This is a genomic window from Rhizobium tropici CIAT 899 (assembly GCF_000330885.1).
In the GTDB taxonomy this organism is placed as follows: Bacteria; Pseudomonadota; Alphaproteobacteria; order Rhizobiales; family Rhizobiaceae; genus Rhizobium; species Rhizobium tropici.
Map to the genome: position 1 here is coordinate 1,144,988 of NC_020062.1, position 56,198 is coordinate 1,201,185.

Sequence of the window (56,198 nt, forward strand, 5' to 3'; positions counted from 1 at the left end):
GACCATATCGCGCATGACGGCTCTGTTGGAAAAACCAACATAGTGGCCGATCGGATGGGCCGGCATATCCCAGGTCTCGATCACCGGGATTGCCACGGTCTGAAGGAGTTTCCGCGCTCGCTCCGTATGGGTGCCGCCGGTCACGACGATCGCCTCGGGCTTGCGGCGGAGCAGCTGTTCGATCAGCCGCTCCTCCTCCTCCACATTGTAGTTCGTATAGCCAAGCAGGATCTGCATGTCCCTCTTGGACAAAGTATCCGAGAGGCCTCCGACCGTGTCGGCGAAGTTGGCATTGTTGATGGAGGGAATGGTAACGGCGACAAAGCCGGACTTTTGCGAACGCAGGTTGGACGCCGTACTGTCGAAGACATAGCCCAGCTCCTCCGCTGTTTTCAGAATAGCCTCGCGGGTTTCCGGGCTGACCAAGCTGTCAGCCTTGAAGGCGCGCGATACGGTCATGGGAGAAACTCCCATGACGCGGGCTATGTCCGCCATCGTTGGCGCTTTGCGTTCGTTACTCATCCATGGCCTATGTTATCGTTACCATCAGAGTAATATGCCTCTCCCCAGAATGGCAAGAGGCCTTTCAGCTATCCCGCAAAGCGAGCAACCGCCAGGAGCGTGCCCGTATCGGAAACGTCTGCAGCAGCCAGACTAGAGCTGGAACTCATGCGCCTGCGTCACATGATGATGGATGCGTCCTTCGAAAAAGCGTGAGAGAACCGCTTCCGTCGCTGCGCGCGCCTCAGTGCGGACCGGGCTTGCAAGAGCTCTCTCCACTGCGGCCATATCCGGATAGTTGACGGCCAGAATCATCGGGAACTCCGGGGCGCCTTCATCGCGTGCCTCGGCAAAGGTAACCCGCACGTCGAGGGCACCTGGAAACTGCTTCCACTTCGGCAGGATGGTTTCCATGACGGCCGCTCGGAACGCCTCTCCCTCCCCTTCTTTGACCTTGCCTTCGAATAATGCGTATCGGGTAATCATCCGGCGATCTCCTTGTTCGGCCCTTTGAAGAATTCCATCAATGCCGCCTGGTCCTCACCGCCGAGCCCGGAAGCCGTCAGCATGCGGTGTATCTCGGCACAGACAGCCGTGAGCGGCATGGCGGTACTGGTCCTGCGGGCCAGATCCTGAGCGCCGTTCAGATCCTTGACCATGTTGTCGATCCGTCCGGTGCGGCGATAATCCCTGGCAACGTAGCGCGGCATATATTCCTGCAAGATGGCGCTGTCGGCCCGCCCGCCCTTCAGCGCCTGCGGGATTTTCGCGGCATCGACGCCGGCATCGAGCGCCAGTTGGGTCGCTTCCGCGACGGCGAGGAAATTCAAGGCGCAAAGAACCTGATTGATGAGCTTCGTGGTCTGGCCCGCACCGACCGGCCCCATATGCGTATAGTTCGAGGCCACATGGCGCAGGACTCGATGCGCATCCGCAACATCCTGCTCGCTGCCGCCGGCCATCAGCGTCAACTGCCCGATCAGGGCTTTCGGTGCTCCGCCGGACAGTGGGCTATCCACCCAGCGCAGCCCCTTTTCTGCCGCTTGAGTAGCAAGTGCCTTGGTGGCATCGGGATCGATCGACGACATATCGATGATCAGCGTGCCCGCTCTTGCACCCGCGGCAACACCTTCGGGTCCGAACACCGCGGCATGGACGATCTTCGGCGAATTGAGGCTGAGAACGACGAAATCGGAAACGGCAGCCGCTGCCGCTGCACTCGGGGCAGCCGTAGCGCCTTTTGCGATCAGCACCGCAACCTTCCCCTTGTCGAGATCGAAAACCGTCAGCTGATTACCGGTTTCTGCCAGGCGGGCGCCGATGGCTCCACCCATAGCGCCGGCGCCGATCAGCGCCACCTTGTTGCTCATGATTGCGTCTCCTCCAATGCAATGATGATGGCCGCTACGACTTGATCCAGCGGCTGATCGATATCGACGGTAATCGCCTGCTCGTCTGATCCAGGCAGCTCGAGGGTTGCAAATTGACTGTCGAGCAATGCCGGCGGCATGAAATGATCCCGTCTTGCCTGCATCCGCCGAAGAATGGTCTGCCTCGTTCCGGCAAGGTGAATGAAGCAAACCGGCGCTCCGATAACCTCGCGAATCCGGTCGCGATAGATGCGCTTCAGCGCCGAACATCCGATCAGCGTCGTATCCTGCGCCAAAGCCAGGTATTGACCGACTTTGTCGAGCCAGGGCCAGCGATCGGCGTCGGTCAACGGTATGCCGGCACTCATCTTGGCGACGTTTGCCGCAGGATGAAGATCATCACCATCGGCATAGATGCCTCCAAGGCGAGCGGCCAGCGCCGACCCGACCGACGACTTGCCGCAGCCGCTGACGCCCATGATGACGAAGCGACGCAACTCGGCGCCGTCAGAGCGAGGCTGTGATGCCGCCGTCGACATAGAGCACATGACCGTTGACGAAGGAGGAGGCATCGGAAGCAAGGAAGATGCAGGCACCGACCAGTTCTTCGACACGACCCCAACGGCCGGCCGGCGTGCGCTTTTCGAGCCATGCGGAAAAGTCTGCATCGGCGACGAGAGCCGCATTCAATGGTGTATCGAAATAGCCCGGCGCGATGGCGTTGCATTGCAGCCCGTACTTCGCCCAATCCGTCGCCATGCCCTTGGTGAGATTGCCGACGGCACCCTTGGTTGCCGTGTATGGCGCAATCGAGGGCCGGGCCAGTGCCGTTTGTACGCTGGCGATATTGATGATCTTTCCTGCACCGCGCTTGATCATGTGACGGGCGACAGCCTGGCCGACATTGAAGACGCTCGAGATGTTCGTCCGCAGCAGCCGCTCGAAGGCATCGGCGGGAAAATCCTCGAGCGGCGTGCGAAACTGCATGCCGGCATTGTTGACGAGAATGTCGATCGCGCCGATCTCCGCCTCGAAGGCATCGACGGCCTGACGCGTAGCCTCATGGTCAGTGGCGTCGAAGGCCAGCTGATACGCCTTGCCGTCGAAGCTTTGGGCCGCCGTGGCGAGCTTTTCCTTGTCACGCCCATTGAGCACCAGCTCAGCGCCGGCCGCCGCTAGGCCCTTTGCGAGCGCAAGCCCGATACCTTGGGAAGAACCCGTCACCAGGGCGCGCCGCCCCTTCAGATCAAAAAGACCAGCAGACATTGTTTCCTCCGTTTTTATCTCGACAATGACCGTCTCCCCTGTTTATGTTATCGATAACATTTGATGTCAAGGGAGGACATATAAGATGAGCAAGCCATCAATCCTGCAGATTGGCCCCTACCCGCAATGGGATCTAGAGCCTCTCGACGCAGCCTTTCAGGTTCATCGCTATTTCGACGCCGCTGACAAGGACAAATTGCTCGCCGAGGTCGGACCGTCGATCAGAGGCATTGCGACACGCGGCGAACTCGGCGCCAACCGCGCCATGATCGAGGCCTGCCCCAAGCTGGAAGTCATTTCGGTCTATGGCGTCGGCTTCGATGCCGTCGACCTGCAGGCATGCCGCGAGCGCGGTATCCGTGTCACCAACACCCCCGACGTCCTCACCAATGATGTCGCGGATTTGGGAATCGCGATGATGCTCTGCCTGTCGCGCGGCATGATCGGGGCAGAGACATGGGTGCGCGACGGCAGCTGGGCCGCGAAGGGACTTTATCCCCTCAAACGCCGCGTCTGGGGACGGCGTGCCGGCGTGCTCGGCCTAGGCCGCATCGGCTTCGAAGTCGCAAAACGCCTGAAGGGTTTCGACATGCAGATTGCCTATTCGGACGTGGAGGCGAAACCTTACGCGTCAGACATGACCTTTGTCGCCGATCCCGTCGAGCTCGCAGCACAATCGGACTTCCTGTTCGTCACGCTCGCCGCTTCTGCCGCCACCCGCCATATTGTCGGTCGCAAAGTGATCGAGGCGCTCGGCCCGGAAGGCATGTTGATCAATATTTCCAGAGCTTCCAATATAGACGAAGACGCCCTACTCGACGCGTTGGAGACCGGCAGGCTCGGATCGGCGGCCCTTGACGTCTTCGAAGGCGAACCAAAGCTCAATCCGCGCTTCCTGGCACTCGACAATGTGCTGCTGCAGCCCCACCATGCCTCCGGCACGGTTGAGACGCGCAAGGCCATGGGTCAGCTGGTACGCGACAATCTCGCCGCTCATTTTGCCGGTCAGGCGCTGCCGACACCCGTTCTTTGAGGAGAAAGATATGAAGGCCATCATCGCCCACGCCGCCAAGGATGTGCGGATCGAGGATTATCCGGAGGAAGAGCCGGGCGCAGGGGAAGTCAAGCTGAGGCTTGCAACCGGCGGCGTCTGCGGCAGCGACCTGCATTATTATCATCACGGCGGTTTCGGCACTGTTCGCTTGAAGGAACCGATGATCCTCGGGCATGAAGTCAGCGCGACCGTGACCGCGCTCGGCCCCGGTGTGCAGGCGCTTGAGGTCGGCCAGCTCGTTGCCGTCTCCCCCTCCCGCCCCTGCCGGACTTGCCGCTATTGCCTGCAGGGCTTACCCAACCAATGCCTCAACATGCGCTTCTATGGCAGCGCCATGCCCTTCCCCCACATCCAGGGCGCATTCCGTGAAACTCTCGTCGCCGATGCCATCCAATGCGTGCCGGCCGATGGCCTGACGCCCGGCGAAGCGGCGATGGCGGAACCTTTGGCAGTCACCTTGCACGCCACGCGGCGCGCGGGCGAGATGCTCGGCAAGCGCGTTATCGTGACCGGCTGCGGCCCGATCGGCGTCCTCTCGATCCTGGCTGCACGCCGGGCGGGCGCTGCCGAGATCGTGGCGACTGATCTTTCGGATTTCACCTTGTCGCTTGCCAGACAAGCGGGTGCCGACAGGGTCATCAATACGAAGAACGAGCCCGAAGCACTTGCAGCCTATTCCGCGGACAAGGGCACGTTCGATGTGCTCTACGAATGCTCGGGCGCCGCTGCTGCCCTTGCCGGCGGCATTGCCGCACTGCGACCGCGCGGAATCATCGTACAGCTTGGTATCGGCGGCGACATGAGCCTGCCGATGCTGGCGATTACGGCCAAGGAGTTGGAACTGCGTGGCTCTTTCCGCTTTCATGAAGAGTTTGCGGTTGGCGTCGATCTGATGCGCAAGCGGCTTATCGATGTACGGCCGCTCATCACCCACACGGTACCGCTTGCCAATGCGATCAGTGCTTTCGAGATCGCGTCGGATCGAAGCCAGGCCATGAAGGCGCAGATTGCCTTCAACTGAACGAAAGCGGCGCGAAATCCACTCGGTTGAAGCTGATGAGGGATTTCGCGCCCGTTCAGTCTAGGTCGGCGCCGATCGCTTTGAGCGCGGCGCGGGCAACCTGTTCGTCCTGCTCGCCGGAACCCGAACCGACGCCGATGCCGCCGAGAAGCGCGCCGCCGACGCGGATCGGCAAACCGCCGCGCAACCCCGTCATCCCGCCGTCGGTGGCGATTGCCAGCGGCACTCGCGCGTGATCCGGCAGCGAATGGCTGGGAGCGCCGATGGAGGCGGCCGTCTGTGCTTTAGCACCGGCGCTTTTCAGCGACTGAAAACGCGAGCCGCGCATGCGGAAGGAGCCGAGCGTCACGCCGGATTGATCGACGATGACGATGCATTGCGGCTGGCCCATCGCGGTGGCAGCGGCAACGGCGGCCGTCAATAGCGTCATTACGCCTTCGTCGCTCAAGGCACTCGACGTCAGAACATGGCTCATGCAACTATCCTCCTGCTTGCGAACTCAATTCTATATGTTATCGATAACACATCGATCTCCAGATGTAACCTTATGGGAGGTATTGTCATAATGTCGTTCTTCGAGATCATCGATCCAGCCTTCGGGAAATTCATCCTTGGCAACGCTCCCGTCAAACAAATTGCCACCGGGTTCGACTGGGTGGAAGGGCCGGTCTGGTTCGGAGATCTGAATTGCCTGCTCTTTTCCGATATTCCCAATAACCGCATCATGCGCTGGGTACCGGGCGTCGGCGTCAGCGTCTTTCGCGAGCCTTCGAATTTTTCGAACGGCCATACGCGTGACCGGCAGGGCCGGCTTGTCAGCTGCGAGCACGGCGGCAGGCGTGTTACGCGCACCGAATATGACGGATCGATCACGGTTATCGCGGACAGCTATCAGGGCAAGCGGCTGAACTCGCCGAATGATGTCATCGTCGCCTCGGACGGCGCGATCTGGTTTACCGATCCGCATTACGGCATCGCGACGGATTATGAGGGATATAAGAGCGAGCAGGAGCTGCCGTGCAATGTCTACCGGGTCGATTCAACGGGGTCGATGAAGGCCGTGTTGACGGATTTCAATTGCCCGAACGGGCTTGCCTTCAATCCTGACGAGACGAAGCTTTATGTCGCTGATACCGGTCGCATGCATAGCAACGATCCGCAACATATCCGGGTCTTCAACGTCGGCCAAAACTGGCAGCTCTCCGGCGGCGAGGTATTTCATGCGATTTCGCCGGGCTGTGCTGACGGCATGCGCTTCGACAGCGACGGGAATCTCTGGTCTTCGGCAGCCGACGGCGTGCATTGCATCGCGCCCGACGGCCATCTCATGGGCAAGATCCTGGTACCGGAAACAGTGTCCAACCTCTGCTTCGGCGATCGCGGCAAGCACAAGCTTTTCATGACGGCAACGACAAGCGTCTACGCAATCTCCTTGAACCGAAGCGGCGCACTGTGATAGCGGCGCAAAGTCGTCGGGCGAAATGAGGCGGCCCTAAATCATGCCCAGAACCACCCTGCCCTGAAATCTGAGGCGGCGGCAAAGCACTCGTCACGGAGCGATTGCCGCGTCGACCCGGAACAGACGATCTCAGCGTAAATCGGCCTGCGGCCTGGAGCACGAAGCGGCCTGCGTGATCGGCGCCAGATTGGCGGACAAGGCACGCTCCTGCCGACGCGCGGCATCCTGCAGCAGGCTTGCCATTCCAGTCACGGAAATGCGATCCGCGCGCATGACCTGGCGGATCAGCGGATCTTTGAGAACTTCGGCGATCGTCAAGTCCCTTTGGGTCATGGTTACCTCCTGTTCGTTGGAGCAGAAGATAAGCCGCTTTATTAGCAGAGCGATGTCAGAACCCGGACAAAAACAAGGCATTTCGTTCGATTTTGTTACAGAATAATTGCAAAACCCAAAGCGGTACATATTCCAAAATTACAATGGGACCCTAGTTGACCGCTGGGAGAGGTTGATTTCCTGGAAATCGGCCGAACTGGGAGGGGCCGCCTGCTCCGCGAGGATGCGACGTTTTGGAATATCCAAACCATAATTTTGCAACTTTTGCGCTTATCATCACGCGCTGCAGGGGGATTTTAAGATTAACTATCGACGATTGGCCGTGCTATGTATTCCTCAGATCAGACCACAGAAGATGAGCGTCTCATCTACCATGCAGATCTTCTCAGCCAGCTTTCAAATCCCAAACGCCTTGAGGTCTGTATTCATCTGTCCGGCCGTGAGGAGGATGTAAACAGCCTGGCCAAGAAGCTTGGAATATCGCAATCGGCGCTCAGCCAGCACCTGACCCGCTTGCATCATTCCGGCATCGTCAAAGTGCGCCGTCAGGCGCAGTATAGATACTATACCTGCGATCATCCGGCCGTCCTGCAGATCCTCAAGACGCTTGCCGGGATTTTCGATGCCGAACTTGAGCCAACGCCACCCGGGGACAATGCTCGTACCGATAAGCCGTGATTGGCAATCTCTGCGGAACGTGGTGAAATCCCAAACGAATGCTTGATGTTGCCGCTTGCAAACAGGACGGCTTACGCCTGCAGGCGATGAGCAATTCGACAGCTGCGACAGGCGAATGGTGGTCAGCACGATCGCCGCCGCCGTCCGTGCATCAATTGGTACTGTCGGGAATGTCGACCTGACATCCGATGCTATGGCAGCCCTGGTAGTTGCCCTGGGCGTCAAAGTTGGGATTACCCTGTTTGTCGAACTGCGGCCTGGTATCGATGTTCTGGTTACGCGTCGGCGGTGACCAGTTATCGCTATTGTCGACCTTTTGCTGCCAGTTCCGGAAATTGGCATCGTTCCTGTCGAACCAGGCCTGTTGCGCAGCTGCTTGTCTTGTCTGGTCGGCCGCGCGCGATTGAGCGGCAGTGTCCATGCACTCCGCCAACGCCTGCGAGCCAGGTGCAAAGCCTTGAGCCTGACACTGCTTGTTGTCATTTGCCATGTCGATGGCGCGTTGTTGTTCCGCGGTCTTGCAGCTGGCGAGAAGGGTCACCACGCCAAGGATAATGAGAACGCGTTTCATGTCGAGCTCCATCACGATTATCTGGGCAGGAGGTGAGGATCGTCAGTTACCCGCAGGAACCGGACAGCTCGTGTCGCCTTCTGCGCAATTCAGATAGGCTTCCAGCGTGCGAACTCTCGACTGAGTAACCGTATCCAGGCACATGGAATAGACCATAGGGTAGATGCTGCTCTGAGAAGAACCTGATGTCTGGAAGGTGCATTCGGCATCACGAAAGGCGACCCAAGCTCGTTGTGCGGTCACGAGCAATTTCTTCGTGTCGGCATTGTCTTTCAGGCGCTGCTCGATCTGCTTGTACACCCCATTCAGGTCGGCATCCGATTTCTTGAAAGACTTGTCGGCGCATTCGTTCATATCGGCCTGCGTGGCGGCATTCCCGCAATCTCCCGCACCGGAAGCACTTGCCTGTCCCGCCGTGGCGACCTTGGCTGCCCCGCCTGCCGATCCCGATCCGGACCCGTTGCCGGCAACATTTTCCCGCTTCAGGGACAGAATGCCGCCATCATACCAATAGAGCGAAACCGTATCGGGCTGAACGGGCAAGACGACCGCGCCGGGTCCCCATCCCTGGGAGCCGCATAGGATGTTATAGCCGCCCTTGACCTTGTAGCCGGCGTCCGCATCGTTATGGTCGGCGGGTGTCAATTTCGGCGCTGCATTGCAATTGTCGCTGGTCGGATCGATCGGCTTGGCCTTCGTTCCCTTGATCCAGGTGATCTTGCCCGCGTCGAATTCGACGACGGCGCCCATATATTGCGGATCGTTGTTTACCAGAGCTTGTGCGCCATTCCCCGAGACTTTGACGCCCTGCACTTGCCATTTTCCGATGAGCGAACTGTAATCGAAGTCGGCTGCATGGACCGGATAGGCCAATACAGCCAGCGCACAGGCTCCCAAAACTCCCCCAAACGCCCTCATGCCCCTGATTCCTCTGTTAAAACGAGCCGCTCTCAGCCGCCCTTTTGTTGTCATCGGTCTCTTTAAGGACCAGCGGGAGTGATCAAGGTCAATCGTTCACCGCCGTGATCTGCATGGTCATATGCTTGACGTCCTTGCCGGCTTTGGCAAACCAAAGCTCGCCGTCGCCGATCATGACGCCCTGCGCGTTGGCAAACAGTGTCTCGTATTTCTGCTTTACCACCGCATCCTTCACCTTGGCGGTAATCACCTGATCGTAGTCCGCAGCGAAATGTTTCGCGTCCTTGATCTTGACCGCCTTGCCGTTGATCCGCGCGGAAAAAGGATAGGAGACCAGACCTGCAACGGTTGCCTTGTCGTCGGAACCGACGGCGGTCTTCAGCTTGGCGAAAAAGTCGGCATAGGCTTGATGCTCGCCAAACAGACCATCCAGATTTTTGTTCATGTCGGCTGCCGTTTGCGCCAAGGCTGCTCCAGACAGCGCAATCATGGCTGCGAGTGATGCAATCAACAGTTTTTTCATGATACCTCCTCGTTGGGGCTGCTCACCGCCGTGCGAATGGCTATCCCTCGCTGATTGTTATCAAGGCGAGAAACTTTACAAGCAAATATTTACATTCATAGTTAGTAATTAAATTTATGGTGGCAGTGCTATCGAACGGGTCAGGGCGGAGGGGAGAGATGTGTGCTCTTGATGGCAGATCGACGAAGACGACCAGCATGCTTGCGAGAAGCCTGGCAGTGACAATGGGACTGATTGCCGTGATGGCGGTATCCGGTTGTCAGAATAAAGTCGCAACGCCACAAGATCTGCAGGGCTGGTACTCCATGATTTGCTTCAAACATGGCTATACCGGCGGCGCGCGCGATAATTGTATGAATAGTCTGACGAATAGCAATGGGCGGCAATTGCCTGACGGCCCGACTGAATTCGCTGATCGGCCACCCTATACGGATAGCCAAATGCCCAACTCTGGTTGATCGACTGTTGCACAGACGATAGAAGCAATAAGCGGATTTATGGATGCATATTCGGCGCTTCCGTCTTGCTGCCGCCGATTGCCGGTAAGGTCTTTTTGAACATCATAGACCGGGTGAGGCTCAAACGCCGCGTTTGTTGCCCCAAATCAGCACGTGCAATTGCGGCAATACCCTCGCGTCGAACCATTGGTCGCTGCTGACCTTGTCCACGAGCCAGCGCATCCGCTCGACGATGCCGTCAATATCGACAATGGCATCGCCTGCATCGGCTGGCGGCGGCGTGTGATTGCCGGGTTGCAGATAGACGGGCAATCGAGGATAGCGAGCAGCCGCGTCTCGCGCATATTCATAGTCGAGATCGTCGAATATGACGATCTTCAAGGCGATCTGCGGTCCGTCGCCCGCCATGCGCAGACAGTCGTCGAAGGCGGTCCAGTCCGTCGCCATGCCGCTCGATGGAGGCTTCGGGCTCAGCACGAGCACATCGAGTTCGGCGAACCATTCCCTGGCCAAGCTCCCTTGAGTCTCCAGCGCGAAGCGATATCCCTCCGCATGGCCGCGCGCAATCAGTGGGCCGAGCGGTTGGATCGCAGGATTGCCGCCAGAGAGCGAGATGGTCAGCGGTTTGCCGCCTGAAAGTCGCGTTACCTCCTGCCAGATCTCATCGACCGACATCGGCCGCCATTGATCGCGATAGTCACTATCGACGGCATGCAGCGTGTCGCACCAGGAGCAGCGATAATCGCAGCCGCCGGTGCGCACGAAGATCGTCGGAAGGCCGATCAGGATGCCCTCGCCCTGGATCGTCGGCCCGAATATCTCGCTGACGCGAATGGGCGCTTCGCTCATGGCCGGTATTCCGCCCAGGTTTTTGGTGTTTCGCTGACCCGCACGGCAGATGTCTGCGGCAAGCGCTCCTTGCACCAGTCATAGAAATGCTTGGCGAGATACTCCGAGGTCACCCGGTCATGTCCAAAGACATCATTGAGATGGCGATGATCGAACCCTTCGTCGATATAGCGCTTCAGCGGCTGTAGCTCATGATAGTCTCGCACGAACCCATTCTCGTCCAGTTCGCCGGCCGAAAGCTCCACGACGACGATGTAATTGTGCCCATGCAGGCGCGCACACTGGTGATCTGCAGGCAAATGCGAGAGCTGGTGCGAGGCGGAGAAATGGAATTCCTTGGTGATGCGGTACATCACTTCACCTCTTCGGCCGAAAAGCCCGATGTCGCGGCAATCCAGAAATCGGCATCGTCATATTCCGTAGGATCTGCGATACCAGCGAGATGGAAGGCTTCGCGCCGCTCCACACAGGTGCCGCAGCGGCCACAATGGCGCTCTCCGCCCTTGTAGCAGGACCAGGTTTCGGCAAAGGGGGTTTCATGCCGGGCGCCATCGGCAACGATATCCGCCTTGGAGATCGTCACATAGGGCGCGCAGAGCGAAACGCTGGCATAGCCGTCGAGTGCCTGGTTCTGCATCTGCTGGAAGGCGTCGATGAAACCCGGGCGACAGTCGGGATAGATGAAATGATCGCCGCCATGAACCGCAACGGCAACGGCATCCGCCTTCTGCGCCGCCGCAAGCCCGAAGGCGATCGCCAGCATGATCGCGTTACGGTTCGGCACGACCGTCGCCTTCATGGTTTCCTCGGCATAGTGCCCGTCCGGCACCTCGACATCATCTGTCAGAGCCGATCCGGTCAGATGCCGGCCGATGGCGGTGATGTCGATGATCTCATGCGGCACGCCGAGACGCTTGGCGCAGGCGCCCGCAAATTCCAGCTCCTTGCGGTGCCTTTGGCCGTAATCGAAGGAGACGAGGCCGATAAGCTGATGTTCGGCTGCGACCTTATGGGCGAGCGAAACGGAGTCCAATCCGCCGGAGCAGATCACGATAGTCTTCATAATTCAGGATCCCTTGTTTTGACCGGGTGGGCTGCGACCGGATTTCATGGCTTTTCAAAGCTACGGCGGGGTCTCTAGCAGCAGAAACCGGAGGAAACAAGGCAATCGTTCATTTCATCGCAACGCGCTGTCAGCTGCCCGGGCGTTGCGATGGCTGTGACGTCTTTAGCTGACGCCTGCAAACTTTCCCGAGATGTTGAGATCCGGATAGTAACCCACGGGCTTGCTGCCGACAGTCTGACCACCGGTCAGGCCGCCCTGGACCTCCGGGCCGAAGAACGAATAAGGAAAGGTCGGCTGCAAGGCGCTGACGTCGTCGAGGCGGCGGCGCAGCTCGGACGGTATGGCGAAGTCCAATGCACCGAGATTATCGTTCAGTTGCTCGAATTTGGTGGCACCGACGATGATCGAGGCTATTCCGGGCTGCGTCATCGCCCAGTTGACCGCTACCTGTGCCATGCTGCGTCCAAGCTCGCCCGCCACCTTTTCCAACTCGGCGACGATTGCCCAGTTGCGCTCGTTGAATTTCTGAAAACCGGGATTGGTCGTGCCCCGCACGGTTTCGAGCCGGCCGGCCGTTTCTCCCTGGCTGCTGGGGCGATATTTGCCGCTGAGCAGACCGCTCGCAAGCGGGCTCCAGGCCATGATGCCGGCACCGTAACGCGTCCCGAACGGTACGAATTCATTCTCGATATTGCGCTCGGCCAGCGAATATTCGAGCTGAAGCGCCGAGATCGGCTCATAGCCGCGATATTCGGCAATGGCCTGGGCGCGGCTCGCATACCAAGCCGGAACATCGGACAGGCCGACATGCCGGACCTTGCCCGAGCGTACCAGGTCGTCAAAGGTACGCATTACCTCTTCCGGTGGCGTCAGGCGGTCCCAGCAATGCATGAGGTAGAGGTCGATATAGTCCGTGTTGAGCCGCTTCAACGATCCCTCGACCGCCCGCAGGATATTCTTGCGGCCATTGCCGGCCGCATTCGGCGTCTGTGCCACAAGGTTCATGGTGAATTTGGTCGCAATGACGGCATCGTCGCGCAAGCCGCGCTCGGCGATGAACTCGCCCAGCCAAGTCTCCGACGTACCACCGGTATAGGCATCAGCAGTATCGAAAAAATTGCCGCCGGCATCGACATAGGCATTGAAGATGGCTCGCGCCGCTTCCTTGTCGGCGCCCCATCCCCATTCCGTGCCGAAGGTCATGGTTCCAAGCGCAAGCCGCGTCACCTTCAGTCCGCTGTTGCCCAGCGTGTAAAATTCCATGCTCATCGCTATTCTCCTCTGTGGCGGACCAAACCAGCTCGATGATCGAAAGCGGTCGGTCGCAATTCAGTGCTTATAGCTTCGCTGCTTTCCGCCCGTTCGATAAGGTAATTTAATTTGCATTCATTATGCGATATGGCTCAGCAATGGATCGCGATCTGCTCACACATTTACCTATCGTCGCCGCCGTGGCGCGCCGCGGCGGATTTGCCGCCGCTGCCAGCGAACTGGGCATGAGCCCATCGGCTGTCAGCCATGCCGTTCGGCTGGTGGAAGAAAGACTTGGACAGCCGCTCTTCGCCCGAACGACCCGCAGTGTTGCGCTGACGGAAGCTGGAAAAAGCCTGATCGGAACGATTAATCCTGCGCTGCAGGACATTCATGAGCGCATTGAGCGGATCAAGGCGGCCAAGGGAAAGCCGAGCGGCCTGCTGCGCATCAATGCCTCCCGCATCAGCCTGCCGCTTGCGATAACCCGTGTCATCAGGGCCATGGCGGAACGCTATCCGGAGGTTGAGATCGAGATATTCTCCGATGAGCGGTTGACCGATATCATTTCCGAGGGCTTCGATGCCGGCATCCGCGTCGGCGAGATGATCGCTCAGGATATGGTGGCGGTCCGCCTGACCCCGCCTTTCCGCGCGATCGTGGTCGCATCCCCCGATTATATCGGACGGTTCGGGCGGCCGAAGACATTGGCGGATCTCGCAGATCACACATGCATCGGTTATCGCCTTATCCGCTCCGGCGGCCTTTACCAGTGGGAATTCGTCGAGGACGGACGGGATGTCGCAGTGGCCGTCTGCGGTCAGGCGATCGTCACGGAATCGCATTCAGCCGTCGAGCTTGCGTTAGCCGGCGTGGGATTGGCTTATGTCTTCGAGCCGCTCGTGCAGGCGGAGATCGCATCCGGCAGGCTTGTTCAGGTCCTGGGTGACTATGCGGTGACCGAAGCAGGCCTTTTCCTCTATTTTCCGCGTCGCGCCGAGCTGGCACCGAAGCTCAGGGCTTTCATCGACACGGTGCGTCAAGTCCATCGCGAAGCAGCCGCCAGCTAGGCGAAAGTACGTTGACCCCGAGTGGTACGCTCACGAATGGTCAAATTGCGCGGGGCCGATCCCAAATGCGCAGGAAACGGAAAGCTCGTTGCGATCCGCAATGAATCGTGATTGCCGTCTGCCGTCGCTCCCGGCAGTCATAGCGCTAAAGCGTAGCCAATGAGACATTCAGGAGAGCTGCGGCATCCGCCATCAGCCTTCGGACCAAATGATCGATAAGCGCCAGGAGGAGGAACCAGTGCAAGATATCGCAACAAAGAAGGCGCCGAGCCCGATCGATGTCGAAGTCGGCAGACGTATCCGCGCGCAACGGCGCCTGCTCGGCATGAGCCAATCGGCGCTCGCCGAGAAACTGGACCTTACCTTTCAGCAGGTCCAGAAATATGAGAAAGGCGTCAACCGCGTCGGCGCAAGTCGTCTGCAACGTGTTGCTGACAGCCTCGGCGTCCCGATATCGCACTTCTTCGATAATGCAGCCTTTGACAATCCCGTTCCAACCGACGCGCCGCGCAACGACCTCGTCGGATTTCTTTCGTCCGAAGAGGGCTTGGAACTCAATCGGGCTTTCACAAAAATCAAGGATGCCAGAACGCGCCAGAAGATCGTCGGCCTGCTCAAATCATTGGCCCTCGCCTAGCCTTCCCGGTCTGGTCAGCGCGCGGCTTGGCGTCAGCTTGTGATGCGCGGCGTGCGAATGACCTTGAGGAACAGAGCGTTCATCGCATCCGAAATACCTTGCGTCGGGCTCACCTCGAAATAGAGGCCGGGCGAGGCGCACGTCTGCAAATTGGTGCCGATTTGCGATTGAAACGGCGCGATCCACTGGTTGTACCAGCCGTTTGTCGGCAGCGGGAAATAGGTCGTATAGAGGATGGCGATCTTGATGTTCTGGTTCTTCAACGGCTGACAGAAGGCAGTGGCGAGCGGCTCCTGGCAACGCCCGCCGGTGGTCGGCTTGGTGCAGGTGTTGGGCTTATAGCTGTCGCCGACGCCGTCAGTGACAAGAAAGAGAACCTTCTGACGATCGGAGCTGGTTTTTCCGCTGCCGCCCGTACCGATAATCGGCGCGAGTTGCGTCAGCATTGTATCGAAACTCGTATCCTGGTCGCTGTTGTCGTTCTGTCCATGAACAGACATCAGGTCCACATTCTTGCTGATGGCATCGCTGACCTGCGCCATATCGGATGATAGCGGGGATACGTTGGTCAAGCCAATTGTCGAGGTATCTTTACCGAATGTATAGACGGCCATCCTGTACTGATCGGATGTCACCCGGTTCGTCTTGGCAGTATCCGTAAGCGACTGTGTCGCCAGCCCGACGACGCCAATGCGGGTCTGGACGCCAAGGCTCTTTGCAAGTTCGTAGTAATTGTTTTTATTGCTGCTGTCGTGGCACGCAAAGGCACATTTGTCCGACGTGTTTGCCACCATTTTATTAATATCGGTTATGGTAGCACCGATCCCCATGGATGGCGTGTTGTCCAGCAACATGTAGAAATCCATGAAGGTCGCCGTCTGATACTGTGCGGATGCCGAGCCGCTCACGGGAATGGATGTTTTTCCGATAATCTGGCTCAACGTCGTCGGTACGTTCGCCGAAAAATTGACCGTCGATGAGACGACATTTCCCGTGCGCGTTACCCCGGCGCTGACGTTGACCGGTATGTTCTGTATATCGCTGGACGCCTGGCCGTAGAAGAGCTTGTTGGCATCGCTTTGACCGATCGTGACGGTCCCGTCGCTTGTCATGGCCATGGCAGCCGCAACCGCCGGCGACGAATCCGCGATTGCGCCGACCGCCGCCGCATCGGCAGCATTCTGCAACTCCGTCCGCACAAGCATCGCATTGGTGATATCGAGCGCCAGTCCCCCAGCCGCGATCAACGGAACGGCGACCAATGCCGTTGTGATCCCGAAATTGCCCGACCGATCCAGAAACAGCCGTCCCGAGAGCTTTCGCATGGCATAAAGGGACTTCAGATAAATCTTAAATCTCTTCACAAGCAAACCTTCTACATTATAAGTTGCAGCGTCAAAACATTCGCTAAAATGAAAGTATTATTACTTTCAAATATACTTATGTATATTATATTCGAAAGATATTTAGATTCTCATAAGGGAGAGTTTCTCAATTATACTTCCAATATTCAGGGGAAATTTACCAAGAATCCGTAATATATCTGTGTATGGCGCAAACGGCGGATGGAAATCGAAGGCGATGAACGGCCCCGCCCGAAACGAAAAAGATGCGCGAAATCCAATACTTCGTAAAGAAGATATACAGCGGGCACAAAGCCGATGGTTGCAGAAATTGCAATCTCACCCAAAGCATCTTTACTTGATTTTCAGTGTTTACCCGTGAAAGCAGCAGTGTCGATATCAGGCGCAGCTGACCGCATTGGAAACTGCCCCTCACCCTGATGGCTATTGTTGGGATCTTTGCGTGCGCGTTCTTTCCTGCATCTTCACGGAGCACAATCTGTGGCTCGTTCTCCTGGCGGCGTTCGTCTGTGTCAGCGGCGGATGGATCACCCTCAATCTGCTCCGCCGAGCCGAAAAGACGCGCGACCTTCAACGCGGCGGTTGGATTTTTCTAACTGCCGTGGCTGCCGGCTCGTCGATCTGGTGCACGCATTTCATAGCCATGCTGGCCTATGAAGTCGGCGCGCCGGTCACCTTCGATCCCATCCTGACGATGGCCTCGTTTCTTTTGGCCGCCATCGGCTGTGCCGGCGGTTTTGCGGTCGCCTTGTCGCGCCTGCCGCGCATCGCACCGGAATTCGGTGGAGCCGTCGTCGGCCTTGCCATCACCTGCATGCACTATACCGGTATGCTGGCCTACCACGTCGATGGCATCGTCGAGTGGAACCAGGGTTATATTATCGCTTCCGTTGCCCTTTCCGTGATTTTTGCAGCGCTTGCACTCAATCAGGCCGTGCGCCGGCCTTGGCAGCTCTCCCCGATCGCCGGCCTCGCTCTCTTCGTCATCGCCGTGGTCTCGCTTCACTTTACCGCAATGACGGCCGTCTCTGTCACGCCGCTTGTAACCGGCGCCGCGATCGCGGACGCCTACGCACTGAAGGCTATGGCTGTTGCGGTGGCCGGCGGCGGATTGCTGATCATCGGCACAGGCGTGGCAAGCTACATGATCGACGAGCGGGCCTCGCGCGAATCCATCGAAAAACTTCAACATATGGCACTCAACGACCTGCTGACGGGCCTCCCCAACCGCAGCAGTTTCACTGACCATCTGCAGCGCGAGATCGGCCATGCCAAGGAAGACGGCGTAAAACTCGCGGTCATCGGCATCGACCTCGATCGCTTCAAGGAAATCAACGACCTGCGAGGACACAAGGCCGGCGACCAGGCACTGAAGGCAATCGGACGACGCCTGCTGCGCCTCGTCAGGGACGGCGAGTTCGTTGCCCGTGTCGGCGGTGACGAGTTTGCCGCTGCCAAGCGCTTCCGGGAGCAGAGCGAGCTTCTGGATTTCGTGGCCCGGCTGGAGAAGGTCCTGTTCGAGCCCATCCGGATCGACGATTTCGAGACCGCGACAGGGGCCAGCATCGGTGTTGCCATCTATCCCGACGATGACGTCGACCAGGAGCGCCTCGTCAGCAACGCCGATCTCGCCATGTATCGCGCCAAGGCCGACATCGGCCGCGCCGTCTGCTTCTATGAATCCAAGATGGATGAAGCTGCCCGCGCCCGTCATACGCTGGCGCAAGATCTGCGCCGCGCTGTCGAATTGGATCAGCTCGACCTGCACTATCAGGTACAGACGTCCGTTCGCACAGGGCAGATTTGCGGCTACGAGGTCCTCCTCCGCTGGCATCATCCCGAGCATGGCCCGGTGCCGCCTTCGGAATTCATTCCGATCGCAGAAGAAAGCGGCACGATCCTCGTCATCGGCGAATGGGTTTTGCGCACGGCCTGCAAGGAGGCGGCATCATGGGAGCAGCCCTACAAGATCGCCGTCAACCTCTCGCCCGTACAGTTTGCTCATGCGGATCTCGCAAAGCTCGTTCATACGATCCTTCTCGAAACCGGCCTTGTGCCATCGCGGTTGGAACTTGAAATTACCGAATCCACAATCATCGCCGATAAAACTCGGACCTTACATGTCCTGCGGCAGATCCGGGCTCTCGGCGTGACCGTTGCCATCGATGATTTCGGCACCGGATATTCCTCGCTCGATACGTTGCGATCCTTCCCCTTTGACAAGATCAAGCTCGATCGTTCCTTCATGAACGAGGTGGATCACAGCATTCAGGCAAAGGCGATCGTTCGCGCGGTACTGACGCTCGGCAAGAGCCTGGATATCCCTGTTCTGGCGGAAGGCGTCGAGACCAACCATCAGCTCGAAATCCTGCGCGTCGAGGGTTGCGACGAGGCGCAAGGCTTCTTCCTCGGCCGGCCAAAGCCCGTGGGCCAGATCTTCCAGATGGAAGCATCGGCAGAGGACGACGAGACGTCGGCATTTTCCGGCCGGCTGCCGCCCTATCGCATGCGCCGCCGCTAGGAAATTCCACGCGCCAATGCAAAATCTGCAACAATTGAAGGCACAGATCTGCGCCCTTCTTTACTTATGCTTGATTTCGTCAGCTGCGACCGTTTGCGATATCAGAGCGAACGGTCCGAAACCTCACCGATCCATTCGCTTTCAAGCTCGATCGCAACGGCCGAGCGGATATCGAGAGCATTGGCGGCCGCGAGAAGCTCATAGCGACCGGCGATGGCTCGAAATGCTCCGATCCGTTCGTCGAAATAGCTCAGATCGCGCGGACGAACGACAAGGGAGGCGGTGCCTTTTTCACCCGGAATCAGCCGAAGCTTGGCAAAGGCGCGCAACTCCTTGTCCGGCCGCTCGACTGCCGAAGCAGGCGCGCGCACGTAAAGCTGCACAAGCTCCGAACCGGTTCTTTCGCCAATATTGGTGACATCGACCGTCACGGTGATCCCATCCTGGTCCATTCTTGTTGCCGAAGCCTGCGCCTCGCCCCAGGAAAATCGCGTGTAGCCCAGACCGAAGCCGAAGGGGAACAAGGGCTCAATATCGCGCTTATCATGATGACGATATCCGACGAAGACGCCCTCGGCGTAACGCACATGCCCATCCTTGCCGGGATAGACGGATGCGTCGCCAACCATGGCGGAGTTATCCGATAGGCGCTTCGGGAAGGTCTGCGGCAGACGTCCGCCAGGCTCGACATCGCCGAAGACCACGTCGGCAACGGCATGTCCGAGCTCCTGGCCGGGATACCACATCTGCAGCACGGCCCGAACCTTGCCGAGCCAGGGCATCTCGATGGGGCCGCCGGTCTGCAGCACGACAATGGTATTGGCGTTGGCGGTCGCCACCCGGTCTATGAGCTCCTCCTGACGACCCGGCAGGCGCATATCTGGCAGATCGAGGCCCTCCGTATCCCACTCGCCATCGCGGCCGACAAAGAGCAGAACGACGTCTGCATCGCTTGCCTTTTGGACGGCATCGAGCATCGCCTCTTCGCCGAGCGGCTTCTCCACGCCGAAGCGCACCGCCGTCAGATTGATCCCCTCCTCTGTCGTCGCAGACGAGCAATATTCGACCACCACCTTGTAGCTCTGTCCGGCTTCCAGGTGGATGCCCTGTCGCTGTTCGACATTGGCGGTGCCGAAATAATTGTCGCCGCGAGCCCAGCCGTCATAGCCGTTGACGACCAGCTTGCCATCGACAAAGAGCCTGGCGAGACCCGCATTCGTCATGCCGAATACATGCTCGCCGCTCTCAGTCGGCACATAGGAGGCTGTCATGCGCGCGGAGAACTCATTGGGATCGAGTTCCGAAGAGGGCAGATCGAACCAGAAGAACTCGCCCTTGCTTGCCGTTTCGGTGGCGATCACCGGCCCTGCAAGGTCGCGGCCTTTAAAATAGTCCACCCGCATCTCACCGGAGAAGACATTGATGAGGCGATTGTTGCGGCAGCCGGTAGCATGGTGAATGCTGTTGGCATTCGACAGTGCCTGCCGGATGCCTTCCAAGGGGCTGACCCTGTAGTGGGCTGCGATCTGGGCGCTGCCGCCACCCATGACCCGGGCTTCGGCGGCATTCGGCCCGACAACAGCCACATGCCCAAGGCCTGCCTTCTGCAGCGGCAGAATGCCGTCGTTCTTCAAGAGCACGGCACCCTCGGCTCCGAGCTTGCGGATCAGCGCGCGATCCTCAGGCAGATCAAGCGCATGTTCGCTCAAATCGGGCGTCTTCTCGAAGGCGCCGACCCGCTCAAGCAATGTCAGAATGCGGCGAGCAGCCTCGCGCACCGTTTCCGGCTTGACCTCGCCGTTGCGGACCGCCGCCACGAGCTTTTCGCCACGGTCGCGCGTCGGACCGGGCATTTCGAGATCGAGCCCGGAATTGACTGTTGCCACCGTCGAATGCGAGCCGAACCAGTCCGACATGACGATACCGTCGAACCCCCATTCCTCCCGCAAGACTTTGGTCAGCAGCCAGGGATGCTCGCTCGTATAGGTGCCGTTCAGCCTGTTATAGGAGGACATGACGGCCATGACGCCGGCCTTCTTCACGGCCTGCTCGAACGGCGGCAGATAGATTTCGCGAAGAGCACGCTCGTCGATATCCGACGACATCGTCTGGCGCTCGATCTCGGATTCATTGCCGGCAAAATGCTTGATCGTGGCGGCAATACCCTGGCTCTGCACACCCTGAATATAGGCGACGGCAAGCTCGGCCGTCAGCATCGGATCTTCGGAATAGCATTCGAAATTGCGGCCGTTGAGGCCGGAGCGGTGAATATTGACCGTCGGCGCCAACAACACCGAGGCGCCCTTGCTCTTGGCCTGGCCGGCAAGCGCCACGCCCATGCGCTCGACAAGGGCCGGGTTCCATGTCGCGCCAAGCGCGATCGCAACGGGAAAACAGGCCGCATTGACGCCGGCAACCAGCGAGCCGGCACCGCGGGCTCCGTTCGGCCCATCCGTGACCTTGATCTTCGGGACGCCAAAACGCTCGACCGGCACCGTGGTCCAAAAATCGGCGCCGGACAGCAGCGAGACCTGCTCTTCAAGCGTCATCCGGTCGAGAATATCGTCGATCATAAAGGCCTCCCGAGCAATTCCCTGGCTGTTCCATCGGCCATCCGCGATGAAGATTCGCATTTAAGACCAACAAATCATAAACGCGCCAGATGGTCTTCCCATAATCCGATAAATCATTCAATTCACATATGTTTTTCCAAGAGACCCGGGGCATGCCTGCTCCGGCGGACGCGGCATAACCAATCGGAAATCGTAAACTTGGTGTTTGCATAGGTGTCGCTGACCGCCGCGCCGACCAAAAGCGCAGGTTCGATAAAATGCAAATAATCTTATTTCGAATAAATTTGACCGCGTCGGATTTCATGAGCCCAACTCATGGAGCCGAGTATGCGTTCACTTCTCGTCGCTGCAAGCTTTCTCTTCGTCGCCGGCCTGCTATTTTCGACGGCAACGACGGCAAAACCCGTAGCAAATACCGCCGCGGCGCACGCGCACCAATTTGCGCGCGAGGTGACGGAGGCGAGCGTACCCGTCGGCTGGATCAATTTCTGCAAAGCGCAACCAACCGAATGCGTGGCCGGCCAGAAGAGCACGGAATTCGTCAATCTCGATCGCGATCATCGGCTGCAACTGCAGCAGATCAACAGCCTGGTCAATCACGAGATCCAGGGCATCGGCGACAATGATCATTACGGCATCTACAAGCTCGGCATCGTCAACTGGTGGACCTATCCCGACGATGGTGCCGGCAACTGCAACGACTATGTCCTCCTGAAGAAGAGATTGCTCGTCGAAGCAGGCTGGCCGCGGTCCGCCCTGCTGCTGACGGTCGTCCTCGACACCCATAACGAGGGACATCTTGTCCTGATGGCGCGCACGAACGACGGCGATCTCATCCTCGACAATCTCACCGATGCAGTCAAAAACTGGAGCGGAACGGGCTATACCTTCATCAAGCGCCAGACGGCTGATAATCCGAACGATTGGGTTCGGCTGGAATCCGGTCGCACACCTGAAGAGCTTGCCATGATCAGCAAGGCCTTGGCGTCTCATTCACAGTGATTGGCAGCCCAATAGCTATCGACCAGACCTTTGCCGTCCTGGTCCAGGATGGCAAAATTGCCGGGAATGACGACGAAAAAGCGTTCTCCGCTTTCCGCACCGGCGCTGCCATTTGCACTTGCCGGGTCGACACGACCACAGACGACGAAGCCTGGCATTCGTTCGCTCGGCTTGGCCGCCAGAATATGGATGGCAGAGGGCGGCACCTCTATGCGCCGCGCGACCGCTGCCTTGGCCAGCGCCGGGACGTCCGCCATGGTCGGCAAGGCTTCGCCGGGCGCGGCTGCGAGCAAGATGCTCCCTGCGATCACGAGATGTTGCATCGACATCCTTTCGAAAGCCTGGACCACGGGAACTCAACCCTGGACGGCCGTATCCCGTATGCCTCTGCAGCCGAAAGCTGCTTTGATCGAAGTTTATTGTGATTCGCGAGGCGGAAGAAGCTTACGCTCTTGCCTTCGGATAGTGATCGCGTATCAAGATCGTCCCCGCGCCGGGGTATATTTTGGAAAGTCAGCTTGCGAATGCGAACACGCCTGTCGATACTCCCGGCACTCGGTCTCCTTTTTATCCTTGCATTGACAAATGCCGCTTCCGCGCGTGAGCTCGTGCGCGTGCCGCCGGGCAATCGCAACAGCGTCCAGCCGCCCATACCGAACACTTCGGTACTGCGGGCCAAGGCCTTCAACACGACCTACGACGAAAAATATCAGAAGATCGTCGGCGTGCTTCGCGACGACAAGGACTTGATGGCCTCGATCAGGAAGGCCGGACAGGCCTACCAGATCGATCCCATCCACATCGTTGGCGCGCTCGTCGGCGAACACACCTACAACATCACGATCGTCAACAGGGTAAAGTCCTACTACGTCAAGGCGCTCGCCTATTCACAGTCCGATTTCAAGTTTGCCTATAAGGACGTGACGGTTCAGACCTTCCTGAAGAAGCCGGAATTCGCCCGTTGCGACGCCCTCACCGGCAGCGCCGAATTGTGGGAATGCCGCGATGAGACCTGGGACAAGAGTTTTCGAGGCAAGGTCATCGACGGCGTCGCTTACGAAAACATGACGTTCCAGCGCGCCTTCTTCCAGCCTTTCTTTGCCGGCCAGACCTTCGGCCTTGGGCAGATCAGCCCTTTGACAGCCCTTGAAGTCACCGATCTCGTCCATGCGACGAGCGGCCTGCCGAAGCTTTCCGTCGACGATCCGCAGGCGATCTACCGCGACATCATGGATCCCGATCGCAGCGTGATCTATATCGCCGCTATCGCAAAGGATGCCATCGACGCCTATCGCGCCGAGGGTTTCGACATCACCGACAATCCCGGCTTGACGGCAACGCTTTACAATGTCGGCCAGCCGCGCCGTCGTGCGGCCGCCCTGCGGCAAGCAGCGGACGCCGCGGGCGGGAAGAAACTGCCGGAAGAAAATTATTATGGCTGGCTGGTGAACGACAAACTGCCGGAGCTTCGTGGGTTGCTCGGCAGCGACAATAGCCAATAGGCCGGCAGAACTTCACCAATGAAGACCATGGCCTAATCAGGCGATCAGGCTGACGCGATCATTGGCAATCTTGTTTTCGACCCAGCTACGCTCACTCTGCCAATCATGCCGCTTCCATCCTTCCCAGCCGAAGCCGCATAGCTTGATGTCCCATTCGGACGCGGGGAACCTTGCGAGCGCATAACGGATGCCAAGAAAGCCGGTGCTGGGAAAGACCTTGTGCATGCGATGCTCGGAAATGCCGAGCTCACCGCAGCTATCCATATAGGTCTGCGGCGGCATGATGCGGATCTCCTTGCCGGCCCTGCCCAGCAACTCGATTGCCTGCATCGTCCAATCGCCTCTTCTGCCTTGCAGACGCTGAAAGATGTTGGGCCGCGGGTGATACTTGCGAATGATATCGGGGTGATAGGCCAGCATGAAAACCTGTGTGGCCTTGAACGCGGCGTTGTCCATGAAATCCGGATCGAGGAGCCGCCGATACAAGGTCTTGCTCGATGCTGCCAGCATGATCATGTCGGTGCGCTCGCCGCTCATGCCGCCGGAAAGGACCGGCTCGTTAAAACGCATGACGAATTGCGCCTCGTCCACGATACCGGCGATATCGCGTTCCAGCTTGCCATTGCCGACAATGATTGCAGTCTTACGCGCCAATGCGATCGTCCAGAAAATATGGGCCGTGGATTAGCAAGCGGTTCTGACAGCACACTGAAACATTGATGAGGCGGAACTGAAATCCCTCGACCAGCCGCAGCAGCGCGAAGCGACGCAGATGAAGCGCTACAGAAAGTATCGGAACTTCAGCGGAAGCAGAGCCGCTCCAATCGCGCTGGCATCACCTTTGGTTTCGCTGAGAACCAGCCGAGGTCCGGGCGGTGCGGCACCATAGCGGTGCGGGCGCTGCGACGGCAGGCGGGCGCGGTCGATCATCATCTGCCCAAGCACTGGCGGCAGCTGCCCGCCGAAGACGATGGCCTGCGGATCGATCACCCCGGTAAGCGTCGCGATCAGACGCTCGAGCATAGGCATGACTTCGGAAAGCCAGCTCTCCACACCCGGCCAGGAAGGGTTGAAATCCTGCTTCAGCTCCTGAACAGAGCCTATGTCGATCCCGTTCTCCCGCAATGTGTGGATCAGATATTGCAGGGCCGGCCGCCGCGGCTTCTCCTCAGCATCATAAATGACGCTGAATTCCCCGGCATTGCCGTGGAAACCCAGATAAGGCCTTCCCTCCAGGATGAGACCGCCGCCAAATCCATAATTGAAGGAAAGATATGCGAAGGTTTGGCACCAGCGACCGACGCCGCTCAGGCTCTCGCCTATGGCGCCCGTCGTTGCATTGTTTTCCAGCCATACCGGCAATGCGAAGATGTCCTCAAGCTCCGGCTGCAGATCGATCAGCGACCAATCACGCAAGGGCTCTGGAGCATTGAACTGACGATCAGCGCCGACGAAGAAACCGGACATGGCAAAGCCCAGCCCAATGAGATTCCCGCGCGATATTCCACGGCGTCGCAGGACCGAGTTCAGCTTCTCGGCAAGCGTCGCCAGCGTTGCCTTGCGGTCGGAAAGTATGCCTCTGACCGTTTCCTGATCGACAATGCCGCAGCCGAAATCGGCAAGCGACAGCGTCACGGCATCGGTATTGACGGAAATACCGACCGAATAAACCGCCTGCCGCTCCAATTCGATTGTCGGACTCGGCTGGCCCCGCGCTCCCTTGAGCGGCGTCCCTGCGCGAAGCAGGCCGCGAGCCGTCAGTCCCTCGACCAGGCGATGCACGGATTGCTGCGTCAAATTCGTGTAAGATGTAATGGACGCACGCGGGATCGGTTCGTGACGGCGGACAATATCGAGGATGAGGCGTTCATTCTCGCTTGCCAGCGGAGATTCTTCATGTGCTGCCATGGCTGCGATCCTGGTCCTGTCACACCGACTTAGCCGCTCATCCGTCCGAGTACCATCACACAAACAGATATTTCCGGCGTCGCGTCATAAATACTACACTTTATGCGTATTAATAGCCTAGTGGCGCCTTAGCCAGGCATGGCTTCGGCCGTCCCCCACTCCCGTCCGCATTCACTCACTCAAGCCGCCGAACCGGCATCGCACGAAAGTCCCGTTCCATGCACAATCAGACCGCCGCTTCTTCCTCACGCCGCCCAGCCGATATTTACGACCTTCTCTCGCGGGCCAATCCGGGTATTCTGACGGTCGCCCATCGTGGCCTCTGGTCGGCGGCACCGGAGAATTCGCTGGCGGCAATCCGCGCCGCAGCCGAGCTTGGCGTGGAATTCGTCGAAATCGACACGCAGGCGACTGCCGACGGCCATCTCGTCGTCATTCACGACAAGACGCTGGACCGCACCACTTCCGCCGGAGGTGTCGTCGGAGCAAGCAGCTTCGCCACGGTCCGTGATGCACGATTGCGTGCCGGCGCTGGCGGAGAGATGACGGCGCTGACGGATGAGCGTATTCCCACGCTCGAAGAGGCGCTGGAGGAGGCGCGCGGGCGCGTCTTCGTCAATATCGACACGAAATTTCCGAGTGAATTGCCGCAGGTCATTGCCGCGGTGCGTCGGCTGAGTGCCGAGGATCACGTCATTATCAAGTCGGATGTCGAGCCGCAAAGCGGCTCTTTCCCCGTGCTCGATGCCGATTGGTTCGGATCGATCCCGCATATGCCGATGTTTCGTGTCCGGCCCGGCAAGTTTACCGATGATCTTCGAATGATCGAACCGCTCAAGGCGCCGATGATCGAAGTGAAATTTACCGACATTGCCGATCTCGCAGCCGGGCGCGAGGAGCTGGAGCGCCAAAATATCCGGCTCTGGATCAATACGCTCGATGTCTCCTACAATCTCGACTTCAACGATAGCCGGGCGCTTAGCGACCCCGAAGGTGTATGGGGAACGCTTGTTGACGCCGGCGTCGGCGCCATCCAGACCGATACGAACGTCGAATTCAAGCAGTGGCTCGCGACCAGACGCGGCAAATAGAGGCCCTTCGGCTTAACGCACAGACAAGAAAGCCCGGGTGGTCTCCCATCGCCCGGGCTTTTGCGTCCTCCCGCGCTGGTAGCAATCTAAAGCAAAGCCTTCGCGCTCGCGAAGAGGAGCGTTTCTCAGGAGCGGCCTTACCAATTTTGGTCATCTGAAAGGCAAATGCTGCACCGCAAAGGAAATGATACGAAAATGAATTAAAACTGATGTGAAAATGAATTTTGAACGTTGACTTAAGGAATCGCTGAACTAGTTCCCGCTCATACGCCGGGGTCCGCCCCATCCATAGCGACCATATGATCCTGCATAATCCTGTGCAGCCGTTTCAGCAGCTAAGACGCTGTTACGGCAAGCAATATTCGTGCGGTTAAGAGGTCGCATCATAGCGCAGTGGGACTTCAGTATCGCATGAGCAGCATCACTGGACGGCTCGTCAAAGGAAGCATGTGGCTAAGCCTGTCCCGGACCATCGTGAACGGACTTGCAACGCTCAGCACCTTCGTATTGGCCCGCTATCTCGCGCCCGCCGATTTTGGCGTCGTCGCCCTTGGCATGACGATATTGATGATCGTCACGACCATTACCGAACTTTCCCTTTCGGAGGCGCTGATCCGTCATGCTGCACCGGACGAATCCCATTTCAGTGCCGCCTGGACCCTGAATGCCGCGCGCGGGCTGGCGATCTGCATCCTGTTTGCGATCTTTGCCTATCCGGCGGCGGCCCTTTTCAATGAGCCTAGACTGGCGGGCGTCATGTTCGCTCTCGGTATCAGCATGCTGCTTGGTGGTCTCACGAATCCGCGCCGCATCATGCTGCAGCGCGATCTGATCTTCTGGCAGGAGTTCGTGCTTGCGGTCTCGCAGAAATTCGCCGGCTTTGTCGCCTCGGTTGCGATCGCCATCATCTATCAAAGCTATTGGGCGCTGATCGTCGGCACGCTGATCAGCCAGGCGACGAATGTCATCGTCTCCTATCTCGTGCTGCCCTTCCGCCCCAGGATCACCTTCCAGCACATGCGGGAGTTCTTCTCCTTCTCCGCCTGGCTGACCGCCGGCCAGATCGTCAGCACGCTCAACTGGCGCTTCGACTATCTGCTTGTCGGCAAGATGCTCGGCGGCATCCAGCTCGGCTATTATTCGGTCGGCAGTAACCTCGCCATGATGCCGACGCGGGAGGCGACCGCTCCGCTCACGCAGACGATCTATCCGGCTTTTGCTGGTATTCATAACGATCCCGGCCGGTTAGCCGCCGCCTATCAACGCGTACAGGCGCTGGTCGCGGCAGTCGCCCTTCCAGCCGGAATCGGCGTTGCCGTGACTGCCGATCCGCTGGTCAGGCTGGCGCTCGGCGATAAATGGGCGCCCGTCATCTTCATCATCCAGTCGCTTGCTTCTGTCTTTGCGCTGCAGACGCTGGGCTCGCTCGTACAGCCGCTCGGCATGGCAAAGGGCGAGACGCGCGTGCTCTTCGTCCGGGACACGCAGATGTTCTGCCTGCGTGTCCCGATCATGATTGGCGGCCTGATGCTCTATGGGCTTCCGGGGGTCATTGCCGGCCGCGTCTTCACCGGCCTCTTCAGCACGGCCGTCAACATGATGCTCGTGCGACGCTTCACCGGCATCACCGTTGCAAAGCAATTGTCGGTGAACCTTCGGGCACTCGCGAGCGTCGCCATCATGGCGGCGGGCGTCTCTTTTGCCTCGAGCCATCTTGCCTACACGGACGACAAGTTCGTGCTCGTAACGCATCTCGCAATCCTGATCCTGCTCGGCGGCCTGCTCTATTGCGGTTCGACGCTCCTGCTGTGGACGCTGATGAAGCGGCCGGCCGGCCCGGAAACGGAGGTTCGAAACATACTCGGCAAGGTGCTGCCGAGACTTCGGCCTGCCTGAAGCGCGCGGCCGACACCGGCCGGACTGATTGTCATCTGAATGGGGGAATGGGGAAATGACATTACCATCAAATCAACAGCTGATCGCCAAACTGGACAACATGATCCACGATTGCCTGAAGGATTACATCAGCAATGATGAACCTCTGGCGATCCTCGACTTTCCCGACATCCGCAACTGCGGCGACTCCGCCATATGGCTCGGCGAAATGGCTTATCTCAACAGGCGATACGGCAAGCGGCCGGCCTATGTCTCGCGCATCGACGATTTCTCGCCCGAGCAGCTCGACCGCACCATGCCGACCGGCCCGATCTTCATTCATGGCGGCGGCAATTTCGGCGACATATGGGATGCGCATCAGGACTTCCGTGAACGGGTTCTGGAGCGATTTCCCAATCGGCAGGTAATCCAGTTCCCGCAATCCATCCATTACAAGTCGCAGGCACGCATTGAGGAAAGCGCCCGCGTCATCGGACGTCACAAGCATTTCGTACTGCTGGTGCGCGACGAGGAATCGAAAGAGTTTGCCCATAAGCATTTCGATTGCGAGGTGCGCCTTTGCCCGGACATGGCCTTCAGCATCGGCCCAATCCGGCCGGAGGCCCCGGAATTTCCCGTGCTTGCCATGTTGAGATCCGATCTTGAGAAGGTGGGCGAGGCGAATCTTTCCGCCTATCCCGATATCCCGAAAGAGGACTGGACGACCGAATCCGCCAAGCGTGTGCGCATCTCCAAGGCGATCGGCGCGGCAACGGCTCTCATGGCCCTCAAACCGGCGGAAATAAGGCTGCGCAAGCTCGACGCAGCGGCACATAATCGTCTGAGACGCGGCATACGCCAGATTTCCCGCGGCCAGGCGATCGTCACGGACCGTCTGCATGTCCATATCTGCTCGATCCTGCTTGGACGGCCGCATGCGGTGCTGGACAACAGCTATGGCAAGATACGCCGGTTCATGGCGGCATTCTCCGGCGGCACCGATCTTGCCTACCGCGCGACCTCGCTCGATGACGGTATCGCCTGGGCACGCCACCAGGCGACACAGCCATTGGCCCCCGCTGCCTGACAGGCCGCGTCGTAGGCCTACAAAAATAATCAGGCGAAGGCGCTTCACGTGCCTTCGCCTGATATTGGCTCGATCCAGCCTGGGAGGCAGCCATCCGGGCAGCGCAGACAAACCGCCTGCCCTTTCCCAAAATCGCTCTTAACGGGCGTTGTACTTCGCATCGACCTCGTTGATAGCCTTGACGTTGCCGGCCGAGCGGCCATTCTCGTCAAACGTCTGCGCCAGGAAGGCATCAGCGATCGCCTTGGCGAGCTCAGTGCCGATGACGCGGGCACCCATGGTGATGATCTGGGCATTGTTCGAGAGCGCCGCGCGCTCCGCCGAATAGGTGTCATGGGTCAGCGCCGCGCGAATACCCGGCACCTTGTTGGCCGAGATGCAGACGCCGATGCCGGTGCCGCAGACAAGGATCGCCTTGTCATAGGTGCCGTCGATGACGCCGGAGGCGACGCGGTCGGCGAGGTCGGCGTAAAACGCATCTGGCCCCTCGTCAGTGCGCGACACTTCGCTCACCTCGAAACGCTCCTTCAGATGATCGGCGAGAACCTTGGCGAGGCCTTCACCGGCGCTGTCTCCAGCAATAGCAAGCTTCATGATATGTCTCCTCAGAGTTTGGCGGCGCACTTGGCGAGAATGTCGAGATAGCCCTCGACGTTCCAGGCCGAGCGGCCGATGAAGAGCCCGTCTACGTGCGGGCAGGATATGAGTTCTTCACAGTTTTGCGGATTGACGGATCCGCCGTAGAGGCAGGGAATCTTTCGACCGACCACGTCTTGCGCGACCGCAATGATTTCCGCCTGGCGCGCGTCGGCATAGGATGGCTCGGCTGGAATGCCCTTTTCCCCGATCGCCCAGACAGGCTCGTAGGCAAGCAGGATATCGGCCTGCTTTTGGGCATCCGAAAGCTTCGACAGAGCGCCGACGACCTGCTCGCTGAGGATCTCCGTTGCACGGCCGCTTTCACGATCGGCCAGCGTTTCGCCGATGCAAATCAACGGTATCAAGCCATGACGGACGGCCGCCTCTGTCTTGAGGCCGACGGTTTCGTTGGTCTCGCCAAAATACTCGCGACGCTCCGAATGGCCGAGCTCGACGATATCGAGATTGCAATCCTTCAGCATCAACGGCGAGATTTCCCCCGTCCACGCACCGTGGTCGGCCCAATGCATGTTCTGAGCGCCTACCTTGACGGAGCTTTCCGAGAGGATCGACTTAACTTCCCGCACGGCTGTGAAGGGTGGAATGACAAAGCGCTGGATGCGAGGATCCCGAAGAGCATCGGCGGCACGCAAGGCGTCAGCGAAGGCGCGGGCCTCGGCAAGCGTCTTGTTCATCTTCCAGCTGGTGCCGATCCAATAGCGTGGCTTCTCTGTCATGTCATATCCTGGTTCGAGGCGATGGTAAGAGCGATGCCGTCGCGGCGAAATTGCTCGAGGATGTCGGCATCAGGTGCGCGATCGGTAATTACGGCGTCGAAATCAGTCAGATCGGCCATTACGTGCAGTGCGGTATGGCCGATGCGCTGATGGCTGACGAGCAAGCAGTTCTTGGCCGCCGATGCGATCATCGCCCGTTTGGTGCGCACGACGTTATCGTCCATGTGATAGGCGAGCTTGCCGGAAACGGCTGGCGTCGACAAGAAGGCGATGTCGGCCCGCAGCCGCGACAATGCCTCCTCTGTAACGACGCCCAGAAAAGCATTGAACTTTGCGGAATAGATGCCGCCGAGCGCTATCAGGGTGATGCCGCTTTCGTTCTTCATCCGATCGATGATCGCGGCATTGTTGGTGATTAGCGTCAACGGCCGCTTCTGCAGCAGCATCTCGCCCAAAACTGCCGCCATCGACCCATCGTTGATCATTACGGTCATGCCGGGCTCGACCAGTTCCAGCGCCGTGCGCGCCATGGCGAGCTTCTCGTCATGACCCTGGCGCTCGCGGAACCGGAAATCACTTTCGAACTGGGTGCCGGCATCGATGGTCGCGCCGCCCCGGACCTTGCGCAGCACGCCGGCCTGTTCGAGATCATCGAGATCGCGATGGATCGTCATCTTGGACACGACGAAGCGGTCAGCGAGATCGTCGAGATCGACGGTCTTGTGCTCGACGAGCAGATTGATGATCGATTGCTGGCGCTCTTCGCGTTTCACCTTGCACTCCGGCCTTTGGCCCGAAATGGAATTCAGGAGAGATATAACATCAAAATCTCACAAATCAACATTTCTGTTGTTATATTGAGATGAACTCCTGTTTGCTGCCGCTGGCATCACACCTCATCCTTTAGGAGTGCCCGCGCCGTTTTCTCATCCGTTATCAGACCGTATAGACAGCGGCTCTTGAGGACGGCGCGGATGGCCTCGACCTTCGGCAATCCGCCTGAGAGCGCGACCAGCCGCTCGCCCTTGATGCGCGGCAGGGAGGCAGACAATGTGCGCGAGGTCAGCGTCGTCTCAAGTATATTGCCATCGCCATCGAAGAAATGGCCGAGAATTTCGCCGACGCCCCCGGCCGCCGTGATCTCCTTGATCTCCTTCGGCTCGACCATGCCCGACAAGACGAGCTGGGCATCGGTATCGACGGTGCCGAGACCGACGAGCTTGAGATCGGCACCGTTTGCAAGGTCGAAGACTTCCTTTACGCCGCGCTGCGCAAGCAGCACATCGCGGTCTTCCCGTGTATTGGCGAAGAAGGGCACTGGCATGACATGCGACTGCATGCCGGTCTTTTCGGCTATGCGGTGCATCACGTCATAGGGGTTGGCTGCATAGTTACGCGTCAGGCCGCCGAGCAGCGAGACGAAACGTAAATCCTTGGCGCTGACGCGCGACAGATGATGGACGGCGGAGGAGAGCGTTCGGCCATGGCCGAGGCCGATCACCCTATTGTTGCCGCTCTCGATCTCGCGCCGCAGGAAGCCGGCTCCCGCCTGACCGAGTGCGCGAAACTCGAAGCCTTCCTCGCCCAGATCGGGTGCGACTTCGCAATATTGCAGCCCGAAGCGAGCCGAAAGTTTGGATTCCAACTCGACACATTCGACGATATCGCCATCGATCGTCACCTTGACGACGCCTTCGGCAACCGCGCGCGCAATCAGCCTATGCGCCTTCACCGAAGGAACGCCGAGACGTTTCGCCACTTCGGACTGCGTCAGCCCGCCTGCATAGTGCAACCATGCCGCCCGCACGGCGAGCGAAGCATCCGCATCCGTCATCGTCCGTTCCCTTTCATTTCCATAGGCATAGTCCCTCGCCTGTTCTCTCCGGCCATAGTGTCCGATCCGGCCACCTCCTCGAAAGAATTTGGTACCTGATGAATCGGGACTCGGCCGCTCCACCGGCTAGATATGCAAGTCACCAGCGCCCGTGTCGATATGAGGCGCCCAGAAGGCGACACTTTCGGCAATCTGCGCGATGACCTGGCGATCGTTGGGCTCGCGCTCCTTGAACGACAATTCCAGGCAGATTTCATTGTCCTTGGCACCGCCTTCCGCGAAAGCCTTGAGCAAAGGTTCGGGCTGAATCCGGCCCTTGGCATTGAACTCCGCCGTGAAGGGGCGATGTCCGCCTTTGTCCATCAGGCTCTGCTTGATGTGAATGATCGGAGACACTTTCGGCACGGTACGCGCCCAGGCATAGGGGTCGTAATCATCGGGATTGGACGACGTGACGTCGCCATGATCGATATCGGCCATCATCCACATCGGAATGGCGAACGGCGCCTTGATTAGCCTGTCCTGCAGGGAAAGGCAGGCCTCGATCGTCTCGCCGAATTCGCGACCGATGCTCATCGGCTCCCAGAAGATGTAGGAGAGACCGGCAGCCTGGGCATGTTCGGCCACCTCGCCCCAGCAGTCGATCGCGATCTCGATCAACTCCTCACGCCGGACCGGATCGTCGTAGTCCTTGTAGGTGAAGATCGCGAACTGTGTGCCGACCGAATGACCGCCGAGATCGGCGGTGATATCGGCAAAGGTCTTGAACCAGTCAATATAATAGCGACGCACATCCTTGTCCGGGTGGCCGAAATGATTGAGACGGCCATAGGGACCGGTCATGCCTGAGGTTACGCGAACGCCGGTGCGTTTCAGGGCTGCCTGCATGTCGCGCGTCAGCCGGCGAATGACCGGTGCCTGCCAGCTCGGATTGATGAATTCGTGCGTCAACTGCAGATCGCGGATGCGCAGATCGCGCGCAACGGTCTCGATCAGATCGGCCGGCTCGGCAAAGCGATTGACAAGCGGGTTGGTGTTGAGTGAAAGCGTCAAGGGCATGCGTATTCTCCGGCAGGATCTGGTGGTTCAGGCGGCCAGCGCCAGTTCGGCGTCGAACCAGGCGGCAAAAGCTGCTTTCTCTTCAGCCGTCATGCGCAGCCCTTCCTTGGTGCGACGCACGAGCACGTCTTCGGCCGCCTGCGCCCATTCGCAAGCCACGAGATAGCGAACCTCAGCTTCATAGAGATTGCCGCCGAAATGGCGGCCGAGCTCAGCAAGCGACGCGGCATTGCCAACGATCTGCTTCGTGCGGGCGCCATAGAGATGGCCGTAGTGATTGACGAGCGCACGCGGCATCCAGGGATAGGCCGCACGCAGCGTATCGGCAAAGGCGACATAATCGGCATCGGGGATTTCGCCGCCCGGCAGAACAGCACTCCGCGTCCAGTCGCCACCCATCTTCGGGAAGAATTTCGCAAGCCGCTGCATCGCGTGCTCGGAGAGCTTGCGGAAGGTCGTGATCTTGCCGCCGAAGACGCTCAGGAGCGGCGCGCCGCCGGTCTCGTCAAGATCGAAGACATAGTCGCGCGTGACAGCAGACGGGTTGCCCTTGCCGTCGTCGAACAGCGGCCGCACACCGGAGAAGCTTTCCAGAACGTCGGAGCGGCGCAGCTTCTCCTTGAAGTAGCGATTGACCGCCGTGACGAGGTAATCGATTTCCTTCTCGTCGGCCTTCACGTCCTCCGGCTTGCCCTCGTAGGGAATGTCGGTCGTGCCGATCAGCGCCTTGTCGCCTTCGTAAGGGTTGATGAAGATCACGCGCTTGTCGTGGTTCTGGACGAGATAGGCCTGCTGGCCGGCCCAGAATTTCGGAACGATGATGTGGCTGCCCTTGACGAGCCGGACGCTGCGCTGGCTGTTCGAGCCGACGACACGGCCAATAATGTCGTTGACCCAGGGACCGGCGGCATTGACCAGCACGCGGGCGCGCACCGTCCGCACCTCGCCGGAGCGCTCGCTGCGCATCTGAATGAGCCAATTACCCTGTTCGCGCCGGGCGCTGACGCAAGCCGTGCGCGTCAAGATCCGCGCGCCCTTGGCGGAAGCGTCGAGAGCGTTGAGAACAACGAGCCGGGCGTCATCAACCCAACAGTCGGAATATTCAAAGCCCTTCGAATATTGATCCAGGATCGGCGCTCCTTCCGGGTCACGGTGCAGATCGAGCGAGCGGGTGCCCGGCAGCTTCTTGCGGCCGCCGAGATGATCGTAGAGGAACAGGCCGAGACGCACCAACCATGCGGGACGATCCGTCGGGCTGTGCGGCAGCACGAAGCGCATCGGCCAGATGATGTGGCTGGCCGAGTTCAACAGCACCTCACGTTCGATCAGTGCCTCGCGCACCAGGCGGAATTCATAATATTCAAGGTAACGCAGGCCGCCATGCACGAGCTTACCGGAGCGCGAAGACGTCCCCTCCGCGAGATCACCCTTTTCGCACATGATAACCGAAAGGCCGCGGCCTGCTGCATCGCGCGCAATGCCGGCACCATTGATGCCTCCGCCGATCACGAAAAGATCAAAGATTTCCGGTTCCATCATGTCATGCTCCTAAGGATGCCCTGGTTCAAATGCCCTTGGGGCATCTTCAATTCAATCTTTTAAGCCGCGCTCGCTCGCCGGCCTGATAACGGCTAGTGCTGGGCCAGCTTGTCCCAAGCGGGCGCAATCGCCTGGCGCACGTCCTTGTAGGCGTCGAACAAGCGGTCATAGCGCTCGACGTTTTCCTGATCCGGCGCTTCGGCTTCGCCGAGCAGCGGTGTGACCCAGTCGGCAATGCAACTGTCCATGTCGCGATAAGCCCCGATCGCGACAGCGGCCATCATCGCGACACCCGCGGCTCCCGCCTCCTCGCGATCGGAAATGCGCACCGGCGCCTTGACGGCGGCCGACAGCGACCCCCGCAGTGCGCGCGACCGGGCAGCTCCTCCCGTGATGCGCAGCTCCGAAGGCATGTCGCCCATGGCGGCATAACAATCGCGCGTTGCCATGCCGAGCCCTTCGACGACGGCCCTCAGCATGTCGGCAAAGCCGTGCCTCGTCGAAAGGCCGGTAAAGCCTGCACGCGCATGGGCATTGACGAAGGGACCGCGCTCGCCGGCCTCGGAAATATAGGGATGATAGAGAAGATTCGTCGGCCGCGCTTCGGCAAACCAGGCGTCGATACGCGGAATGAGGTCGGAATAGGAAATCTCGCTCCCGCTTGCGGACATCAGATCTGCCGCAATCTTCAGAATCCAGTCGATATTGATGGTCGCACCCATGTTGGTCTGGACCTGCGTGACGATACCAGGGATCGGCAGGGCGATCACGTAGCCAGTCCCTTCGTCATTGAGCTGGACATCCGGCACGGCTTTTGCGCGCATATGTACGCCCGTCGATCCGATCGTTGAGCAGGCCGCGTTCTGGCCGCCGGTGCGAACTCCGGCGCCAAGTGCGGTCATCACCATGTCGACATAGCCGAGACATACCGGCGTTCCGGCCAGCAGACCGGCGGCCTTTGCCGCTGTTTCCGTCAAGGGATGGCTGATCTCCGTTCCATCGACGATCTCGGGAAGAAGCGAGCGCCGGCGGGCAAGGCCGAGCGCATCGATGACAACAAGATCATATTGCCGATTGCGGAAATTGCCGAAAGTGAAGCTTGCCTCGGATGGATCGGTCGCGCGAATGCCTGTCAGATTGAGATAGAGCCAGTCCTTGCAATGCAGCGCCGTCTCGGCTCGATCGAGAAGCTCAGGCATGAAGCGATCCATATGGGCGAGCTGCGCGCCCTGCTGGCAGGTATTGAGACCGGTGCCGGTCGCCTCGAAGCGGGCGCGGTTACCCTCCAGGGCGCTCAACCGCGTGACCGTCGATGCTGCGCGGGCATCAAGCCAAAGCCAGGCATCATCGACGGGCGCATCGCCAGGACCAACAAGCCAGGTGCCATCGCCCTGCCCCGTAACCGCGATCGCAGCCGTCCTGGTGGCAAGATTTTCGACCTTCTCCCCAAGCCCGCGCAATGCGCTGACACAGTCCGTCCAGGTCTGGCCGAGCGACTGCGTGACCGATCCGTCTTCACCCGTCCGGTAGCGATTTCGCGCCGAAGCGGAAGCGATCTGCTTTCCGGTTAAGTCGAAGGCAACCGCCTTCAAAACAGAGGTCCCCGCATCGATCCCGATGATGATCCCGTCACTCTTAGGCATTGGACGCCAACCCCGCCATCCCGCGTCTTGCAACACGAGCGCAAGCAAACATCACAAACATTTTCATTCCTCCCCTTACGACCAAGGGCATAAGCTATGCTTGTCCGCATTCGTCGTCGCTATATTTGCCACTCCACAGACAGAATGACGAATGAAGCACCACTTAACAGACAATGGATTCACGATTCATCCGAATGCCGCCCTCATAACACAAAGATATCGCGGCTGCAGTAATAATTTTCTGGTATTGTAATTTTTTTCATATAAAATAGATGAAAATAAACGTCGCGTCACCGCGGGCAGGAGCAGCGACTGCAATCGAAGAAAATTGACGCAACGAGCGGAGCTCCTCGAAGGGGTCAGCAAGACGCTGCAAAATATGTGTGCGCCGTTTCCATATTCACCAATTATTTTAATCACTTAAGTAATTTCCCTGCAGTTAAGGCGGCTAAAGCGGCACCGATCGCAGGACGCCCGTAGCGCACCAATAGAGCAGCAAGCTTAGGCGCGAAAAAACAGGAAACACTGAAACTCATAGAGGCCCACCGAATACAAAGCGCACTAAATCACGGTTGACAGCCTTAAAGATTTATAACATATGAAGTGCAGTTATTAACATACTTATATCACAAATATCGCATAGATGCGGAAAATGTGAAGAGGGCGATTGGAGGAGACAGTCGCCTATATGCTGAGGAGGCTCCTGATGTTGAATTTCCCTTTCGGTGACGGCGTAGCCCGGAGCCAAGCGGAACGCGCCCCGCGCCAAATGCGCAGACCCGACTGCCACTAAGCCGGATCGCGGCACTTTTCTCCCTTTCTCCATCAGGCAATCCGGCTGACATGCCCGAGGTCGTTTGAACATGAATACGCAAGCTCAATACGCAACTGCCAAGCCGACCGGCTCCAAGGTGAAGATCGTCACCGGCATCGCCGCCTTTGTGATCGTGATCGGCGCCATCGCCGCCGATACCAAGGTGGTCAAGATCGGCTCCGAACACGACGTGCGCGAACAGGGTTTCCAACCGGACACCTATGGCACTGCCGAATTCCCGAAAGTGCAGGCCGATGTCGAAAAGCGCGCCGTCGATGCGGTGACGCTCGCCAGTGCGGTTCTCGCCGACAAGAAGGCGGCCGGCGAGAAATATGGCGTCGCGACTACAACCGGTCCCGTTCTTCCCGTCTCCTTGACGGGCGCCTTCGGCGAACGCAAGGCTAACCTCAACGAATTCAAGGTCGACGGCATGCCTGACGGCATCACCGTTCGCATCCAGACGGGCCCTGCGATCAACGGCACCGATCTTCGCGATGCGACTGGCAAGATTGAATTCGGACAATTCACCAACCAGATCGAATATCAGGACGCGGGCTCCGCCATCAACAACGAGATGAAGAAGGCGACCCTTGGCGGCCTGGACCCTGAAAAGCTGACCGGCAAGACGGCAACAGTCGTCGGAGTCTTCAAGCTCATCAATCCGAAGAACTGGCTCGTCACCCCGGTAAAGGTCGATGTGAAATGAGCCAGGTCCAGAACAATGGCACGCTCACGGGAGAAGTCGTTCTTGCCGCCCGGAACGTTGCCAAATCCTATGGCAGCGTCCATGCGCTGAAGGGTGTCAATTTCGATATTCGCCGCGGCGAGGTCACCACCCTCTTCGGTGAAAACGGCGCCGGCAAATCCACCCTGATGAAGATCCTGTCCGGCGTCATCCAGCCGACATCGGGCGAAATCATCCTCGATGGCGCCCCCATTTCCTTCGCCTCCTCCACGCATGCGCGCGCCTGCGGCATTTCCATCATCCACCAGGAATTGAGCCTAGCGCCGAACCTCAGCGTCCGTGACAACATCTTCATGGGTCGCGAGATCATGAAGGGAGGCGTGGTCGACTTTGCCGAGGAAGAACGCCAGACCCGGGCGCTGATGGAGGAGCTCGAAGAAAATATCGATCCGATGACACCGGTTGAGGATCTGCGTCTCGGCCAGCAACAGATCGTGGAGATCGCTCGCGCTCTATCGGTCAATTCCCGCATCCTGATCATGGATGAGCCGACCTCCGCGCTCAGCGCCAGCGAGGTCGAAGTTCTCTTCAAGGTCATTCGCGACCTGACGAACCGCGGCGTGTCGATCGTCTATATCTCGCATCATCTGGAAGAGGCGCTGCAGATCACCCATCACGCCGTCGTTCTGCGCGATGGCAACATGACCGCCTATGCCGAGCGCAAGGACATCGATCTCGAATGGATCGTGCGCAACATGGTCGGCGACAATTTTGACCTCGGCAGCCCGCCGACCGGCCACAGAATGGGCGACGTGGCGCTGACGATCGACAATCTCACGGTTCCTGGCCCTTCGGGCGCCGCCTATAACGCTGTCGATCGCCTATCGCTTGAAGTCCGCGCCGGCGAAATCGTCTGCATCTACGGTCTGATGGGCGCCGGCCGTACCGAACTGCTCGAATGCGTGGCGGGACGGCTGCGCTCGAGCGGCGGCCGCGTGCTCCTCGGCAACACGGATGTCGGTGGTCTCAGCATCGCCGGACGCATCGCACAAGGTTTGGTGCTGGTCCCCGAAGACCGACAACGCGACGGCCTCGTTCAGACGATGACCGTCGGCTCGAACCTGTCGCTTGCCAGCATCGGCGCCTTTACCAAGGGTCTTTTCACCTCAAGCGGTCGCGAGCGATCGCTGGTCAGCGACTCCATCCGCAAGGTTCATATCAAGACCGACGGCGGCGACGCGGCAATCGGCTCGCTATCGGGCGGCAACCAGCAGAAGGTTGTCATCGGCAAAATGTTGGCGACGGCACCTCGCGTGATCCTGCTCGACGAGCCGAGCCGCGGCATCGATATCGGCGCGAAGGCAGAGGTCTTCAAGCTGCTCGCCGAGCGCGCCAAGGAAGGTCTGGCGGTGATCTATTCGACCTCGGAAGTCGCCGAGTGCCTCAGCATCGCCCATCGCATCATCGTCATGCACCGCGGCAGGATTTCTGCCGAATTCGGTCCTGATGTCACCAAAGAAAAGATCATGGCCGCCTCCGGCGAAGCAGTGGTCGCGCACTAGCCGCATTCATGGAGCACTGATTATGTCAGTCACAAACATCACAGATAAGAAACCAGTATCCAACGGACAGCGGCGGAATTTCAGTCTCGTGCGGCTGATCCTGGAAGGACGCGCCTTCTTTGCGCTGATCGTCATCATCGCGGTCTTCTCCTTCCTGTCGCCCTATTACTTCTCGCTCAGCAACTTCCTGACCATGGCCTCGCATGTGGCGATCTTCGGCATCCTTGCCATCGGCATGCTGCTGGTCATCCTGAATGGCGGCATCGATCTTTCCGTCGGCTCCACGCTTGGCCTTGCCGGCTGCATTGCCGGTTTCCTGATGCAGGGTGTCACGCTTTCGAGCTTCGGCGTTATTCTCTATCCGCCGGTCTGGGCCGTCGTCGTGCTGACCTGCATTCTCGGCGGCGTGGTCGGTGCGGTCAACGGCGTGCTCATCGCCTACCTGCGCGTTCCGGCCTTCGTCGCTTCGCTGGGTGTCCTGTATGTTGCCCGCGGCATCGCCTTGCTGATGACCAACGGACTTACCTACAACAATCTCGGTGGCCGCCCCGAACTCGGCAACACGGGTTTCAACTGGCTGGGCTTCAACCGCCTCGCCGGCGTCCCGATCGGTGTCATCGTCCTTGCCGTGCTTGCGATCATCTGTGGCATCGTGCTTAGCCGTACCGCCTTCGGCCGCTGGCTCTATGCGTCTGGCGGCAACGAGCGCGCTGCCGATCTTTCCGGTGTTCCGGTCAAGCAGGTCAAGATCGCTGTCTACGTGCTTTCAGGCATTTGTGCCGCCATTGCCGGCCTCGTCTTGTCCTCGCAGCTGACCTCGGCCGGTCCGAATGCCGGCACCAGCTATGAGCTGACGGCGATCGCCGCTGTCGTCATCGGCGGCGCCGCATTGACAGGCGGCCGCGGCACGGTGCGCGGCACCATGCTCGGCGCCTTCGTCATCGGCTTCCTGGCGGACGGCCTCGTCATCATCGGTGTCTCGGCCTACTGGCAGACGGTCTTTACCGGCGCGGTCATCGTGCTCGCCGTGCTCATGAACAGCATCCAGTACGGACGTCGGACCAAGTCCGGCTGACACTTACCGAAACTTGTCACCGACCGGTGAAAAACGCCGATCGGAGAAAGGACCGCTGGTTCGCCGGCATCACCAGAGCTCATCAAAGGGAGAGAGACTAATGTTTAAAAAAGGCTTGCGCATCGTCATGGCAGCAGTTGCTGTGGCACCGCTTCTGACCGGGGCCGCTTGGGCCGCCGGCCAGATCACCGTCATCGTCAACGATCCGTCCAACCCCTACTGGCTGACGGAAGGCAACATCGCCAAGGCGACCGCCGAGAAGCTCGGCTATACCGCCACGGTCGGTGCGCACAAGGGCGATACCAACACCGAAAGCAACCTGATCGATACGGCGATTACCAACAAGTCGGTCGCCATCATCCTCGATCCGGCCAATGCGGACGGCTCGGTAGGTGCAGTCAAGAAGGCCGTTGCAGCCGGCATCCCGGTTTTCCTGGTCAATGCCGAAATCAACCAGGAAGGCCTTGCCAAGGCTCAGCTCGTCTCCAACAACGCTCAGGGTGCGGCGATCGGCGCTCAGCAGTGGGTCGAAGCCGTTGGCGACAAGGGCAACTATGCCGAACTCTTCGGCTCGCCCTCCGACAACAATGCCGCCACCCGCTCGAACGGCTATGAAACCGTTCTGACGCAATATCCCGACCTGAAGAAGGTTGCCAAGGAAGTTGCCAACTGGGACCGCACCCAGGGCCATAACAAGATGCAGTCCATGCTGCAGGCACACCCCGACATCACGGGCGTGATCTCCGGCAATGACGAAATGGCGCTTGGTGCAATTGCTGCATTGAAGGAAGCCGGCAAGCTCGCCAACGTCAAGGTCGGCGGCTTCGACGGTTCGCCGGACGCTGTCGCCGCCATCAAGGCCGGTGAGCTTCAGTATACTGTCCTGCAACCGGTCGCTATCTTCTCCGAAGAAGCCGTCAAGCAGGCCGACAGCTTCATCAAGACCGGCAAGACCGGTGCCAAGAGCGAAAAACAGCTTTTCGATTGCATCCTGATCACCAAGGACAATGTCGACAAGTACACGGCACCCTTCGTTCTCGCCCAGTAGTGACATTGGGGACGCCGCACGCCGGCGTCCCCATCCCTTGGCCGCGATGAGCGGCATCCTGGCTGAACATCAGACAGAACTTGCAGAAATCCTGATAGCGAATTGTTCTTTCATATTTTTTCACGACATTCGCTGCAGTTAGCCGATCTCCGCAAGGCTCAGCGTCAGAGGCCAAAGTGACAGACAAGACAAGCCCCGTAGCATTCCTGCAGGACGAGCTGCCAAGCGACAGTCGTCATTCTCGTCAGATCGCCAGGCGCCAGATGATCGCCGAAGCCGTGATGGCGGAAGGCTCGATGCGCATCGAGGATCTGACCGAGCGTTTCGGCATCAGCCTGATGACGGCCCATCGCGATGTCGACGAGCTGGTCAGCCGCGGCCTGTTCCGCAAGACACGCGGCATCGTATCGGCCGCTGCCACCAGCCTGATCGAATCGAGCGACGTCTATCGCGCCAATCGGCAGGCAAGCGAAAAGAAGATGATCGCCGCTGCTGCGATGCAATTCATCGAGCCTGGCCAGGCAATCTTCCTCGACGATTCCACCACCGTCCTGCAGATGGCCTCGCAGCTGCCGGCCAAGGTTCCGCTGACGGCGATCACCAACTCGCTGACGCTGATGAATGCGCTGAAGGATATGCATGACGTGACGCTTCTGGCGCTCGGCGGGCAGTACTATAATTGGTGCAACGCCTTCATGGGGCGGATGACGATCAATGAGATCAACCGCTTGCGGGCCGATGCCGCTTTCATCTCGATGTCGGCCATCATCGACGACGTGGTGTTCCATCAGTCGCCCGAGATCGTCGATATCAAGCGCGCAATGTTCGAAAGCGCCGCCAAGCGCATCCTGCTGATGGATCATACCAAGTTCGAACGGCGGGCCCTGCACAGTTTTGCGCATTTGAGCGAATTCGATGTCGTCATCGTCGACGGCAAGACGCCTGCCGACCATCTGGAGCGCATGCACAGCAAGAATATCAATGTCGTCGTCGCCGGCGGCGACAAGGAATGATCCGGAGACTGAGCCGCCAGGGCTTACCCTCTTCGCTTGCGATCAGGAGCAATGAGAATGCCGAGTCTGCTCGGAATTGACAGCGGCTTGACCGTCACCAAGGCCGTCATCTTCGATATCGACGGAACGCCGCTTGCCGTTGCGCGCCGCCGCGTGACCCAATTCATGCCGAAGGCCCGCCATGTCGAGCGCGACATGGACGAACTCTGGACGCAGACGGCAGACGCCATTGCCAAGGCGATCAAGCTCAGCAACCGTCCCGCCAGCGATATTCAGGCGATTGCCGCTACCGCGCATGGCGATGGCATCTATCTCCTCGACAAGACAAGGAAACCGCTCGGACGCGCCATTCTCTCGCTCGACAGCCGCGCCGGCTCGATCGTCGAACAATGGCTGAAGAGCCCTGTTGCCGATGAATCCTTGAAGCTGACCGGGCAACTGCCGCATGTCTCGGCGCCATCGGCCTTGCTTGCATGGATTAAAGCCAATGAGCCCGAACGCTTTGTTGAGATCGGCCATATCCTGAGCTGCAAGGACTGGCTGCGCTTCTGCCTGACCGGCGTTGTCGGCACCGACCGCACCGAGGCGAGCACGTCCTTCACCAATGTCACGACGCAGGATTATGCGCCGGATGCGCTCACGCTCTTTGGTGTCGATGAAATCACGAGCGCCTTACCGCCTGCCTCGCGATCGGATGAGATCGTCGGATATGTGACCGAGGCCGTCGCAAGGCGCACCGGCCTTGCCGAAGGCACGCCCGTCGTTGCCGGCCTGCATGACGTCACGGCATCGGCCCTCGGCGCCGGCGGTTATGCGTCCGGTGTCGTTGCTGTCATCGCCGGTACCTATTCGATCAACGAGACGCTGTCATCGAAACCGAGCGTTGATCGCCGCTGGTTCTGTCGCAACGCCATTGCACCTAGCCAATGGAACAACATGTCGATCTCGCCGGCATCGTCAGCCAATTACGAATGGTTCCTGGATAAGCTGTGCGCCAGCGACATTGCCGGCGCCGAAGCTGCCGGCACGTCCATTCATACCATGCTCGGTCCCGAGATCGAGGCAGCGTTCAATCGACCGTCGAGCGCGCTGTTCCATCCCTATCTGTTCGGTTCGCCCTATGGTGCCGAGGCCACTGCCAGCTTCTTCGGGCTTGGCGGCTGGCATGATCGCGCCGATATGCTGCGCGCGGTTCTGGAAGGCATCGCGTTCAACCACAAGATTCACGTCGATGCCCTAAGTGCCGGTTTTTCCTTCGATCAGGCAAGGTTGGCAGGCGGTGTCTCGCGCAATCCGATCGTCGTGCAGATGTTTGCCGACGTGTTCGGCATGCCCGTTACCGTGACGGAAACCGATGAAGCCGCTGCCTGGGGGGCAGCCCTTTGCGCCGGAGCCGGCATTGGCGTCTATTCAAGCCCGCAGAGCGACCCGCGCGATGTCGGCAAGATCGCCAGAACCTATTCTCCGGATCCCGGCCGCAGCGCAGACTACCGTATCCGCTATCAGCTCTTTCGCGACATTGCCGAAGCAATGACGCCGCTCTGGCCGCGGATCGGCAATCTCGCAACCCAGCACTCCCAAGGCTAGACCGCCACTTGCGTCGCGAAGACAGGGTCTGTTGCGGCAATACACCAGGACGATGATGTTATGACCGATAGGACCGCCGATCTGAAACAACGCTTCTCGCAACATCAAGACGGAGATGTCGATGTCGTCATCCTCGGCGCCGGCGTCAATGGTGCCGGCCTCTTCCGCGATCTCTCGCTGCAGGGCGTCAACTGCCTGATCGTGGATAAATCGGATTTCGGCTCGGGAACGAGTGCTGCGCCATCGCGGCTGATCCATGGCGGCCTCAAATATCTCGAAACCGGCGAGTTCCGGCTTGTCGCGCAGTCGGCGCTCGAGCGGAATCTGCTGCTCCGGAATGCGCCGCATTGCGTCGAAGCTCTGCCGACCTTCGTGCCGATCTTCTCGTGGACGCGCGGCATCTGGGCCGCCCTTCGCACGCTGACGGGCTCGACCACCGCCCCGCGCAGCCGCGGCGCCTTGCTCATCAAGATCGGGCTCGCGCTTTACGATTTCTTCGGCTCGCGCAACCGCGTCATGCCACGTCACCGGTTCCTCTTGAAGCGCCGCGCTCTCAAGGAAATGCCGCATGTCACGCCGGAGATCGTCGCCGGCGGCATCTATTACGATGCCAAGATCAGCCGACCGGAACGGCTGGTCTATGAACTGGTCAAGGACGGGCTGGAGACGAACCAGGCCTCATTGGCGGCAAATTCGACCCGGCTGGTTTCGTCAGCCGACGGCCTGCTGACCTTCCAGCGCGCGGATGGCTATGCCTTTTCGGTCAGGCCGAAGCTCGTCATCAATGCTGCCGGCCCATGGATCGATCATGTCAACGCCGCTCTTGGAGCACCGGCGCATCTGATCGGCGGCACCAAGGGATCGCATATCCTGCTCGATCATCCGGAACTGGTGCGCAGCCTGAACGGCCATATGATCTATTTCGAAGCCGATGACGGCCGCATCTGCCTCGTCTATGGCTATCTCGGCCAGGCGCTTGTGGGATCGACCGATATTCCTTGCGACGATCCAGACAATGTTCGCTGCGAAGAGCCGGAAATCGACTATTTTCTCGACAGCGTCAGGTCGCTTCTGCCGAGCCTGCGCTTCGACCGCGATCAGGTGACCTACAGCTATAGCGGTATTAGGCCCCTGCCCGCCTCGGATGCCTCCTCGCCCGGCCTGATCAGCCGCGATCACTCCGCACCCGTCTTTGAACCGCAGGCCGGACGGCCCTTCCCGATCATCTCGCTCGTTGGCGGCAAGTGGACCACGTTCCGCGGCTTTGCCGAGGAAGTCACCGATACCGTGCTCGCACGCCTCCAACGCAGCCGCAGGACATCGACCGAGCGCCTTGCGATCGGCGGCGGACGGGATTTCCCGATCACCTCCAATGAGCGGGCGAATTGGATCAGGTCCGTTGCCGCAAAGAGTGGCGTCGAGGCAGATAGAGTAGATGAGCTGCTTGGACGATACGGCACGACCGCCGCGGAAATTCTTGCCCACCGTTGCGACTATAGTGACAGTCAACGCGTCAGCGGGGCGCCACGTCATAGCGCGCTGGAGATCGACTGGATCGTGCGCCAGGAGATGGTCGTGCATCTCTCCGACATCGTCTTCCGCCGCACGACCATGGCGATCGAAGGCCTGCTGACGATCCCAGGCCTGCGCGAAATCGGCGCCATCGCCGCAGCGGCCCTGCAATGGGACGCCCAGCGGCTTAACCAAGAAATCGATGACGTCGTCACGGCACTGTCGAAATTCCACGGCCAGACACTGACCGAAGAAAACATGCGCCGGGCGGCAGGTCCTGCGGCGCGCTGATCATCCTCGGCCCCAAGAAAATAACGGATCAGGCAAACCGGCCTTGTGGCGCGCGAGTTCTATGACTGAATGCGTAAAACACAGCCCACCACCCGAACCGCCCGAGCATTCTTCCAGAGCTCCCAGTGTAGCCAGGCTGGCCCCGATCAGGCCGCTACAGCAAACCCGCTGAGGGAAATGCTCTGTTATCGACATAGAAAACATTTGACGGCCGGCGACTTCAATGTTTTCTATGGATAAAAAACAATCACTGGCAAATGCGTGGATCTCCGCATCCCCACACATGGTCTACCAACAGCATTCATATATGAGGATATCGGCTTGAGCTCACGGATCATCCAATTTGGCACCAGCCGGTTCCTGCAGGCGCATGCGGCGTTATTTGTGCATGAAGCACAGCAATCCGGCCAGGATGTCGGTCCGATCGCCGTCGTTCAGGTCTCAGGCGCCAGCAGCCGCAGCGGACGTGTCGCCGCCTTCGGCGATCCGCAGGGCTATCCGGTCATCATCCGCGGCATGTTGGATGGCCAGCCAGTCAATAGTACCGTGCAGGTTACAAGCGTCGATCGCGGCCTCTCAGCGGTCGAGCATTGGACGGAGCTGTCAAAACTCTTTGTAGAGGATGCCGAATTCGTCATCTCCAACACCGGCGACACCGGCTATCAGACCTGGCCGGAGGATGATCGTTTCGGTTCGGACGGCAATGTTCCTCGATCTTTCCCCGCAAAACTTGCTGCTCTTCTGGTCCAGCGCTGGCAGACCTCCGCCCGCCCCCTGATCATCCTTCCCTGCGAACTGATAACGGGCAATGGCCGCGTTCTGAAACAGGCGGTCGTCGATTGCGCCAGGCTCAACAATGTGGCGGCTGGCTTTTATGACTGGCTTGACGGCCACGTTGCTTTCGCCGAAACCCTGGTCGATCGCATTGTTTCCGAGCCGATTGAGCCGATCGGTGCCGTTGCCGAACCTTATGCCCTATGGGCGATCAAGCGCGCGCCCGGCGTGCGAGCGCCATGTCAACATTTAAGCATCGTACTGACGGACGATCTCGAACCTTACGAGCGCCTGAAACTGCATATCCTCAATCTCGGCCACACGTTTCTTGCCGAAATCTGGCAGCGCGAAGGCCGGCCGGCGGATGAAACCGTGCGTACCATCCTGGCCGACAAAGATATACGGACCAGGCTAGACACCCTCTATGAAAGCGAAGTGCTGCCCGGCTTTGCCGCAAACGGCATGCGTGACGAGGCAAAAGCCTATGTCTCAACGACGCTCGACCGTTTCCGCAATCCCTTCCTCGATCACCGAATCGCGGACATCAGCCAGCATCACCCCGAAAAAGTTGCCCGCCGTATCCGCGCCTTCCTGGATTGGGCGAATAAGGCGGCCGGCACCTCGGGAATGGCCACGCTGCGGCAGATTGCGGCGCGCTATAATTGAATGAATGTGAGGCCTGCCACCTTGCTGGCCGAATAGGGGCCGTTCAGTTCATAGCGATTGAGCGCACTGAACGGCGCATCATCCCTCGACAGCATGCCGTAGATTGCCATCACCCCTGGTAAAAACCGGAGGTGACGGCTAAAAGATCTTAGCTCAGGGCGACTTGAGCCCTGAGAAATCGCATCTATGCTTGGCCTTATAGCAACTAGGCTTCTATCTCCTAAAATCAAATCACGCAACCTGAGGTCACAGATAGTGCGCAAGATTCGCAAGGTGACCAACGTGGTGCGATATCCAAATTACGAAATACTCAAATTGAGCCTTTATCCTCGCTACAGTCGATTATCGACAAAATACCATTGCTCTGGATGCAAGCGCACCATCGATTCTATCACCGCATTCAATTGTGCGACGTCCTGAACAAGGTGCTCCTCAACGCCGAATTTTTCGGGGAGCATGAAAGGCTTCAAGCCCCTTAGCGCAAATTGCGCCCCCTTCTCCCGAGCGATATAAATCGGATAGATCAGCGCATTTGTCTTCCTCGCCATTCGCGCAATGAGCGCATAATTGCCCTCAAGATGCACAGGCCTGCCCAAGAATGGCGCGCGGATGTGTCCGTTAAATCCCTCGTCACAGAACATCAGCAGATTGCCGCCGTTTTCCAGGATTCTCAGAGCCGGGCGGACGAAGCTGCGGCCGGGTTTCAGGATTCCGAGCCCCGCTCCTTTGCGCAGCCGGTTGACGATATAGTGGCGTGAGCGGCGTTTGGGCGGGTCGTAGTTCATGGTGACATCAAGTCCCATGTCGAGAAGACAATGCCAGAGCACTTCCCAGTTGCTGATATGCGGCGCAATGAAGATCACCGGGCCTTGGCTGCAACGCTCAATCAGTCCTTCGGTGCCAATCATGCGGACGCGCCGTCGCGCCAATCGCGGCACAACGGAATATTCCGCCATCTGCCGGCCTTGAGAATCGGCATAGGCCTCGAGAAGCTGCTGAAGCTCGATATCGGTGAGCTCGGGCTTTATCATCTTGAGATTGGCTGCCGCGCGCCCGTAAGCCGCTTTATGAAAGCGGGGAGCAAGCAGACGCCCAAGCCAGCCGCCGAGATCGGAGCAGACGCTTGCCGGCAAGAGCATGAAGGAAAAATAGAAGAAGAGATCGACGGCATTGTCGATGTTCTCGAAGATCCAGTAGTGCAGAAATGCCTTGCGGCGGTTACCGCCAGCTGCGAAATCGGCCAAGGGCGGGGCCTCGGCAGGCTCATAGGTCCACGCCTTGCGCTTTGACGCGACAACTCTTTCGTCGCCTTCGTCCCCAGCCGTCATCCTCGACGCCGATGCAATGTCACGGGCATGCCCTCACGCGGACGCAGCGTCAGACGGCATTGTGGCTGAACCTTGTGTCCATCCGTGATGCGAACGCGAAAACGCTGAGCAAGGATCGCCAGGCAGAGAATTGCCTCGGTGAGGCCGAATTGCAGACCGGGGCATACGCGCGGGCCGGCGGCGAAAGGGATATAGCTGTAGGGCGCCGGCCGTGCCTCGCCGAGGAAGCGCTCGGGGTGAAAGCGATGCGGCTCGGGGAAGAGTGAATCCGTGCGATGCAATATCCATGGCACGATCAGCACAAGCGCAGCCTTGCGTACCTTCACGTCGCCGATCTGGTCGGCCTCGGCCGCCTGGCGTGCCAGGATCGGCACGGGAGGATAGAGGCGCAGCGTCTCTTCGATGACCGCACGGCACCAGTCCAGCTTCGCAACATCATCGATCGAGGGAACCCGATCGCCGCAGACGGCGTCGATTTCCGCATGAACCGCCTCTTCCACCCAGGGCGCACCTGCGAGCAGATACCAGGCCCAGGTCAGTGTTGCCGCTGTCGTTTCGTGGCCGGCCATGAAGATGGTGGCGGCCTCGTTTCGAAGCGCCACCACATCGAGTTTCAGCTCGGGATTGCGCTGCTGCCGTCGGATCAGCAACTCGACCATCGAACTGTTGTCACCCTTGCCGGCAAGGTGATCTTCAATCACCTGATCGATGATGCGGTGAATGCGTTTCACCGACCGGCTCAAGCTTGGTGTCTTGACGATCGGCAAGCCCTCGTCGAAGCCGAGAAAATAGCCGAAATTGACGGAGTCGACCAGCGACTGGTAGCTCGCAAACCCTTCGGTCACCGCATTGGCGCTTTCTTCGCCGAGGTCATTGCCGAAGACACTGCGGGAAATGATCTCCGCCGTCAGCCCCGCCATCTCGAACAGGGCGTTGACTTCAGCCCCTTCACCCAGGCTCTGCCAGCGGTCGGCAAGCTCGCTTGCCGTGCTCTGCATGATCGCGCCGAAGGCCGGCACGCGGTTTTTATGCACGATATCGGAGACCAGCGGCCGGCGCTGTTTCCAGGTTTCCTTATCGGATATGAATAAACCATCGCCCAAAAGATATTCCAGCGCGCGCCGCATCTGCGGTGTCTTGCGCTCGAAATTCTCATGGCGTTTGGCCACCACATAGCGGATGGCTTCAGGCGAATTGACAATGATGAGCTGCCGGCCCAAAAGCTTGAACTCCGCCACATGCTCGCGATAATCGGCGCGGCGCCAGATCGACAGGAAGTCGCTGCGCGCCTGCAGCATCAACTTCAACGGCTGGCCGGGCTTCCCGTTATAATAAGCTGCGTGAGCCGGCTCGAAATATCGCGAGGATTGATCGGTGTGTTCGACGATTTCGGTTTTCTGATCAAGCCAGGCCAGCATAGCGGTGCAGAACTTTCACGCCTTGCGGCCAGAGATGATAAGAGAGCAGTCGGACACGACACACGGACGTAGCCACTATATTCATTTCGCAACCGCGGAAAAGCCCCCGCTCAACCGAAGAGGAGGCTCCTTCCTTGCTTTGAAATCGGTTCCGCCTAGATCGCTTCCAGCATGAACAGCTCATCGAGTGTCTGGCGGCGGCGGATCAAGCGATGGGTCTCGCCGTCGATCAGGACCTCCGGTGCATAAAGACGGCTGTTATAGTTCGATGACATGGTTGCGCCGTAAGCGCCGGCACCATGAAACACGAGATAGTCGCCGACATGGGTTTCGGGCAGATCGCGGGTTTCCACCGTGCCATTGTCCGTTTGCGTGAAAACATCGCCCGATTCGCAGAGGGGGCCTGCGACGACTGTCGGGAAGATTGTTCCGGCAGCACTGCGAGGCGTCGTGCCCGGAATGACCGCGATGTGATGGTAACTGCCATACATCGCCGGCCGGGCGAGATCGCTGAAGCCGGCATCGACAAGCACGAAGCGGTTGCGGCCCATCATCTTGACCGCCCTCACTTCTGCCAGCAATACGCCTGCATCCGCTGTCAGGAAGCGGCCCGGCTCGATCTCAAGCCGGATCGGATGGCCGACATGCGTCTCGATCTCGCGCCGGGCCTTGTCCCAGAGCGAAAAGTAATGGGCAGGATCGATCTCCTCCTCACCCTCCCTGTAAGGCACAGACAGACCGCCGCCGGCGGAAATGGCCTCGATATCGACATCCAGCGTGCGGCAGAATCCGATCATTGCACCGCAGACACGCTGCAGATGTCCATAATCGACACCGGAGCCGATATGCATGTGCAACCCGACGAGCTTCAGCGAAAATTGCCGCGTCAGCGCCACTGCCTCCTGTAACTGCTCGAACCAGATGCCATGCTTGCTGGTTTCGCCGCCGGTGTTGGTCTTTTTGCTATGGCCATGCCCGAAGCCGGGATTGATGCGCAGCCAAACCCTATGGCCCGGTGAGCGCTCACCCAATTGACGCAGCATGTCGATGGAGCCGATATTTACCTCGATCTTGTCGGCAACGACGCGTTCCAGCGTCGGCCGATCGAAGACGTCGGCGGTGAAGACGACCTCCGCTTCTCCCGACGCATTGCCGGCGGAAAAACCTGCACGCATCGCCCGCTCGATCTCGCCGAGCGAGACAGCATCGACCCGCACGCCTGCCTTGCGCATCTCCTTCAGGATATGGATGTTCGAACAGGCCTTCTGCGCATAGCGAATGACGTCGAAGGCGGAGAGTTGGGCGATGCGGCGGCGGATCGCGGCAGCATCATAGATCCAGAGCGGCGTTCCATAGTCGGCAGCAAGCGCGCTCAGCGTTTCGTTGGAAGGGATGGTCATCTTGTCTCGATCGGGCCAGGGCGGGAGGGATCAACAATGAATAATAGTATGGGCGGAGCGACCGTGTCACTCCACCCCTTTCTGAATACAAGAGTGCTGCAGCCGGCTAGCGCCTCGCGGCGGCAAGGGCCTGCTCGAGATCGGCAATGATCTCCTTGGCCGAGTGCAGTCCGACGTTCAGGCGGATCGTGCGGTCGCTGACACCGAAGCGCGCGAAGACATTGGTCTCCGGCGAAATGCTGAGAGCTGCCTTTGCCGGCACCACCAGGCTTTCCGGTCCGCCCCAGCTGACACCGATACGAATGAGGCGCAACGCATCGACAAAATCGGCCACATCGATGCGGTCCGAAACCTCGAAGGAAAACAACCCGCCAAATCCGCTGAAGGTACGTTTTCCCGGATGATTGCCGAGTGCTGGATGCATGACATTGGTCACATCCGCATGGGCATTGAGCCACGACGCCACTTCGAGCCCGGCTTCATGATGATGCCGCATGCGGAATGGCAGTGTCTCGAGATTGCGCAGCACGAGCCATGCCTCAAACGGCGCGAGCTTCGCACCCGTATAGGGGTAGATTTCGCTGTTGATCCGGTCGATATGCGCCTTCGAGCCGGTGACCAGACCTGCAACCGTGTCGCTCTGGCCGCCGAGGTATTTCGAAGCGGCATGGATGACGATATCGATACCGACGGAGAGGGGCTTCTGAAAGAGCGGCGTTGCCCAGGAGTTATCGACCATTGTTACGACGCCATGGCGACGAGCGGCCTCGGCGATCGCAGTCAGATCCTGCAACTCGAAAGCCATCGAGGTCGGGTTTTCGAGATAGGCGAGCTTGGCGCCGGGAAGTGCGGCAAGCATAGCCCCCGTATCGGTGCCGTCGATATAGTCGACGACGACACCGAAGCGCTTCAGGACTTTTTCGAAGAAGCGGAAGGCATCGCTATAGACGTGCCGCACGGTGACAATACGGTCGCCTGGGCCGACGAAGGCGAGAACCGCAGCAGCAATTGCACCCATGCCGCTCGAAAAGGCGCGTGCCTCTTCCGCACCTTCCATTTCGGCGATCTTGCGCTCCAGAAGCCGCACGGTCGGATTGTCGCCGCGCGAATAGATCGGCTTCTTCGAACGACCGGCGAACACGTCCTCCAGTTCCTTGTAGCTATCGAACAGGAAGAGGGATGTCTGATAGATCGGCGGCACGGCGGCATCGAAGGGATCGTCGCGCGGCGGCATCAGCGTATCGGGAATGGCGTGGCGGTAGGCATCGAATCTCGGCGTCTCGTTCATGGCGTTCCTCTTGGGTCAGGAGTGAAGTGTCGATTGCCAGCAAGGTGGCCCGGTGCGTCGGCCGGCAGAATGGCGAGCCATTCCCGCCAGCAGATAAGACCGCCGAGGATGGCAGCAAGGATGGCAGCGGTAGCCACGGCGGCTGAAACGCCGGCAAAGCCCATCCAAAGCGGCAGCAGGAGCAGAAGCGGGATCAGCAGATAGCCCTGCGGCGCAAGCCCGACGAGGGCGGACAGACCCGCCCTGCCCCGCGATTGCAGCATGACGAGCAGGACGGATTGAAAGGCCGCAAGCGGAAAGATCGGAAAGAGGGACCGCAGCCAGGCGACTGCCTCATCAACGACGTCCTGGCTATCCGTGAACAGGCGTGCGATCGGCTCGGCAGCCAGGAACAGCAGAATAGAATAGAGCAATGCGACCGGTATCGTCACAGCAAGCATGAACCGGACAACGGTTTTTAGCCGCTCAGCATCGCCGGCGCCAAAGGCGTGACTGACGACACTCTGGGCACCGAGGCAAAAGCCGAACAACGGAAGCTGTCCCAAGGTCATCAGACGGATGGCAATCGCCGTTGCCGCGACACCTTTATCGCCGCCATGGATAGCGGCCTCCCGCATCAGGACCAGAAAGCCGAGGCCCGTGACAATGCTTGTTGCGGCAGCAGGAAGGCCGATCCGCGCGATCGGCCAAAGCAGTTGCCAGCAAATCGCCCCGCCAGTCACGCTCACCGTTCCCCATCGGCGCAGGAAGTAGACGGCATAGCATGCAAGGGCAGCGATGGACGACATAATGGTCGCCAGTGCCGCGCCGGACGCACCGAGCTTGAAGAGGAAGATGAAGACGGGATCAAAGACCGCGTTCAAGGCGAAGCTCGCGATCAGCACGATCATCGAGAAGCGTGAATTGCCCTCGGCGATCGCTATGAAATCGCAGATAGCCTGCAAAAGCCCGAGCGTCAGACCGAAAGCAAGCAGCCGCCCATAATCGAGCCCAGGAGCGAGGAGATTGTCGCTGGCGCCAAGTGCGCCGACAAAATCCGGCAGGCCGAGATAGATTAGGATCGACAAGAAAACACCGAGCGGGACCGTCGCCGCGAGCGCTGTCGCGGCGACCGACGCTGCAGCTTTGAGATCCCCTTCGCCAAGGTAGCGCGCAAGCAGCGTCGCGAGCCCGATGCCCAACCCCTGACCGGCTGCCGCAACAAGCAGAAACAGCGGCATGACCAGACTGATGCCTGCCAGCATGTCCGGGCCGAGCGTTCCCAGGAAGATCGCATTGATCGCATGATGGCCGGCACTTGCAGCCAGTCCTGCCACGGCCGGAAGCGCGACCGCCAGAACGAGCCGCTTGACGCACGGATCGTTCATATCGACGGCTGTTTTCATCAGGCGCCTCGCGCCAGCGAGCCGAGGACAGGCTGTCCATCCGCTGTGGACAAGCCGGTGAGATCCGGCAACAGCAGCCGATCCATAAAGAAGCGCTCGCGCAGGAGCATGACCAGCAGCGCCTTCTTGTGCGGGAACTGAATATGCTTGACCTTGGCGAAGCCGGAACGGTCGAGATTGCGGATCTGCTGGACGTGATGATGGATCGGCTCACCGACGATACGTCGCGTGCGTGGATCGGCCAGGAACATGTAATGCATCAGCGACGGTAGCCAGGCGCTGACGAAGGCTTTCCCGCGGAAGTCATCCTCGCCGATCGCCACATGCCAGCCGCGGTCATAGCCGTCGACCTCGTAATGTGGTCCGATCCTGTCTTCCTTCGCCCAATAGAGCTCGAAATAGCCGAAGGGCACACTGCCGATGGTTCCGATCAGCGGCAGCGTGCGGGGATCGGCAAGTCGGCCGGCGATGAAATCGCGGTGATAGGAAAGATCGCCGCTGTCTTCCCATATGGCGGCAACCCTCGGATCGTTCATCCAGCGATGGAAATGGGGAAGATCGGCCTCTATATCGGCGACATGGAAGCCGAGCTGCGCGTTCAGCCAGGGAATGAAGCGACTATAGACACGACCGGCGGGCTTCGGCGGCCGCTGCGGGTGAACAGCGCCATTCGTCAGTGTCGACACTTCCGGATAGCTGCTTGGCACGCTTCCGAGCCAAGATCTTGCCTGCTGGAAAAAGGATTCCGGCCGCACAATGAGGCGCTCGCCGCTGCGCTCGATCGCGCCGGTCTCCAGCAGTCGCTTTGCAAGATCATCATCCGCAAGCGTGATCTCGACGCAAATCAGATGCGGATTGCATGCCAGAACGGCTTCCGACACGGCGTTGACGATATCCTCGTCAGAAAGCGGCGGGACCGCGGTGAAGATTGTATCGAAGACCAGGAGATTGAT

At 59.3% G+C, this 56,198-nt stretch carries 53 protein-coding genes (2 of these 53 running past the window's edge); 21 read left to right on the forward strand and 32 right to left on the reverse strand.

Going from position 1 to position 56,198, the window contains the following annotated elements:
• The 5 genes from RTCIAT899_RS27390 to RTCIAT899_RS27410 all read right to left on the reverse strand — a co-directional run.
• On the reverse strand, positions 1 to 522 hold the 5' portion of the coding sequence (locus tag RTCIAT899_RS27390) for a LacI family DNA-binding transcriptional regulator (RefSeq protein ID WP_015343092.1). 498 nt of this gene lie to the left of the window's left edge; 522 of the gene's 1,020 nt are visible here — the first part of the coding sequence; it begins with the start codon at positions 520 to 522; the stop codon falls past the left edge of the window.
• Positions 523 to 654: 132 nt separating this feature from the next.
• Positions 655 to 987 carry a hypothetical protein gene (locus tag RTCIAT899_RS27395; protein ID WP_015343093.1) on the reverse strand — a complete coding sequence of 111 codons (333 nt, stop codon included), beginning with the start codon at positions 985 to 987 and terminating at the stop codon, positions 655 to 657.
• The gene (locus tag RTCIAT899_RS27400) at positions 984 to 1,871 is read right to left on the reverse strand and encodes an NAD(P)-dependent oxidoreductase (RefSeq protein ID WP_015343094.1); all 888 of its coding nucleotides are present in this window, start codon (positions 1,869 to 1,871) and stop codon (positions 984 to 986) included. The genes RTCIAT899_RS27395 and RTCIAT899_RS27400 overlap by 4 nt, the downstream gene beginning before the upstream one ends.
• Positions 1,868 to 2,410, reverse strand: a complete 543-nt coding sequence (locus tag RTCIAT899_RS27405) for a gluconokinase (protein WP_051043342.1) — start codon at positions 2,408 to 2,410, stop codon at positions 1,868 to 1,870. The genes RTCIAT899_RS27400 and RTCIAT899_RS27405 overlap by 4 nt, the downstream gene beginning before the upstream one ends.
• Positions 2,379 to 3,137 (reverse strand): SDR family oxidoreductase, encoded by a 759-nt coding sequence (locus tag RTCIAT899_RS27410; protein ID WP_015343096.1) that lies wholly within the window; start codon positions 3,135 to 3,137, stop codon positions 2,379 to 2,381. The genes RTCIAT899_RS27405 and RTCIAT899_RS27410 overlap by 32 nt, the downstream gene beginning before the upstream one ends.
• A gap of 85 nt (positions 3,138 to 3,222) precedes the next feature.
• On the opposite strand from RTCIAT899_RS27410, the gene RTCIAT899_RS27415 reads away from it, so the two are divergent.
• Entirely contained in the window at positions 3,223 to 4,170 is a 948-nt protein-coding gene (locus RTCIAT899_RS27415; RefSeq protein ID WP_015343097.1) for a 2-hydroxyacid dehydrogenase, read from the forward strand.
• A gap of 10 nt (positions 4,171 to 4,180) precedes the next feature.
• Positions 4,181 to 5,212 (forward strand): L-idonate 5-dehydrogenase, encoded by a 1,032-nt coding sequence (locus RTCIAT899_RS27420; protein WP_015343098.1) that lies wholly within the window; start codon positions 4,181 to 4,183, stop codon positions 5,210 to 5,212.
• 55 nt (positions 5,213 to 5,267) lie between these two features.
• Here RTCIAT899_RS27420 and RTCIAT899_RS27425 read toward each other — a convergent pair whose 3' ends face one another.
• Positions 5,268 to 5,687, reverse strand: a complete 420-nt coding sequence (locus RTCIAT899_RS27425; protein ID WP_015343099.1) for a GlcG/HbpS family heme-binding protein — start codon at positions 5,685 to 5,687, stop codon at positions 5,268 to 5,270.
• Between the two features lie 90 nt (positions 5,688 to 5,777).
• On the opposite strand from RTCIAT899_RS27425, the gene RTCIAT899_RS27430 reads away from it, so the two are divergent.
• Positions 5,778 to 6,668 (forward strand): SMP-30/gluconolactonase/LRE family protein, encoded by an 891-nt coding sequence (locus RTCIAT899_RS27430; protein ID WP_015343100.1) that lies wholly within the window; start codon positions 5,778 to 5,780, stop codon positions 6,666 to 6,668.
• Between the two features lie 132 nt (positions 6,669 to 6,800).
• Here RTCIAT899_RS27430 and RTCIAT899_RS27435 read toward each other — a convergent pair whose 3' ends face one another.
• Positions 6,801 to 7,004, reverse strand: coding sequence for a hypothetical protein (locus RTCIAT899_RS27435; RefSeq protein ID WP_015343101.1), 204 nt, complete (start codon positions 7,002 to 7,004; stop codon positions 6,801 to 6,803).
• A gap of 327 nt (positions 7,005 to 7,331) precedes the next feature.
• Between RTCIAT899_RS27435 and nrcR the strand changes: the two genes are divergently transcribed.
• Positions 7,332 to 7,682 (forward strand): transcriptional regulator NrcR, encoded by a 351-nt coding sequence (gene nrcR, locus RTCIAT899_RS27440; protein ID WP_015343102.1) that lies wholly within the window; start codon positions 7,332 to 7,334, stop codon positions 7,680 to 7,682.
• Positions 7,683 to 7,833: 151 nt separating this feature from the next.
• On the opposite strand, the gene RTCIAT899_RS33710 is transcribed toward nrcR, so the two are convergent.
• The 3 genes from RTCIAT899_RS33710 to RTCIAT899_RS27460 all read right to left on the reverse strand — a co-directional run bounded on the left by RTCIAT899_RS33710 (position 7,834) and on the right by RTCIAT899_RS27460 (position 9,694).
• Entirely contained in the window at positions 7,834 to 8,253 is a 420-nt protein-coding gene (locus RTCIAT899_RS33710; RefSeq protein ID WP_135488189.1) for a hypothetical protein, read from the reverse strand.
• A 42-nt stretch (positions 8,254 to 8,295) separates the two neighbouring features.
• A complete protein-coding gene (locus RTCIAT899_RS34310) occupies positions 8,296 to 9,171 on the reverse strand; it encodes a lysozyme inhibitor LprI family protein (protein WP_015343104.1) in 876 nt (291 codons plus the stop codon).
• Positions 9,172 to 9,259: 88 nt separating this feature from the next.
• Positions 9,260 to 9,694 (reverse strand): hypothetical protein, encoded by a 435-nt coding sequence (locus RTCIAT899_RS27460; protein ID WP_015343105.1) that lies wholly within the window; start codon positions 9,692 to 9,694, stop codon positions 9,260 to 9,262.
• A 224-nt stretch (positions 9,695 to 9,918) separates the two neighbouring features.
• On the opposite strand from RTCIAT899_RS27460, the gene RTCIAT899_RS32700 reads away from it, so the two are divergent.
• Positions 9,919 to 10,152: a hypothetical protein gene (locus tag RTCIAT899_RS32700; RefSeq protein ID WP_148289265.1), complete on the forward strand. Its 234-nt coding sequence runs from the start codon at positions 9,919 to 9,921 to the stop codon at positions 10,150 to 10,152.
• 120 nt (positions 10,153 to 10,272) lie between these two features.
• Here the strand turns inward: RTCIAT899_RS32700 and queE are convergent, their stop codons facing one another.
• From queE to RTCIAT899_RS27480, 4 genes are all read right to left on the reverse strand, one after another.
• Entirely contained in the window at positions 10,273 to 11,001 is a 729-nt protein-coding gene (gene queE / locus RTCIAT899_RS27465; RefSeq protein ID WP_015343107.1) for a 7-carboxy-7-deazaguanine synthase QueE, read from the reverse strand.
• Positions 10,998 to 11,354, reverse strand: coding sequence for a 6-carboxytetrahydropterin synthase QueD (gene queD / locus RTCIAT899_RS27470; protein ID WP_041678205.1), 357 nt, complete (start codon positions 11,352 to 11,354; stop codon positions 10,998 to 11,000). The genes queE and queD overlap by 4 nt, the downstream gene beginning before the upstream one ends.
• A complete protein-coding gene (queC, locus tag RTCIAT899_RS27475) occupies positions 11,354 to 12,064 on the reverse strand; it encodes a 7-cyano-7-deazaguanine synthase QueC (RefSeq protein ID WP_015343109.1) in 711 nt (236 codons plus the stop codon). The genes queD and queC overlap by 1 nt, the downstream gene beginning before the upstream one ends.
• Positions 12,065 to 12,229: 165 nt before the next feature.
• Entirely contained in the window at positions 12,230 to 13,336 is a 1,107-nt protein-coding gene (locus RTCIAT899_RS27480; protein WP_015343110.1) for an aldo/keto reductase, read from the reverse strand.
• Between the two features lie 140 nt (positions 13,337 to 13,476).
• Here RTCIAT899_RS27480 and RTCIAT899_RS27485 point away from each other — a divergent pair, with 140 nt between their 5' ends.
• Positions 13,477 to 14,388, forward strand: coding sequence for a LysR family transcriptional regulator (locus RTCIAT899_RS27485; RefSeq protein WP_015343111.1), 912 nt, complete (start codon positions 13,477 to 13,479; stop codon positions 14,386 to 14,388).
• 208 nt (positions 14,389 to 14,596) lie between these two features.
• On the forward strand, positions 14,597 to 15,025 hold the full coding sequence (locus RTCIAT899_RS27490) for a helix-turn-helix domain-containing protein (protein ID WP_051043344.1): 429 nt from the start codon (positions 14,597 to 14,599) through the stop codon (positions 15,023 to 15,025).
• 32 nt (positions 15,026 to 15,057) lie between these two features.
• On the opposite strand, the gene RTCIAT899_RS27495 is transcribed toward RTCIAT899_RS27490, so the two are convergent.
• Complete coding sequence (locus RTCIAT899_RS27495; RefSeq protein WP_041678206.1) at positions 15,058 to 16,350, reverse strand: TadE/TadG family type IV pilus assembly protein; 1,293 nt, start codon at positions 16,348 to 16,350, stop codon at positions 15,058 to 15,060.
• 481 nt (positions 16,351 to 16,831) lie between these two features.
• On the opposite strand from RTCIAT899_RS27495, the gene RTCIAT899_RS27500 reads away from it, so the two are divergent.
• Positions 16,832 to 18,910 (forward strand): putative bifunctional diguanylate cyclase/phosphodiesterase, encoded by a 2,079-nt coding sequence (locus RTCIAT899_RS27500; protein ID WP_015343114.1) that lies wholly within the window; start codon positions 16,832 to 16,834, stop codon positions 18,908 to 18,910.
• Positions 18,911 to 19,011: 101 nt separating this feature from the next.
• Here RTCIAT899_RS27500 and RTCIAT899_RS27505 read toward each other — a convergent pair whose 3' ends face one another.
• Positions 19,012 to 21,483, reverse strand: coding sequence for a glycoside hydrolase family 3 C-terminal domain-containing protein (locus RTCIAT899_RS27505; RefSeq protein WP_015343115.1), 2,472 nt, complete (start codon positions 21,481 to 21,483; stop codon positions 19,012 to 19,014).
• Positions 21,484 to 21,810: 327 nt separating this feature from the next.
• Between RTCIAT899_RS27505 and RTCIAT899_RS27510 the strand changes: the two genes are divergently transcribed.
• Positions 21,811 to 22,485 (forward strand): transglutaminase-like cysteine peptidase, encoded by a 675-nt coding sequence (locus RTCIAT899_RS27510; protein ID WP_015343116.1) that lies wholly within the window; start codon positions 21,811 to 21,813, stop codon positions 22,483 to 22,485.
• Here RTCIAT899_RS27510 and RTCIAT899_RS27515 read toward each other — a convergent pair.
• Positions 22,473 to 22,808 (reverse strand): hypothetical protein, encoded by a 336-nt coding sequence (locus RTCIAT899_RS27515; protein WP_041678419.1) that lies wholly within the window; start codon positions 22,806 to 22,808, stop codon positions 22,473 to 22,475. The two genes, RTCIAT899_RS27510 and RTCIAT899_RS27515, sit on opposite strands and share 13 nt — an antisense overlap.
• 201 nt (positions 22,809 to 23,009) lie before the next feature.
• Between RTCIAT899_RS27515 and RTCIAT899_RS27520 the strand changes: the two genes are divergently transcribed.
• Entirely contained in the window at positions 23,010 to 23,987 is a 978-nt protein-coding gene (locus RTCIAT899_RS27520; RefSeq protein ID WP_015343118.1) for a DUF1402 family protein, read from the forward strand.
• Between the two features lie 36 nt (positions 23,988 to 24,023).
• Here RTCIAT899_RS27520 and RTCIAT899_RS27525 read toward each other — a convergent pair whose 3' ends face one another.
• On the reverse strand, positions 24,024 to 24,641 hold the full coding sequence (locus RTCIAT899_RS27525; RefSeq protein WP_015343119.1) for a glycosyltransferase family 29 protein: 618 nt from the start codon (positions 24,639 to 24,641) through the stop codon (positions 24,024 to 24,026).
• A 126-nt stretch (positions 24,642 to 24,767) separates the two neighbouring features.
• Positions 24,768 to 25,895: an ROK family transcriptional regulator gene (locus RTCIAT899_RS27530; RefSeq protein WP_015343120.1), complete on the reverse strand. Its 1,128-nt coding sequence runs from the start codon at positions 25,893 to 25,895 to the stop codon at positions 24,768 to 24,770.
• A 218-nt stretch (positions 25,896 to 26,113) separates the two neighbouring features.
• On the opposite strand from RTCIAT899_RS27530, the gene RTCIAT899_RS27535 reads away from it, so the two are divergent.
• The 3 genes from RTCIAT899_RS27535 (at position 26,114) to RTCIAT899_RS27545 (ending at position 29,948) form a co-directional block, all read left to right on the forward strand.
• Positions 26,114 to 26,986, forward strand: coding sequence for a glycerophosphodiester phosphodiesterase family protein (locus tag RTCIAT899_RS27535; protein ID WP_015343121.1), 873 nt, complete (start codon positions 26,114 to 26,116; stop codon positions 26,984 to 26,986).
• A gap of 411 nt (positions 26,987 to 27,397) precedes the next feature.
• Positions 27,398 to 28,882 (forward strand): lipopolysaccharide biosynthesis protein, encoded by a 1,485-nt coding sequence (locus RTCIAT899_RS27540; protein ID WP_015343122.1) that lies wholly within the window; start codon positions 27,398 to 27,400, stop codon positions 28,880 to 28,882.
• Positions 28,883 to 28,937: 55 nt separating this feature from the next.
• Positions 28,938 to 29,948 carry a polysaccharide pyruvyl transferase family protein gene (locus tag RTCIAT899_RS27545; RefSeq protein ID WP_015343123.1) on the forward strand — a complete coding sequence of 337 codons (1,011 nt, stop codon included), beginning with the start codon at positions 28,938 to 28,940 and terminating at the stop codon, positions 29,946 to 29,948.
• Between the two features lie 138 nt (positions 29,949 to 30,086).
• Here RTCIAT899_RS27545 and derI read toward each other — a convergent pair whose 3' ends face one another.
• From derI to RTCIAT899_RS27580, 7 genes are all read right to left on the reverse strand, one after another.
• Positions 30,087 to 30,542 carry a D-erythrulose-4-phosphate isomerase gene (derI, locus tag RTCIAT899_RS27550; RefSeq protein WP_015343124.1) on the reverse strand — a complete coding sequence of 152 codons (456 nt, stop codon included), beginning with the start codon at positions 30,540 to 30,542 and terminating at the stop codon, positions 30,087 to 30,089.
• Between the two features lie 11 nt (positions 30,543 to 30,553).
• The gene (locus RTCIAT899_RS27555; RefSeq protein ID WP_015343125.1) at positions 30,554 to 31,324 is read right to left on the reverse strand and encodes a triose-phosphate isomerase; all 771 of its coding nucleotides are present in this window, start codon (positions 31,322 to 31,324) and stop codon (positions 30,554 to 30,556) included.
• Positions 31,321 to 32,097 carry a DeoR/GlpR family DNA-binding transcription regulator gene (locus RTCIAT899_RS27560; protein ID WP_015343126.1) on the reverse strand — a complete coding sequence of 259 codons (777 nt, stop codon included), beginning with the start codon at positions 32,095 to 32,097 and terminating at the stop codon, positions 31,321 to 31,323. Before RTCIAT899_RS27560 ends, RTCIAT899_RS27555 begins: the two co-directional genes overlap by 4 nt.
• 116 nt (positions 32,098 to 32,213) lie before the next feature.
• Positions 32,214 to 33,158 (reverse strand): sugar-binding transcriptional regulator, encoded by a 945-nt coding sequence (locus RTCIAT899_RS27565; RefSeq protein ID WP_015343127.1) that lies wholly within the window; start codon positions 33,156 to 33,158, stop codon positions 32,214 to 32,216.
• A 126-nt stretch (positions 33,159 to 33,284) separates the two neighbouring features.
• Positions 33,285 to 34,217: a sugar phosphate isomerase/epimerase family protein gene (locus RTCIAT899_RS27570; RefSeq protein ID WP_015343128.1), complete on the reverse strand. Its 933-nt coding sequence runs from the start codon at positions 34,215 to 34,217 to the stop codon at positions 33,285 to 33,287.
• A 27-nt stretch (positions 34,218 to 34,244) separates the two neighbouring features.
• Positions 34,245 to 35,756, reverse strand: coding sequence for a glycerol-3-phosphate dehydrogenase (locus RTCIAT899_RS27575; RefSeq protein ID WP_015343129.1), 1,512 nt, complete (start codon positions 35,754 to 35,756; stop codon positions 34,245 to 34,247).
• Between the two features lie 92 nt (positions 35,757 to 35,848).
• Positions 35,849 to 37,399: an FGGY-family carbohydrate kinase gene (locus RTCIAT899_RS27580; protein WP_015343130.1), complete on the reverse strand. Its 1,551-nt coding sequence runs from the start codon at positions 37,397 to 37,399 to the stop codon at positions 35,849 to 35,851.
• An 863-nt stretch (positions 37,400 to 38,262) separates the two neighbouring features.
• On the opposite strand from RTCIAT899_RS27580, the gene RTCIAT899_RS27585 reads away from it, so the two are divergent.
• The 8 genes from RTCIAT899_RS27585 to RTCIAT899_RS27620 all read left to right on the forward strand — a co-directional run bounded on the left by RTCIAT899_RS27585 (position 38,263) and on the right by RTCIAT899_RS27620 (position 48,426).
• Positions 38,263 to 38,919 carry a DUF2291 domain-containing protein gene (locus RTCIAT899_RS27585; protein WP_015343132.1) on the forward strand — a complete coding sequence of 219 codons (657 nt, stop codon included), beginning with the start codon at positions 38,263 to 38,265 and terminating at the stop codon, positions 38,917 to 38,919.
• Positions 38,916 to 40,460: a sugar ABC transporter ATP-binding protein gene (locus RTCIAT899_RS27590; protein ID WP_015343133.1), complete on the forward strand. Its 1,545-nt coding sequence runs from the start codon at positions 38,916 to 38,918 to the stop codon at positions 40,458 to 40,460. The genes RTCIAT899_RS27585 and RTCIAT899_RS27590 overlap by 4 nt, the downstream gene beginning before the upstream one ends.
• Before the next feature lie 22 nt (positions 40,461 to 40,482).
• Complete coding sequence (locus RTCIAT899_RS27595; protein WP_041678207.1) at positions 40,483 to 41,535, forward strand: ABC transporter permease; 1,053 nt, start codon at positions 40,483 to 40,485, stop codon at positions 41,533 to 41,535.
• A 100-nt stretch (positions 41,536 to 41,635) separates the two neighbouring features.
• Positions 41,636 to 42,583, forward strand: a complete 948-nt coding sequence (locus RTCIAT899_RS27600; RefSeq protein WP_015343135.1) for a D-ribose ABC transporter substrate-binding protein — start codon at positions 41,636 to 41,638, stop codon at positions 42,581 to 42,583.
• Between the two features lie 176 nt (positions 42,584 to 42,759).
• A complete protein-coding gene (locus RTCIAT899_RS27605) occupies positions 42,760 to 43,596 on the forward strand; it encodes a DeoR/GlpR family DNA-binding transcription regulator (protein WP_015343136.1) in 837 nt (278 codons plus the stop codon).
• A 57-nt stretch (positions 43,597 to 43,653) separates the two neighbouring features.
• Positions 43,654 to 45,183: an FGGY-family carbohydrate kinase gene (locus RTCIAT899_RS27610; protein WP_015343137.1), complete on the forward strand. Its 1,530-nt coding sequence runs from the start codon at positions 43,654 to 43,656 to the stop codon at positions 45,181 to 45,183.
• Positions 45,184 to 45,243: 60 nt separating this feature from the next.
• Positions 45,244 to 46,986, forward strand: coding sequence for a glycerol-3-phosphate dehydrogenase/oxidase (locus tag RTCIAT899_RS27615; RefSeq protein WP_015343138.1), 1,743 nt, complete (start codon positions 45,244 to 45,246; stop codon positions 46,984 to 46,986).
• Between the two features lie 321 nt (positions 46,987 to 47,307).
• Positions 47,308 to 48,426, forward strand: a complete 1,119-nt coding sequence (locus tag RTCIAT899_RS27620; protein WP_015343139.1) for a mannitol dehydrogenase family protein — start codon at positions 47,308 to 47,310, stop codon at positions 48,424 to 48,426.
• A 332-nt stretch (positions 48,427 to 48,758) separates the two neighbouring features.
• On the opposite strand, the gene RTCIAT899_RS27625 is transcribed toward RTCIAT899_RS27620, so the two are convergent.
• The 6 genes from RTCIAT899_RS27625 to RTCIAT899_RS27650 form a co-directional block, all read right to left on the reverse strand.
• Entirely contained in the window at positions 48,759 to 49,754 is a 996-nt protein-coding gene (locus RTCIAT899_RS27625) for a lysophospholipid acyltransferase family protein (RefSeq protein ID WP_081598458.1), read from the reverse strand.
• Positions 49,751 to 51,172, reverse strand: coding sequence for a cytochrome P450 (locus tag RTCIAT899_RS27630; protein WP_015343141.1), 1,422 nt, complete (start codon positions 51,170 to 51,172; stop codon positions 49,751 to 49,753). Before RTCIAT899_RS27630 ends, RTCIAT899_RS27625 begins: the two co-directional genes overlap by 4 nt.
• Before the next feature lie 155 nt (positions 51,173 to 51,327).
• Positions 51,328 to 52,572 (reverse strand): diaminopimelate decarboxylase, encoded by a 1,245-nt coding sequence (gene lysA / locus RTCIAT899_RS27635; RefSeq protein WP_015343142.1) that lies wholly within the window; start codon positions 52,570 to 52,572, stop codon positions 51,328 to 51,330.
• Between the two features lie 106 nt (positions 52,573 to 52,678).
• Positions 52,679 to 53,860, reverse strand: coding sequence for a PLP-dependent transferase (locus RTCIAT899_RS27640; protein ID WP_015343143.1), 1,182 nt, complete (start codon positions 53,858 to 53,860; stop codon positions 52,679 to 52,681).
• Complete coding sequence (locus tag RTCIAT899_RS27645; protein WP_015343144.1) at positions 53,857 to 55,245, reverse strand: MATE family efflux transporter; 1,389 nt, start codon at positions 55,243 to 55,245, stop codon at positions 53,857 to 53,859. The genes RTCIAT899_RS27640 and RTCIAT899_RS27645 overlap by 4 nt, the downstream gene beginning before the upstream one ends.
• Positions 55,245 to 56,198: the 3' portion of a GNAT family N-acetyltransferase gene (locus tag RTCIAT899_RS27650; protein WP_015343145.1), read on the reverse strand. It continues 198 nt past the right edge of the window; the window shows 954 of its 1,152 coding nt (coding positions 199–1,152); its start codon lies beyond the right edge, outside the window; the stop codon is at positions 55,245 to 55,247. Before RTCIAT899_RS27650 ends, RTCIAT899_RS27645 begins: the two co-directional genes overlap by 1 nt.

Excerpts from the sequence above, each read along its gene's own strand:
- RTCIAT899_RS27395 (WP_015343093.1), bottom strand. The coding sequence starts at position 987 with ATGATTACCCGATACGCATTATTCGAAGGCAAGGTCAAAGAAGGGGAG.
- RTCIAT899_RS27400 (WP_015343094.1), bottom strand. The coding sequence starts at position 1,871 with ATGAGCAACAAGGTGGCGCTGATCGGCGCCGGCGCTATGGGTGGAGCC.
- RTCIAT899_RS27405 (WP_051043342.1), bottom strand. The coding sequence starts at position 2,410 with ATGTCGACGGCGGCATCACAGCCTCGCTCTGACGGCGCCGAGTTGCGT.
- RTCIAT899_RS27410 (WP_015343096.1), bottom strand. The coding sequence starts at position 3,137 with ATGTCTGCTGGTCTTTTTGATCTGAAGGGGCGGCGCGCCCTGGTGACG.
- RTCIAT899_RS27415 (WP_015343097.1), top strand. The coding sequence starts at position 3,223 with ATGAGCAAGCCATCAATCCTGCAGATTGGCCCCTACCCGCAATGGGAT.
- RTCIAT899_RS27420 (WP_015343098.1), top strand. The coding sequence starts at position 4,181 with ATGAAGGCCATCATCGCCCACGCCGCCAAGGATGTGCGGATCGAGGAT.
- RTCIAT899_RS27425 (WP_015343099.1), bottom strand. The coding sequence starts at position 5,687 with ATGAGCCATGTTCTGACGTCGAGTGCCTTGAGCGACGAAGGCGTAATG.
- RTCIAT899_RS27430 (WP_015343100.1), top strand. The coding sequence starts at position 5,778 with ATGTCGTTCTTCGAGATCATCGATCCAGCCTTCGGGAAATTCATCCTT.
- RTCIAT899_RS27435 (WP_015343101.1), bottom strand. The coding sequence starts at position 7,004 with ATGACCCAAAGGGACTTGACGATCGCCGAAGTTCTCAAAGATCCGCTG.
- nrcR (WP_015343102.1), top strand. The coding sequence starts at position 7,332 with ATGTATTCCTCAGATCAGACCACAGAAGATGAGCGTCTCATCTACCAT.
- RTCIAT899_RS33710 (WP_135488189.1), bottom strand. The coding sequence starts at position 8,253 with ATGAAACGCGTTCTCATTATCCTTGGCGTGGTGACCCTTCTCGCCAGC.
- RTCIAT899_RS34310 (WP_015343104.1), bottom strand. The coding sequence starts at position 9,171 with ATGAGGGCGTTTGGGGGAGTTTTGGGAGCCTGTGCGCTGGCTGTATTG.
- RTCIAT899_RS27460 (WP_015343105.1), bottom strand. The coding sequence starts at position 9,694 with ATGAAAAAACTGTTGATTGCATCACTCGCAGCCATGATTGCGCTGTCT.
- RTCIAT899_RS32700 (WP_148289265.1), top strand. The coding sequence starts at position 9,919 with ATGGGACTGATTGCCGTGATGGCGGTATCCGGTTGTCAGAATAAAGTC.
- queE (WP_015343107.1), bottom strand. The coding sequence starts at position 11,001 with ATGAGCGAAGCGCCCATTCGCGTCAGCGAGATATTCGGGCCGACGATC.
- queD (WP_041678205.1), bottom strand. The coding sequence starts at position 11,354 with ATGTACCGCATCACCAAGGAATTCCATTTCTCCGCCTCGCACCAGCTC.
- queC (WP_015343109.1), bottom strand. The coding sequence starts at position 12,064 with ATGAAGACTATCGTGATCTGCTCCGGCGGATTGGACTCCGTTTCGCTC.
- RTCIAT899_RS27480 (WP_015343110.1), bottom strand. The coding sequence starts at position 13,336 with ATGAGCATGGAATTTTACACGCTGGGCAACAGCGGACTGAAGGTGACG.
- RTCIAT899_RS27485 (WP_015343111.1), top strand. The coding sequence starts at position 13,477 with ATGGATCGCGATCTGCTCACACATTTACCTATCGTCGCCGCCGTGGCG.
- RTCIAT899_RS27490 (WP_051043344.1), top strand. The coding sequence starts at position 14,597 with ATGATCGATAAGCGCCAGGAGGAGGAACCAGTGCAAGATATCGCAACA.
- RTCIAT899_RS27495 (WP_041678206.1), bottom strand. The coding sequence starts at position 16,350 with ATGCGAAAGCTCTCGGGACGGCTGTTTCTGGATCGGTCGGGCAATTTC.
- RTCIAT899_RS27505 (WP_015343115.1), bottom strand. The coding sequence starts at position 21,483 with ATGATCGACGATATTCTCGACCGGATGACGCTTGAAGAGCAGGTCTCG.
- RTCIAT899_RS27510 (WP_015343116.1), top strand. The coding sequence starts at position 21,811 with ATGCGTTCACTTCTCGTCGCTGCAAGCTTTCTCTTCGTCGCCGGCCTG.
- RTCIAT899_RS27515 (WP_041678419.1), bottom strand. The coding sequence starts at position 22,808 with ATGCAACATCTCGTGATCGCAGGGAGCATCTTGCTCGCAGCCGCGCCC.
- RTCIAT899_RS27520 (WP_015343118.1), top strand. The coding sequence starts at position 23,010 with ATGCGAACACGCCTGTCGATACTCCCGGCACTCGGTCTCCTTTTTATC.
- RTCIAT899_RS27530 (WP_015343120.1), bottom strand. The coding sequence starts at position 25,895 with ATGGCAGCACATGAAGAATCTCCGCTGGCAAGCGAGAATGAACGCCTC.
- RTCIAT899_RS27535 (WP_015343121.1), top strand. The coding sequence starts at position 26,114 with ATGCACAATCAGACCGCCGCTTCTTCCTCACGCCGCCCAGCCGATATT.
- RTCIAT899_RS27540 (WP_015343122.1), top strand. The coding sequence starts at position 27,398 with ATGAGCAGCATCACTGGACGGCTCGTCAAAGGAAGCATGTGGCTAAGC.
- RTCIAT899_RS27545 (WP_015343123.1), top strand. The coding sequence starts at position 28,938 with ATGACATTACCATCAAATCAACAGCTGATCGCCAAACTGGACAACATG.
- derI (WP_015343124.1), bottom strand. The coding sequence starts at position 30,542 with ATGAAGCTTGCTATTGCTGGAGACAGCGCCGGTGAAGGCCTCGCCAAG.
- RTCIAT899_RS27555 (WP_015343125.1), bottom strand. The coding sequence starts at position 31,324 with ATGACAGAGAAGCCACGCTATTGGATCGGCACCAGCTGGAAGATGAAC.
- RTCIAT899_RS27565 (WP_015343127.1), bottom strand. The coding sequence starts at position 33,158 with ATGACGGATGCGGATGCTTCGCTCGCCGTGCGGGCGGCATGGTTGCAC.
- RTCIAT899_RS27570 (WP_015343128.1), bottom strand. The coding sequence starts at position 34,217 with ATGCCCTTGACGCTTTCACTCAACACCAACCCGCTTGTCAATCGCTTT.
- RTCIAT899_RS27575 (WP_015343129.1), bottom strand. The coding sequence starts at position 35,756 with ATGATGGAACCGGAAATCTTTGATCTTTTCGTGATCGGCGGAGGCATC.
- RTCIAT899_RS27580 (WP_015343130.1), bottom strand. The coding sequence starts at position 37,399 with ATGCCTAAGAGTGACGGGATCATCATCGGGATCGATGCGGGGACCTCT.
- RTCIAT899_RS27585 (WP_015343132.1), top strand. The coding sequence starts at position 38,263 with ATGAATACGCAAGCTCAATACGCAACTGCCAAGCCGACCGGCTCCAAG.
- RTCIAT899_RS27590 (WP_015343133.1), top strand. The coding sequence starts at position 38,916 with ATGAGCCAGGTCCAGAACAATGGCACGCTCACGGGAGAAGTCGTTCTT.
- RTCIAT899_RS27595 (WP_041678207.1), top strand. The coding sequence starts at position 40,483 with ATGTCAGTCACAAACATCACAGATAAGAAACCAGTATCCAACGGACAG.
- RTCIAT899_RS27600 (WP_015343135.1), top strand. The coding sequence starts at position 41,636 with ATGTTTAAAAAAGGCTTGCGCATCGTCATGGCAGCAGTTGCTGTGGCA.
- RTCIAT899_RS27610 (WP_015343137.1), top strand. The coding sequence starts at position 43,654 with ATGCCGAGTCTGCTCGGAATTGACAGCGGCTTGACCGTCACCAAGGCC.
- RTCIAT899_RS27615 (WP_015343138.1), top strand. The coding sequence starts at position 45,244 with ATGACCGATAGGACCGCCGATCTGAAACAACGCTTCTCGCAACATCAA.
- RTCIAT899_RS27625 (WP_081598458.1), bottom strand. The coding sequence starts at position 49,754 with ATGACGGCTGGGGACGAAGGCGACGAAAGAGTTGTCGCGTCAAAGCGC.
- RTCIAT899_RS27630 (WP_015343141.1), bottom strand. The coding sequence starts at position 51,172 with ATGCTGGCCTGGCTTGATCAGAAAACCGAAATCGTCGAACACACCGAT.
- lysA (WP_015343142.1), bottom strand. The coding sequence starts at position 52,572 with ATGACCATCCCTTCCAACGAAACGCTGAGCGCGCTTGCTGCCGACTAT.
- RTCIAT899_RS27640 (WP_015343143.1), bottom strand. The coding sequence starts at position 53,860 with ATGAACGAGACGCCGAGATTCGATGCCTACCGCCACGCCATTCCCGAT.
- RTCIAT899_RS27645 (WP_015343144.1), bottom strand. The coding sequence starts at position 55,245 with ATGAAAACAGCCGTCGATATGAACGATCCGTGCGTCAAGCGGCTCGTT.